Source organism: Marinobacterium sp. YM272 (genome assembly GCF_050908845.1).
GTDB lineage: Bacteria > Pseudomonadota > Gammaproteobacteria > Pseudomonadales > Balneatricaceae > Marinobacterium_D.
The window spans coordinates 1,963,088-2,020,758 of the sequence record NZ_CP194171.1 but is presented as its reverse complement, the minus strand read 5'-3'; the positions used below and the strand labels follow the sequence as shown (position 1 = coordinate 2,020,758).

The 57,671-nt window shown below is 58.4% G+C and carries 47 protein-coding genes and 3 tRNA genes (1 of these 50 cut by a window edge); 24 read left to right on the top strand and 26 right to left on the bottom strand.

Annotated elements, in window-relative coordinates:
• The 7 genes from ACQUQP_RS08995 to nifL all read right to left on the bottom strand — a co-directional run.
• Nucleotides 1–636: the 5' end (the start) of a nitroreductase family protein gene (locus ACQUQP_RS08995; protein WP_432698460.1), read on the bottom strand. It extends 966 nt beyond the left edge of the window; the window shows 636 of its 1,602 coding nt (coding positions 1–636); it begins with the start codon at nucleotides 634–636; its stop codon lies off the left edge, out of view.
• Nucleotides 637–638: 2 nt separating this feature from the next.
• On the bottom strand, nucleotides 639–1,235 hold the full coding sequence (locus ACQUQP_RS08990; protein WP_432698459.1) for a nitrogen fixation protein NifQ: 597 nt from the start codon (nucleotides 1,233–1,235) through the stop codon (nucleotides 639–641).
• Nucleotides 1,235–1,657, bottom strand: a complete 423-nt coding sequence (locus ACQUQP_RS08985; protein WP_432698458.1) for a hypothetical protein — start codon at nucleotides 1,655–1,657, stop codon at nucleotides 1,235–1,237. The genes ACQUQP_RS08990 and ACQUQP_RS08985 overlap by 1 nt, the downstream gene beginning before the upstream one ends.
• 11 nt (nucleotides 1,658–1,668) lie before the next feature.
• A complete protein-coding gene (locus tag ACQUQP_RS08980; protein WP_432698457.1) occupies nucleotides 1,669–1,947 on the bottom strand; it encodes a 4Fe-4S binding protein in 279 nt (92 codons plus the stop codon).
• 10 nt (nucleotides 1,948–1,957) lie between these two features.
• Complete coding sequence (nifB, locus tag ACQUQP_RS08975; RefSeq protein WP_432698456.1) at nucleotides 1,958–3,469, bottom strand: nitrogenase cofactor biosynthesis protein NifB; 1,512 nt, start codon at nucleotides 3,467–3,469, stop codon at nucleotides 1,958–1,960.
• 280 nt (nucleotides 3,470–3,749) lie between these two features.
• Nucleotides 3,750–5,357: a nif-specific transcriptional activator NifA gene (gene nifA / locus ACQUQP_RS08970; protein ID WP_432698455.1), complete on the bottom strand. Its 1,608-nt coding sequence runs from the start codon at nucleotides 5,355–5,357 to the stop codon at nucleotides 3,750–3,752.
• 10 nt (nucleotides 5,358–5,367) lie between these two features.
• The gene (gene nifL, locus ACQUQP_RS08965; RefSeq protein WP_432698454.1) at nucleotides 5,368–6,951 is read right to left on the bottom strand and encodes a nitrogen fixation negative regulator NifL; all 1,584 of its coding nucleotides are present in this window, start codon (nucleotides 6,949–6,951) and stop codon (nucleotides 5,368–5,370) included.
• A gap of 284 nt (nucleotides 6,952–7,235) precedes the next feature.
• Between nifL and rsxA the strand changes: the two genes are divergently transcribed.
• From rsxA to ACQUQP_RS08920, 9 genes are all read left to right on the top strand, one after another.
• Complete coding sequence (rsxA, locus tag ACQUQP_RS08960; protein WP_432698453.1) at nucleotides 7,236–7,808, top strand: electron transport complex subunit RsxA; 573 nt, start codon at nucleotides 7,236–7,238, stop codon at nucleotides 7,806–7,808.
• Nucleotides 7,809–7,836: 28 nt separating this feature from the next.
• Nucleotides 7,837–8,361, top strand: coding sequence for an RnfABCDGE type electron transport complex subunit B (locus ACQUQP_RS08955; protein ID WP_432698452.1), 525 nt, complete (start codon nucleotides 7,837–7,839; stop codon nucleotides 8,359–8,361).
• Nucleotides 8,362–8,388: 27 nt separating this feature from the next.
• Nucleotides 8,389–9,930, top strand: coding sequence for an electron transport complex subunit RsxC (rsxC, locus tag ACQUQP_RS08950; RefSeq protein WP_432698451.1), 1,542 nt, complete (start codon nucleotides 8,389–8,391; stop codon nucleotides 9,928–9,930).
• On the top strand, nucleotides 9,927–10,997 hold the full coding sequence (locus ACQUQP_RS08945; protein WP_432698450.1) for an RnfABCDGE type electron transport complex subunit D: 1,071 nt from the start codon (nucleotides 9,927–9,929) through the stop codon (nucleotides 10,995–10,997). The genes rsxC and ACQUQP_RS08945 overlap by 4 nt, the downstream gene beginning before the upstream one ends.
• On the top strand, nucleotides 10,994–11,689 hold the full coding sequence (gene rsxG, locus ACQUQP_RS08940; RefSeq protein ID WP_432698449.1) for an electron transport complex subunit RsxG: 696 nt from the start codon (nucleotides 10,994–10,996) through the stop codon (nucleotides 11,687–11,689). The genes ACQUQP_RS08945 and rsxG overlap by 4 nt, the downstream gene beginning before the upstream one ends.
• Nucleotides 11,686–12,387 carry an electron transport complex subunit E gene (locus ACQUQP_RS08935; RefSeq protein ID WP_432698448.1) on the top strand — a complete coding sequence of 234 codons (702 nt, stop codon included), beginning with the start codon at nucleotides 11,686–11,688 and terminating at the stop codon, nucleotides 12,385–12,387. The genes rsxG and ACQUQP_RS08935 overlap by 4 nt, the downstream gene beginning before the upstream one ends.
• Complete coding sequence (locus ACQUQP_RS08930) at nucleotides 12,384–12,650, top strand: RnfH family protein (RefSeq protein ID WP_432698447.1); 267 nt, start codon at nucleotides 12,384–12,386, stop codon at nucleotides 12,648–12,650. The genes ACQUQP_RS08935 and ACQUQP_RS08930 overlap by 4 nt, the downstream gene beginning before the upstream one ends.
• A 328-nt stretch (nucleotides 12,651–12,978) precedes the next feature.
• Complete coding sequence (locus tag ACQUQP_RS08925) at nucleotides 12,979–14,892, top strand: bifunctional diguanylate cyclase/phosphodiesterase (RefSeq protein WP_432698446.1); 1,914 nt, start codon at nucleotides 12,979–12,981, stop codon at nucleotides 14,890–14,892.
• Nucleotides 14,889–15,569, top strand: a complete 681-nt coding sequence (locus tag ACQUQP_RS08920; RefSeq protein WP_432698445.1) for a transglutaminase-like cysteine peptidase — start codon at nucleotides 14,889–14,891, stop codon at nucleotides 15,567–15,569. The genes ACQUQP_RS08925 and ACQUQP_RS08920 overlap by 4 nt, the downstream gene beginning before the upstream one ends.
• Nucleotides 15,570–15,671: 102 nt before the next feature.
• Here ACQUQP_RS08920 and ACQUQP_RS08915 read toward each other — a convergent pair whose 3' ends face one another.
• Together ACQUQP_RS08915 and ycaO are read right to left on the bottom strand one after the other, a co-directional pair.
• On the bottom strand, nucleotides 15,672–24,284 hold the full coding sequence (locus tag ACQUQP_RS08915; RefSeq protein ID WP_432698444.1) for a retention module-containing protein: 8,613 nt from the start codon (nucleotides 24,282–24,284) through the stop codon (nucleotides 15,672–15,674).
• A gap of 428 nt (nucleotides 24,285–24,712) precedes the next feature.
• Nucleotides 24,713–26,455: a 30S ribosomal protein S12 methylthiotransferase accessory factor YcaO gene (gene ycaO, locus ACQUQP_RS08910; RefSeq protein WP_432698443.1), complete on the bottom strand. Its 1,743-nt coding sequence runs from the start codon at nucleotides 26,453–26,455 to the stop codon at nucleotides 24,713–24,715.
• A gap of 151 nt (nucleotides 26,456–26,606) precedes the next feature.
• On the opposite strand from ycaO, the gene ACQUQP_RS08905 reads away from it, so the two are divergent.
• From ACQUQP_RS08905 to ACQUQP_RS08880, 6 genes are all read left to right on the top strand, one after another.
• A tRNA-Asn gene (locus tag ACQUQP_RS08905) sits at nucleotides 26,607–26,682 on the top strand.
• Nucleotides 26,683–26,707: 25 nt separating this feature from the next.
• Nucleotides 26,708–26,783: transfer RNA gene (locus ACQUQP_RS08900), tRNA-Asn, on the top strand.
• 16 nt (nucleotides 26,784–26,799) lie between these two features.
• A tRNA-Pro gene (locus ACQUQP_RS08895) sits at nucleotides 26,800–26,876 on the top strand.
• Nucleotides 26,877–26,944: 68 nt separating this feature from the next.
• The gene (locus ACQUQP_RS08890; RefSeq protein WP_432698442.1) at nucleotides 26,945–28,201 is read left to right on the top strand and encodes a glycosyltransferase; all 1,257 of its coding nucleotides are present in this window, start codon (nucleotides 26,945–26,947) and stop codon (nucleotides 28,199–28,201) included.
• Nucleotides 28,202–28,326: 125 nt separating this feature from the next.
• Nucleotides 28,327–29,097: an NAD(P)-binding domain-containing protein gene (locus tag ACQUQP_RS08885; protein ID WP_432698441.1), complete on the top strand. Its 771-nt coding sequence runs from the start codon at nucleotides 28,327–28,329 to the stop codon at nucleotides 29,095–29,097.
• A 126-nt stretch (nucleotides 29,098–29,223) separates the two neighbouring features.
• On the top strand, nucleotides 29,224–30,444 hold the full coding sequence (locus ACQUQP_RS08880) for a nucleoside recognition domain-containing protein (RefSeq protein WP_432698440.1): 1,221 nt from the start codon (nucleotides 29,224–29,226) through the stop codon (nucleotides 30,442–30,444).
• A 44-nt stretch (nucleotides 30,445–30,488) separates the two neighbouring features.
• Here ACQUQP_RS08880 and ACQUQP_RS08875 read toward each other — a convergent pair whose 3' ends face one another.
• Nucleotides 30,489–30,809, bottom strand: a complete 321-nt coding sequence (locus ACQUQP_RS08875) for a hypothetical protein (RefSeq protein ID WP_432698439.1) — start codon at nucleotides 30,807–30,809, stop codon at nucleotides 30,489–30,491.
• Nucleotides 30,810–31,487: 678 nt separating this feature from the next.
• Here ACQUQP_RS08875 and ACQUQP_RS08870 point away from each other — a divergent pair.
• The 4 genes from ACQUQP_RS08870 to ACQUQP_RS08855 all read left to right on the top strand — a co-directional run bounded on the left by ACQUQP_RS08870 (nucleotide 31,488) and on the right by ACQUQP_RS08855 (nucleotide 35,609).
• Nucleotides 31,488–31,952: a FecR family protein gene (locus ACQUQP_RS08870; RefSeq protein WP_432698438.1), complete on the top strand. Its 465-nt coding sequence runs from the start codon at nucleotides 31,488–31,490 to the stop codon at nucleotides 31,950–31,952.
• The gene (locus ACQUQP_RS08865) at nucleotides 31,949–32,491 is read left to right on the top strand and encodes an OmpA family protein (RefSeq protein WP_432698437.1); all 543 of its coding nucleotides are present in this window, start codon (nucleotides 31,949–31,951) and stop codon (nucleotides 32,489–32,491) included. The genes ACQUQP_RS08870 and ACQUQP_RS08865 overlap by 4 nt, the downstream gene beginning before the upstream one ends.
• Before the next feature lie 19 nt (nucleotides 32,492–32,510).
• Nucleotides 32,511–33,848, top strand: coding sequence for a TolC family outer membrane protein (locus ACQUQP_RS08860; RefSeq protein WP_432698436.1), 1,338 nt, complete (start codon nucleotides 32,511–32,513; stop codon nucleotides 33,846–33,848).
• Between the two features lie 429 nt (nucleotides 33,849–34,277).
• Nucleotides 34,278–35,609 (top strand): hypothetical protein, encoded by a 1,332-nt coding sequence (locus ACQUQP_RS08855; RefSeq protein ID WP_432698435.1) that lies wholly within the window; start codon nucleotides 34,278–34,280, stop codon nucleotides 35,607–35,609.
• 81 nt (nucleotides 35,610–35,690) lie between these two features.
• Here ACQUQP_RS08855 and hypE read toward each other — a convergent pair whose 3' ends face one another.
• From hypE to hypA, 7 genes are read right to left on the bottom strand one after another with little or no spacing between them, the layout of a single operon-like run.
• Nucleotides 35,691–36,716, bottom strand: coding sequence for a hydrogenase expression/formation protein HypE (gene hypE / locus ACQUQP_RS08850; RefSeq protein ID WP_432698434.1), 1,026 nt, complete (start codon nucleotides 36,714–36,716; stop codon nucleotides 35,691–35,693).
• A complete protein-coding gene (gene hypD / locus ACQUQP_RS08845) occupies nucleotides 36,713–37,861 on the bottom strand; it encodes a hydrogenase formation protein HypD (protein WP_432698433.1) in 1,149 nt (382 codons plus the stop codon). The genes hypE and hypD overlap by 4 nt, the downstream gene beginning before the upstream one ends.
• Nucleotides 37,858–38,118, bottom strand: a complete 261-nt coding sequence (locus ACQUQP_RS08840) for a HypC/HybG/HupF family hydrogenase formation chaperone (protein WP_432698432.1) — start codon at nucleotides 38,116–38,118, stop codon at nucleotides 37,858–37,860. The genes hypD and ACQUQP_RS08840 overlap by 4 nt, the downstream gene beginning before the upstream one ends.
• Before the next feature lie 26 nt (nucleotides 38,119–38,144).
• Nucleotides 38,145–40,460 (bottom strand): carbamoyltransferase HypF, encoded by a 2,316-nt coding sequence (gene hypF, locus ACQUQP_RS08835; protein ID WP_432698431.1) that lies wholly within the window; start codon nucleotides 40,458–40,460, stop codon nucleotides 38,145–38,147.
• The gene (locus ACQUQP_RS08830; protein WP_432698430.1) at nucleotides 40,460–40,627 is read right to left on the bottom strand and encodes a hypothetical protein; all 168 of its coding nucleotides are present in this window, start codon (nucleotides 40,625–40,627) and stop codon (nucleotides 40,460–40,462) included. The genes hypF and ACQUQP_RS08830 overlap by 1 nt, the downstream gene beginning before the upstream one ends.
• Nucleotides 40,628–40,641: 14 nt before the next feature.
• The gene (gene hypB / locus ACQUQP_RS08825; RefSeq protein ID WP_432698429.1) at nucleotides 40,642–41,550 is read right to left on the bottom strand and encodes a hydrogenase nickel incorporation protein HypB; all 909 of its coding nucleotides are present in this window, start codon (nucleotides 41,548–41,550) and stop codon (nucleotides 40,642–40,644) included.
• Nucleotides 41,551–41,552: 2 nt separating this feature from the next.
• Nucleotides 41,553–41,894, bottom strand: a complete 342-nt coding sequence (hypA, locus tag ACQUQP_RS08820) for a hydrogenase maturation nickel metallochaperone HypA (RefSeq protein WP_432698428.1) — start codon at nucleotides 41,892–41,894, stop codon at nucleotides 41,553–41,555.
• A 566-nt stretch (nucleotides 41,895–42,460) separates the two neighbouring features.
• On the opposite strand from hypA, the gene ACQUQP_RS08815 reads away from it, so the two are divergent.
• On the top strand, nucleotides 42,461–43,885 hold the full coding sequence (locus tag ACQUQP_RS08815) for a two-component system sensor histidine kinase NtrB (RefSeq protein WP_432698427.1): 1,425 nt from the start codon (nucleotides 42,461–42,463) through the stop codon (nucleotides 43,883–43,885).
• Nucleotides 43,886–44,229: 344 nt separating this feature from the next.
• On the top strand, nucleotides 44,230–46,464 hold the full coding sequence (locus tag ACQUQP_RS08810) for an NADP-dependent isocitrate dehydrogenase (protein ID WP_432698426.1): 2,235 nt from the start codon (nucleotides 44,230–44,232) through the stop codon (nucleotides 46,462–46,464).
• Nucleotides 46,465–46,663: 199 nt separating this feature from the next.
• Here ACQUQP_RS08810 and ACQUQP_RS08805 read toward each other — a convergent pair whose 3' ends face one another.
• The 5 genes from ACQUQP_RS08805 to ACQUQP_RS08785 form a co-directional block, all read right to left on the bottom strand.
• Nucleotides 46,664–47,365: an ABC transporter permease gene (locus tag ACQUQP_RS08805; protein ID WP_432698425.1), complete on the bottom strand. Its 702-nt coding sequence runs from the start codon at nucleotides 47,363–47,365 to the stop codon at nucleotides 46,664–46,666.
• Nucleotides 47,362–48,054 carry an ABC transporter permease gene (locus tag ACQUQP_RS08800; protein ID WP_432698424.1) on the bottom strand — a complete coding sequence of 231 codons (693 nt, stop codon included), beginning with the start codon at nucleotides 48,052–48,054 and terminating at the stop codon, nucleotides 47,362–47,364. The genes ACQUQP_RS08805 and ACQUQP_RS08800 overlap by 4 nt, the downstream gene beginning before the upstream one ends.
• 70 nt (nucleotides 48,055–48,124) lie before the next feature.
• Nucleotides 48,125–48,883, bottom strand: a complete 759-nt coding sequence (locus tag ACQUQP_RS08795) for an ABC transporter substrate-binding protein (protein ID WP_432698423.1) — start codon at nucleotides 48,881–48,883, stop codon at nucleotides 48,125–48,127.
• 53 nt (nucleotides 48,884–48,936) lie between these two features.
• On the bottom strand, nucleotides 48,937–49,710 hold the full coding sequence (locus ACQUQP_RS08790) for an ABC transporter ATP-binding protein (RefSeq protein WP_432698422.1): 774 nt from the start codon (nucleotides 49,708–49,710) through the stop codon (nucleotides 48,937–48,939).
• 268 nt (nucleotides 49,711–49,978) lie between these two features.
• A complete protein-coding gene (locus ACQUQP_RS08785; protein ID WP_432698421.1) occupies nucleotides 49,979–50,596 on the bottom strand; it encodes a LysE family translocator in 618 nt (205 codons plus the stop codon).
• Nucleotides 50,597–50,897: 301 nt separating this feature from the next.
• On the opposite strand from ACQUQP_RS08785, the gene ACQUQP_RS08780 reads away from it, so the two are divergent.
• Complete coding sequence (locus ACQUQP_RS08780; protein ID WP_432698420.1) at nucleotides 50,898–52,319, top strand: PLP-dependent aminotransferase family protein; 1,422 nt, start codon at nucleotides 50,898–50,900, stop codon at nucleotides 52,317–52,319.
• A 12-nt stretch (nucleotides 52,320–52,331) separates the two neighbouring features.
• On the opposite strand, the gene ACQUQP_RS08775 is transcribed toward ACQUQP_RS08780, so the two are convergent.
• From ACQUQP_RS08775 to cfa, 3 genes are all read right to left on the bottom strand, one after another.
• On the bottom strand, nucleotides 52,332–52,868 hold the full coding sequence (locus tag ACQUQP_RS08775) for a DUF924 family protein (protein ID WP_432698419.1): 537 nt from the start codon (nucleotides 52,866–52,868) through the stop codon (nucleotides 52,332–52,334).
• A 24-nt stretch (nucleotides 52,869–52,892) separates the two neighbouring features.
• Nucleotides 52,893–53,732: a DUF6920 family protein gene (locus tag ACQUQP_RS08770; RefSeq protein ID WP_432698418.1), complete on the bottom strand. Its 840-nt coding sequence runs from the start codon at nucleotides 53,730–53,732 to the stop codon at nucleotides 52,893–52,895.
• A gap of 64 nt (nucleotides 53,733–53,796) precedes the next feature.
• On the bottom strand, nucleotides 53,797–54,981 hold the full coding sequence (gene cfa, locus ACQUQP_RS08765) for a cyclopropane fatty acyl phospholipid synthase (RefSeq protein ID WP_432698417.1): 1,185 nt from the start codon (nucleotides 54,979–54,981) through the stop codon (nucleotides 53,797–53,799).
• Between the two features lie 205 nt (nucleotides 54,982–55,186).
• On the opposite strand from cfa, the gene ACQUQP_RS08760 reads away from it, so the two are divergent.
• A complete protein-coding gene (locus tag ACQUQP_RS08760; RefSeq protein WP_432698416.1) occupies nucleotides 55,187–55,489 on the top strand; it encodes an antibiotic biosynthesis monooxygenase family protein in 303 nt (100 codons plus the stop codon).
• A 6-nt stretch (nucleotides 55,490–55,495) separates the two neighbouring features.
• Here the strand turns inward: ACQUQP_RS08760 and ACQUQP_RS08755 are convergent, their stop codons facing one another.
• Nucleotides 55,496–56,926 carry a PLP-dependent aminotransferase family protein gene (locus ACQUQP_RS08755; protein ID WP_432698415.1) on the bottom strand — a complete coding sequence of 477 codons (1,431 nt, stop codon included), beginning with the start codon at nucleotides 56,924–56,926 and terminating at the stop codon, nucleotides 55,496–55,498.
• A 90-nt stretch (nucleotides 56,927–57,016) separates the two neighbouring features.
• Between ACQUQP_RS08755 and ACQUQP_RS08750 the strand changes: the two genes are divergently transcribed.
• On the top strand, nucleotides 57,017–57,619 hold the full coding sequence (locus ACQUQP_RS08750) for a pyridoxamine 5'-phosphate oxidase family protein (RefSeq protein ID WP_432698414.1): 603 nt from the start codon (nucleotides 57,017–57,019) through the stop codon (nucleotides 57,617–57,619).
• Nucleotides 57,620–57,671 lie beyond the last annotated feature (52 nt).

Below are 57,671 nucleotides of genomic sequence, written 5' to 3'. Positions count from 1 at the left end.
AGAACCAGCCAGCTCAAACGTCCAGCCTTGCAAAGCCGCCGAGGCCTGACACTGTGCCAGTTGATGTCCGCTATCAAGCAGGCAGTAACGCAGGCTGCGCTCACCGTATTTCCAGGCTTCCCGCTGCAGCACCGAGGTCAGCACCAGGCTAAGACCTGTGACACTGTCTGCTGACAGCTCAAGGCGCTGCTCAAGACAGTGATTCAGCACGTCGTAGTGATAGACCCCAGCAGCCCAATGACTAGAGGCCGGCAGTAACAGATAGATTTCACCCGGGTGCAGGTTGCCGCTGGACGGGTTGGCACGAAGCGACCAGCGATCCGGTCCGAACGCCTTCCAGGCGGTCAGCCCGGCGGCATAGCGCAGAAACTCAGACAGGCTTGCAGGTGTCAGCGCCCGGGGCTCAAGCTGGCCCGAAAACAGGATGCCGGCATCGGCTGCGTCGGCACGATCATCCGGCAACGGCAGCGCAATGCGCGGCGCACCGTCGAAACTGCGAAATACGTTGGGCTGGTCATCCCAGTCCAGTGTTTCCGGCCCCGGCGCATAGCCCTCGAAGCGGTGCTTACTGAGCTCATGATAGGCGCGGAGCTGCTCCATCGCGGACGTTTGGGTATTCGCGGCTAATACGGCCATGGCTACTCCTCCGGTCCGAAGCAGTCGGCATAGGCACTGCACTGATCACAGCTCGGTGCGCGGCAGACATAACCACCGCCACGCTCGCAAAGCTGTTTGTAGAAAAACCGCTTCCACTTCATATCGCGATCATTCAGCGATTTGAGCGCCGGGTAAGCCAGTTGCATCATCTCGCTTAACAGCGAGCGGTCCGGAAAGCCCAGGTCACGCCAGAGGTGATCGCCACCCAGGCAGCCAGTCGCGATGATTAACGACAGCTCTTGAGGTGCACTGGGCACACGGAAGCTTTCCAGCAGCTCGACCAGCTCGACACGTTCGTCATCGCGGATGCGCATCAGCTCTTCGCGCAGTTCCGAACGGGTCTGTATCAGATGCTGTTCCGCCGGATCAGCGGCGATGAGATCGCTATCATCGCTGAAATACCGTTCGACCAGAGCGTCGAACTGCGCCGCCTCCAACCCCAGGTTCAGGGGCAGGCAGCCGATCCCAAGACGGGGACCGAGGATTAGGTGAGCGAGATGACGGTCGGTTTCTCCACCCGCCGCGACCGCCATCAATCGCTCTAACTGGTTCAGTGTCTGCACCGCTGCCATCGCCATCAGGCCGACTCCGCTTTGCACGCGTCAAGCGTGTGGCTCTTGGGACAGGTTTCGATATCCTCATCCGGAAGCCGTTTCAAACCGATCAACTGATCGATCTGCCCGGCATCGAAACCCTGCAGACACTGTCCGCTGACTACCATCAACGGACGTCGAATAAGTAGCGGATCAGCGCACAGCTGCGCCAACACCGCTTCGGGATCCTTCAGATCGAGCGCCAGTTTGCCCGCTTTCAGATCCGGATGACTCTTGTTGATCCAGCCCGACACCTCGGTGCCGAGAAAGGGGCGAAGGCTGTCCGGTGACCACTGGGCGCTGAGCAGGTTGCGGGCATCCAGGGAATGCCCCGCCTCCTGCAGCAGCCGCTTCTGCTTGCGGTTGTTTATGCAACCAGGCTTTTCGTAGAAGATCACCTCAGCCATCGCTTCGCCCCTTATCGTGCCTGGATCTCGGCCATCGCTTTTTCCATCATCTCCGGTGGAATCCCGGTGAGGGAGCCGGCCGGATTCACTGCCTCGCCAGCAGCATCGAGGATCGCGCCTTCGATCGGGCAGATACTCGCGCACTGGGGATCGGCATGATCGCCTTCACACTCGGTGCACTTTTTCGCATCGATCATGAAATGCGGCTTGGCGTCGTAGATTGCGTCTGACGGGCATACATCCACGCAGGCCCAGCAGTTAACGCAGCTTTCGATAATGCTAAGAGACATGCTTACCTCCTCAGGCGGTCATCTGGCTGTCTTCGGACTTGGCTTCATCCAGCTTGCCGGTCTTGATCATCTCTTCGTAGACGTCCATGACCGCTTCCTCGATCGGCTCCATGGCATGCTCGCCGTTCGGCGCGATACCAGCCTCTTCCAGCAGCCCCCAGGGCTCGAAACCGATCTTGGAGCAGAGCACAACCTCGCAGCCCGACAGGGCCCGGATACTGCCGGCCAGCGCACTTTCCTTCTCACCGCAGGTATCGTTACCGATGCAGTACTGATCGACCTTGCGGTGGCTGATAAAGCGCACACCATCGCGCGAGGCTTCGTAGATCAGGAACTCGGTGGCATGACCGAAGTGCTGGTTGATCATGCCGCCACCGCTGGTGGCCACCGCCATCAACACCGGACGGAAGTGCTTGTTGTCCACGGCGGGACCACTGGGCACCTTGACCGCCGCCAGCGCAGCGCGGCGTTTTTCCTTCTCCGCCAGCTCTTCCTCGATACCCTGATGAATAACGGCGCGCTTCTTCATCGCCGCGTCGTAGTCGATATCCATCGCCTCGATCTTGTCGATGGTGAACTCATCACCGCGGTCCTCACCGAGCAGACCCACCGCATCGGCACGGCACTGACGGCAGTGGCGCATCATGTTCATGTCGCCGGAGCAGGCATCCTGCAGGTCCATCAGCTCTTCGTTGCTCGGTCCGCGCTGCCCCATGACACCGTAGAAGGTGCCGTGTTCGGCTTCGGCGATCAGCGGCATCACGTTGTGCAGGAAGGCGCCCTTCTGCTTGACGATGCGGCTGACTTCCTTGAGGTGGTCGTCGTTCACACCCGGAATCATCACCGAGTTCACCTTCACCAGGATGCCGCGTTCCACCAGCATCTCGAGACCCTTCTGCTGACGCTCGATCAGGATCTTGGCGGCCTTCTTGCCGCGGATACGGCGGTTGTTCCAGTAGATCCAGGGGTAGATCTTGGCGCCGATCTCCGGATCCACGGTATTGATGGTGATGGTGACGTGGTCGATGTTGTGCTTGGCCAGCTCTTCCACCGCGTCCGGCAGCGCCAGGCCGTTGGTGGAGACGCAGAGCTTGATATCCGGTGCTTCGGCACTGAGGCGACGGAAGGTCTCAAAGGTGCGATCCAGGTTAGCCAGCGGATCGCCGGGGCCGGCAATACCGAGCACGGTCATCTGCGGGATATTGGCCGCCACCGCCTTGGTTTTCTTCACCGCCTGATCCGGGGTCAAAAGCTCGGATACCACACCCGGGCGCGACTCATTGGCGCAGTCGTACTTGCGGTTGCAGTAGTGGCACTGGATATTGCAGGCCGGCGCTACCGCCACGTGCATACGGGCAAAGTAGTGGTGAGCCTCTTCCGAGTAGCACGGGTGGTTGTGAACCTTCTGTTTGATCTCGTCTGACAGATGTGCCAGCTGATCATCGTTACTGCCGCAGGCACTGGCTGAACAACCGCCTTCAGTGCTCGGACTCTGTTCTTCGTTCAGGACTGTCAACTCCATCGTTTTCACTCCTCTGAGGCCTCAGGGCCGGTTGTCAGTTGCAGATCACCTGCTGACAAGAGAGTTGCAATCGATGGGCCATTCTTTATCTAACTGTTTTAAAAGGATTTATATTGATTTAGGGGAGGATTTTCTTGTGTCTTGTGATACAGACGGCGGGGCATTGTCATATCTACTACATCCGGCTTTGTTAGCCGCCCCCAAAGCGAAACAAGAAAAGAGAAAGCCCCGCCACGGCTGAACCGGTACGGGGCTTAGAGACTTATTGACGACGACTGGATCAGATCTTCTTCACATCGATATTCATGGTCTGGATACGATAGGCGATCTGTCTCGGGGTCATATTGAGCAGGCGTGCCGCCTTGGCCTGTACCCAGCCGGCCTGCTCCAGGGCAGCGACCACCCGCTCCCGCTCATCGAGCCCCGGATCGTCCAGCATCGGAGAAACCTCCGCTGGTGCAGAGGCGACGGCAGAAGACACCGGCATAGTCGCCGGTGTCGCTGCAACCGGCCTTTGCATAGCGATCCCCTGCAGGGACAGGGTCGAGGGTTCGATCGTGCCATCCTCGGTCATGATCGCCGCACGCTCGAGTACGTTTTCCAGTTCGCGTACGTTGCCCGGCCAGTTGTGCCCCACCAGTACGCGGATCGCCGCATCGGTGATGCTGAGTTTACGTCCCTGATTCTTGGAAAGTTTATCCAGCAGGAAGTTACACAGCTCAGGTATATCCGCGTTCCGTTCACGCAGGGCCGGCAGGTTGATCGGCATGATATTGAGGCGGTAGTACAGGTCCTCGCGGAAGTTGCCTTCCCGCACCTCCTGTTCCAGATCCCGGTTGGTCGCCGCAACGATACGCACATTGACCTTGATCGTCTTGTTACCACCGACCCGCTCAAACTCGCCCTCCTGCAGCACACGCAGCAGCTTGGCCTGGAACAGTGGTGATATCTCGCCGATCTCGTCGAGGAACAGGGTGCCACCATCGGCCTGTTCGAAACGCCCCTGGCGCATCTTCACAGCACCTGTGAACGCGCCCTTTTCGTGGCCGAACAGCTCCGACTCCAGCAGGTTTTCCGGCAGCGCGGCACAGTTCAGGCGTACAAAACTGTTGTGCGCCTTGGGCGAGTTGTAGTGAATGGCGCAGGCCACCAGTTCCTTACCGGTACCGGATTCGCCGCGGATCAGCACGGTGGTATCCCATTTGGCGACGCGGCGGATCTGGTCGAACACCTGCTTCATCGGCGTGGTATGACCCACCATCAGGTTCTCGAAACCAAATTTGCCACGCACGGTACGGCGCAGCTCGTCACGCTCGTCGGTGATATTACGCTGCTGGGTCTGTACCTGGGCCAATAGCCGTACCGCCTGGACCACCAGGTTGGCGACCATCTCCATGAAACGGGATTCATCGGCCAGAAACTCTTCCAGCTCCGAAGCGGGCTGGGCACTGAGGACACCGATCACCTCGCCGCTCTGGTCTTTTAGCGGCACGCCGATAAACGGCGCTTCCCAGTCATACAAAGCCAGCCGGTCGAGGAACTTGGGTTCCGAGGATAGCCGCATCAGCACCACCGGGTTACCGCTTTGGAGTATGGTGCCGATAATCCCCTCGCCACGGCGGTAACGGACCGCTGTTTTCGCCTGCTGGACCATCTCGGAGCCACTGTGAACGGCGCTGACGCAGAGCTCACCGAGCTCAGGATCCATCAGCGCCACCAGGCCATGCTTCATGCCGCCTTCGACGTGCAGCACCTTGAGCAGCTCATCGAGACTGGCCTTAAGGTCCAGTGATCGTGTCAGCGTCCGGCACACAATACTGAGAACGCTGAGCTGCCGGTCGAGCAGCTCGGAACGGTTACGCGGGGTAAAAATTCCTTGCATCGTCATAATCGGCTCCTTAGCTGCGGGCTGTTCCCAGGGGTAGATGGACACAGACTCTGCAGCCCTCCTGGTAGAGGGGATCGATATGTACGGTTCCCAGGTGCTCGGCGACGATCTCCTGAACGATGGTCAGGCCCATGCCATAGCCGGCACCCTTGTTGGTATTGGGTTTGGTGCTGAAGAACGGCTCAAATACGCGGGTACGGTTCTCTTCGGATACACCGGGGCCGGTATCGGAGATATTGACGACCACGTCGCCCCCCTCCACCCGGGCCACGATACTCAGCTCCCGGCGCGAGGTACCACTTGAGGCCATCGCTTCTATAGCGTTATCGACGAGCTGCTTGAACAGGCTGTGCAGGCGGCTCTCAAAACCGATCATCGCCGGCATGTGCAGCGGCGGATGCCAATCCACCAGAATGCCGTGCTTGAGCAGATCAGAGGTGGAGAGCTCCAGCACATTGCGCAGCAGCTCGTTCATGTTGATCGAACTCTTTACGCCCGGGGTTTCGTTGGGCAGCGCCTGTTCCAGCTTTTCGCGCGCTTCGTTGCCGGCACCAATCGCCTCACGCAGCGCTCCGATCACCTGCTCCGTCAGCGCACCCTCGTCACCCTTACGCTGTTCCAGCATGCGCACCGCGGCGTTCATCAGGTTCAACGGGCGTTGGAACTGATAGAGCGCGCCGTTAAGTGCCTCGCGCATACTCTGCAGCGCTTCCTCTTCGGCGATCAGCAGCTTGAGCGCATTCATCTGCTCGGCATGCTGACGCCGGCGCAGCTCGGTGACATCGTTGATCACCAGCATCAGGTAACGACGCTCCGGCTGAGCGAAGAAGGAGTCGGCGGTTTCATCGCCGATCTCGATCATGCTGCCATCGATGGAGAACCAGCGCGGCGTGCTGTTTCTGCCGATATCGAGGCGCACCTCGTAATCGCTGAAGCCAACGCCACGCTCACGGATGGTGTCCAGACGCTCGCCCATATCGTCCTGCAGGGCGCGCAGGATCACATGGCTGGGCTCCTGCGGGCACATATCGGTGGCGAGCGTCTTGTAAGCGAGGTTATCGAGGACAATTTTCTCCTCCTCATCAAGCAGTACCATCGCCACGTTGGCGGCGTTGACCGCCTTTTCGATCATCGCCTTCTGGTTCTGCACCCGCTGTTCCAGCGAGTAGAGTTCCGTAACGTCGCGATGCATACCCAGGTAATGGATCGGCTGGTTTTCTTCATCCAGCACCGGCGCAACCATCAGCTCGGCCAGGTAGCGCTTGCCATCCTTACGCCGGTTGACCAGTACGCCAGACCAGGGTTTGAGTTGTTGCAACCGACCCCAGAGTGCGTCGTAAACCAGACGTGGGGTGTTGCGGTTGGAAAGTACCGACTCGTTACGGCCCAGCACTTCGCTGGCCTCATAACCGGTTTCCTTGGTAAAGGCCCGGTTGCTGTAAAGAATATTGGCGTGAAGATCGGTAATCGAGATCGCGACCGGCGAGTGCTCTACTGCCTGAAAAAACACGCTGGCCGGCAGGCCCTGTAACAGCTCACTATTCTCAAGGACAGGAGTCTCATCGGTGATACCTGGCTTCTTCGTTTGCGCCATACGCTAGGCTCCTTTGGTGACGGGATATGCTGAGGAAGCAATTACTGCGCCACCCGACCGATCTCCTATATATAAAGAAAGACCACATAAAAACAGGGGTGAATGTAGCAAGGGCGACACATTAAAGTGCACGCCTGCACCGATCTGTTACAAAACCAACAATGTCGCTATTCACACAGGCGACCGACAAATTACTCCTTTATTTTTCAATCGCTTAACCATGGCACGCTTGGTGCAAATTCCACCCCAGAAGACTATCTGCCTGTCTGGAGGTAAAGCGCGACATGGAACTGATCACCCTGTTTATCGGCACTGTACTCGTGAATAACGTGGTGCTGGTCAAATTCCTCGGCCTGTGTCCGCTGATGGGCGTGTCCAACAAATTCAGTACCGCCACCGGCATGGGGCTGGCCACCACTTTTGTACTCACGCTCTCAAGCGTGTCCAGCTGGCTGATGGAGTACTACCTGCTGGAGCCGCTCGGCCTCCAGTTCCTGCGCATCATCTCGTTCATCCTGGTGGTCGCCGCGGTGGTGCAGTTCACCGAGATGATGGTGAAAAAAACCAGCCCGCTGCTGCACCAGACGCTGGGTATTTTCCTGCCGCTGATCACCACCAATTGCGCCGTGCTCGGCGTGGCGCTGCTCAACGTGCAGGAGGGACTGAGTTTTATCGAGAGCGTGGTCTACGGCTTTGGTGCCTCTATCGGCTTCTCGATGGTGCTGATCATCTTCGCCGGGCTGCGCGAGCGCCTGGCACTGTCGAACGTACCGGCCACCTTCGCCGGCGCACCGGTGGGGCTGGTAACTGCCGGCCTACTGTCGATGATTTTCATGGGGTTTGGCGGACTCGTCTGAGCCCGCCCTCAAAGAGGAGATATTCGCCATGGTAACTGCTGTTGCTGTCCTGACACTTCTTGGCCTGGCTCTGGGCCTGCTGCTTGGCTACGCCGATAAGGTGTTCGCCGTGGAAGAGAACCCACTGGTGAAAGAGGTCGAGTCGATGCTACCCGGCACCCACTGCGGCCAATGCGGGTTCCCTGGCTGCAGCGGCGCTGCCGAGGCGATGGTCGCCGGCGATGCGGAGGTAACCTGCTGTCCGCCGGGCGGCCGCGCACTGGCGCAGTCCCTGGCCGAAAAGCTTGGCGTCGACGCCGACCTGTCTGGTATGGCGTCCGAACCGATGCTGGCGAGTATCGAGGAGTCACTGTGTACCGGCTGCTGCCGCTGTTACCGGGTCTGCCCCACCGACGCGATCATGGGCGCCAACAAGCAGATTCATGTGGTCTTTGCCGATGCCTGTACCGGCTGCGGCAAATGTGTAGACGCCTGTCCGGAAGACTGCATCGCGATGCAGCCCGAGCAGGAAACCCTGGACAACTGGCATTGGCCAAAACCGGCGGCGGCTTAAGTGGCGGAACAAGTGGCGGGATAAGTTATGTTTGGAAAGCTCAAAATCAGAGGTGGCGTTCACGCGGAAGAACGCAAGGAACAGAGCACCGGTTTGCCGATCCATACGCTGGGCATTCCGCCGCTACTGCAGCTGCCGTTGCGACAGCATGCCGGCAGGGCGGCAGATCCGGTGGTCAGCGTCGGCGATCACGTGCTCAAGGGGCAGCTGATCGCCACTTCCACCGGTGACGATGTCTGCGCCTCACTGCATGCGCCGACCTCCGGTATCATCACCGCTATCGGTCCGGTCACGGCTCCGCACCCCTCCAGCCTGACCACCGAGGCAATCAGCATCGAGCCGGACGGCCTGGATAAAAGTCCGCAGCCGGGAGCGGCCATCGATCCGATGCTGCTGTCACCTGCCGAGATCGCAGAGCTTGTCGACCAGGCCGGTATCGTCGGCCTTGGCGGGGCCACCTTTCCCGCAGCGCTGAAGCTAAAGTCCGGCGCGCGTCAGAAGATCGATACACTGATCCTCAACGGCAGCGAGTGCGAACCCTATCTGACCTGCGACGATATGCTGATGCGTGAACGCGCCGAGGGGATCATCTCCGGTGCCCGTCTGATTCAGCGAGCCATCGGTGCCCGCCGCATCGTTGCCGGTATTGAAGACAACAAGCCGGAGGCGATCGCCGCGATGCAGGCGGCCGCAGAAGCATTCGATGACGTGAGTGTACAGGTGATCCCGGCGCGCTACCCGATGGGTTCAGCCAAGCAGCTGATCCACGCGATCATGGGGCAGGAAGTACCCGCCGGTGGGCGCAGTTCCGAGGTCGGCGCCCTGGTCCATAACGTGGCCACCGCCTTTGCGGTGCACCAGGCACTCTATGAGAACCGTCCGTTGATCTCGCGGATTGTCACCCTCTCCGGCCAGTGCATCGACACCCCACGTAATGTGGAGGTGCTGCTTGGCACCCCGGTGAACTGGCTGCTCGAGCATAGCGGCGGGGTGAGCGAACCACCCGCACGTATCGTTATGGGCGGACCGATGATGGGCCAGATTCTGCGCACCCAGGACGTGCCCGTCACCAAGGGAGCCAGCGGCATACTCGCACTGGCAGAGCCGGAGATCAGCAAGACAGAATCCTCCCCCTGCATACGCTGCGGCAGTTGCGTTAACGCCTGCCCGATGGGGCTGGTACCGCTGGAGATGGCTCGCCATTCCAACGCCGAGGATTTCGAGGGCGCTTCCGAGTTTGGCCTTAGCGACTGCATCCTGTGCGGTTCCTGCGCCTACGTCTGCCCTTCCCATATCCCGCTGGTGCACTACTTCCAGTTCGCCAAGGGAGAACTCAGCTCCCAGCGCGAACAGAGCCGGCGTGGCGAGTTGACCAAGTCTCTGTCCGATGCCCGCAAGGCGCGGCTTGAAAAAGAGGCCGCGGAAAAAGCCGCAGCCAAGGCCGCTAAAGCGGCGAAAGCCAAAGCCGCCAAGGAAGCACGCGAAAAGGCCAAGGCTGAAAAGGCCGCGCAGCAAGATAAAGAACAAACCGCTCAGGAACCCCAAGCCAGCGAGGAAAACGGATCATGAACCAACTGGTATCCTCCCCTCACGCCCACAATCGCAGCTCGGTAAAGCAGACCATGCTGCTGGTCTGCGCCGCCCTGCTGCCGGCCACGCTTTACGGGCTGTACCTGTTCGGCTGGCCGGCGATCAACCTGTTTGTACTCTGTCTGGCGACAGCCATCGGCAGTGAAGCCATCTGCCTGAAACTGGGGGGACGCTCTCTTCACTCCTGTATGGACGGTTCCGCGCTATTGTCCGGCTGGCTGATCGCCATGACACTGCCCCCCTGGGCGCCCTGGTGGATCGCCGTGGTGGGAACCCTGTTCGCGGTGGTGATCGGCAAGCATCTCTACGGTGGCCTTGGCCAGAACCTGTTCAACCCGGCGATGCTGGCCCGTGTCGGTCTGCTGATCTCCTTCCCGGTGGAGATGACCACCTGGATAGACGTGACACCGATCACCAGTGCCGACGCACCGGGATTCATTGAAAGCCTCGGTATCACCGCTGGCATCATCCCGATTCCTGACGCCGTCACCGGAGCGACGGCCCTTGGTCACGTTAAAACAGCCCTGACGATGGATATCACCGTGCCCGATGCCATGGCCGAGTCTTACAACGCCGGCAACGCCTTTTTCGGGACGATCCGCGGCAGCCTTGGGGAAACCTCTGCCCTGCTGATTCTGCTCGGCGGCCTGTTTCTACTCTACAAGCGGGTGATCAGCTGGCACATCCCGGTTTCCATGCTTGGCACGCTGATCGTGCTGTCCCTTGTGTTCAGCACGATCAACCCGAACCGGTTCGAGCCGCCGATGTTTCATCTGCTCACCGGCGCGATGATGCTCGGTGCCTTCTTCATCGCGACCGACATGGTGACCTCACCAACCACCGCCACCGGCCAATTGATTTTTGGAGCCGGCATCGGTGCTGTGGCCTTTATTATCCGCAGCTGGGGCTCCTTCCCGGAGGCGGTCGGCTTCGCCGTGCTGTTCATGAATGCGGTAACACCGATCATCGACCGCTACTTCCGGCCCCGTATCTACGGATACACCTACACCGGTAAACCGCTCAACAGCAGCAAGGAGTCATCATGAGCAACGATGGCATGACAACCACGCCGCTCGTCCCCAGCTATACCCGGGGAATCGGCTACCAGGCCGGCCTGCTGGGAGGTATGGCGATGCTGGTCAGTATCATTCTGATGCTGGGCGAGCACGGCACCCGCGAAGATATCCAGGCACGCCTCGAAGAGGATCGCCAGGTGATGCTGGAGCAGGTATTGCCTGCCAGCCTGTTCGACAACAATCCGCTGGCCACGACCACGCAGCTCGAGGGCAACCCCTTTGGCGGCGATCCCACTGTGTTTCTTGCCAGCAAGGAGGGTCAGCTGACCGGCGCCGCCTTTGAGGTGATCGGCCAGGGCTACAGCGGGGATATCGTGATTCTTATCGGTGTCAGCGCCGAAGGCGAGCTCACCGGCGTACGCACCATCGCCCATGCCGAGACACCGGGCCTCGGCGACAAGATCGAGATCGCCAAAAACGACTGGGTCACAAGCTTCAACGGCTTCTCGCTAACCAACCTGTCGGAGAAAGAGTGGGCGGTAAAAAAAGATGGCGGCCGTTTCGACCAGTTTACCGGCGCTACGATCACCCCCCGCGCGGTGGTAGACGCCGTTCATGAGGGGCTGAAAGTATTCAAGCAGCAGCGTGAGCATCTGCAGGCAGCCGCTGCCGACCTATCCAAAGAAGTAAGCACAGAAGCAAGCATGGAGGTGCAGCAATGAGCAGCCCATCCTACAAAGAGATCTGGGCCGAGGGCCTCTGGCACAATAATGTGGTCATGAGCCAGATGCTGGCACTCTGCCCACTGCTGGCGGTGACCACCACGGCCAGTAACGGGCTGGGCATGGGCCTGGCCTCTCTGGTGGTTATGGTGATCTCCAATATGCTGGTCTCGATGATCCGCGGACTGATAACACCCCAGGTGCGTATCCCAGTATTCATCGTTCTGATCGCCGCCATGGTGACCATGGTCGACATGTTCCTGAACGCCTGGATGCACGAGCTGTACAAGGTGCTGGGCCTGTTCATTCCGCTTATTGTCACCAACTGCGCCATTCTTGGCCGTGTCGAAAGCTTTGCGTCCAAACAGCGTGTGCTGCCGTCGATGCTGGATGGCCTGGCCATGGGGGTCGGCTTTACCTGGGTACTGGTGATGCTGGGCGCCCTGCGTGAGTTTTTCGGTGCCGGTACCCTCTTTGCCGATGCCTCGCTGTTGCTGGGTAACTGGGCCTCTGTCATCGAGATGACCGTCTTTCCCGATTATGGCGGTACGCTGTTGCTGATCCTGCCGCCCGGCGCCTTTATCTGCCTGGGGCTGATGCTGGCCGGCAAACGGGTGATCGACAGGGTACTTGAACAGCGCCGCGCGGCGTCTGCCACGGAAGATAACAACGAAGCATCCCTGGAGGGCGCCGTATGAAGGTTGCCGTCGCCTACGCCAGCTCCAGCAAGCAGGAGTGGCTTAACCTGAACATCGGGGACGATTCCACAGTAGAGGATGCCATTATCGAGTCTGGCATTCTGCAACGCTTTCCCGAGATCAACCTCAAAACCCAGAAAATAGGCATCTTCGGCAAGATGACCAAACTCAGTGCCAAACTGGCCGAGGGCGACCGGGTCGAGATCTATCGTAAAATCGTTCGCGTCATGGATGAAGATGACGACGATGATGATGACGACTGATCCTTAACAAGCGCCTGGCCGTTCACTCTTTCGAAAGCGCCGGTTCTCGTCACGCAGGGAGGTCTTGAAGGCTTTCGCAGCATGACGGACCGGCTCTGTTATTGACCCAAACGTCACCCCTTCCTGCTTTCACTTCAGTACAAATCGCGACTAAACTGAGCCATTGATCAGTGGCGCAAGGAAGAGCAGCTCCACCATCCTTCCCCTGTTATCATTCGATCAACTATCTGGGCCTGATTGTCCGGTCGATCATCACCGGCTGCAGTGCCCTCTCAGCCAGGATTACCTGTTTGAGAATCATCTGTCTGTATGAGAAGGGAGTCTTTTAATGACGCTGTCCAAGCAGTTGATGCTACTGATCTCTGCCATGTTCCTGGCAATTTTCGCGATCAACTTTTACACCAGCCTGAACAATATTCGTGGCTACCTGCAGCAGGAATCGGAGATCCACGCGCAGGATACCGCCACATCGCTGGGCCTTTCCCTGAGCCCTTACATCCTCGACGAGGAGGACACCATTCTCTCAACCATGGTGAATACCATCTTCGACCGGGGCTACTACCTGGAAATTCTGCTTGAGAACATCGATGGCAACGAGATCGTCAGGCGTACCAACCCCAAAACCTTTGAAGAGGTGCCGGAGTGGTTCACCGAACTCTTCCCGATGCAGACCGCGACCGCAGAATCCGAGATCGATGCCGGCTGGGTTGTCGGCGGCACTATCTATGTGACCATCCATCCGGGCCTCGGTTATCTCAAGCTCTGGCAGCAAGCGAAAGACTCTCTGCTGTTCGCCGCCATCTGCCTGGTGATTTTTATCGCCCTGCTGTTCCTGATCCTGGGCCTGGTACTGCGCCCCCTGGGCGTCATCAACAAGCTGGCACTGAGTATTGCCGACGGCCATTTCGGCAAGATCGACAAGCTGCCCTGGACCACCGACATCCGTAACGTGGCTCAGTCCATGAACCTGATGTCCGGCAAGATCGAAAAAGTGATCACCAACCTGAACAACCGCCTGGAGGAAACCGGCAAGCGCCTGCGCGTCGATGAGCTGACCGGCCTCGAGACCAAGGCCACCTTTGAGACCGAGATGAAAGAGCGTTTCATGTCGCGTCAGGAGGGTTACCTGTTCATCCTGCGGATCGATGAACTCGGCAAACTGGCGGCGAAACTCAGCTCCGACAAGGTCGATACCTTTATCAAGAGCTTTGTATCCGAAACCCGCCTGGCACTGAAAGATCAGGACATCAACGGCGACTTCATGTACCGCATCGTCGGTGCCGAGTTCATCCTGATCACCGATTGCAAAACGCAGGAGAGCGCGGAGGCACTCTGCAAAGCGATTCTGAAACGGCTGGAAGCTCTGGGCGCTGAATACAACAAGGAGAGCGTGGCCCATATCGGCGGCGTGGCGCTCGATCCTCAGGGCACCACAGCATCCCTGGTGTCTGCGGCCACCGAAGCGTATGAAAAAGCCCGACTCATTGGTCAAAACAGCTTTGCCATCACCCAGTACAGCGAAAACACCCGCAGTATGGACGAATGGAAACAGCTGGTTGGCGAGATCGTCGACAAACGCCAGGTAGAGGTTAATTACGGTGTGAAAGCCTACAGCCTTGCCGAGGGCGAACAGGACAAGCTGGTGCTTGAAGAGGCGATGTCGCAGGTATTTGACGAGAAAGGCGAAGCCCTGCCGATCGGTACCTTTATATCGGTGGCAGAAACCCTGGGCCGGATTCTCGAATTCGACCTGAATATCGTCACCCGGGTGCTTAACCACATCCGCCGCGAGCAGATTCAGCACGACGTTGCGGTAAACCTCTCGTTCACGGCACTGGCCAGTAACGAGTTCCGCACCGAGCTGTATAAGCTGCTCGAAAACAACAAGGATATTGTCAGCCATCTGGTATTCAGTATCACCGCCTACGGCGCCACACGGGATATGAAGTCGTTTGAAAGCTTCATCGACTTTGCTCACCGCAACGGTGCGAAAGTGATTCTCAAGCGTTTCGAGAGCCGCTTTATCCCGATGGATAACCTCAAGCAGTTCCGCCTCGACTATATTCGCCTGGCGCGTATCTACACCGAAAACATCGGCAATGACCCTGAAAAACGGCGTCTGGTCGAAGCGATGAAGGAGCTCGGCGAGCTGCTTAACGTTAACATCCTCGCGGAGTCCGTCGAGACCGACAACGACTACCAGGCAGTACGCGAGATCGGACTGACAGCGGCAAGCCGATGAACGCATCCCTGAAACCCTACCGGCGCCTGGGGCGCCGGGCACTGGGCTGTATCGGCCTGGGACTGGCGCTCAGCCTGAGCGCTCAGTCCAGCTTCGCCAAAGGCCTGGTCGAATTCAGCCCAGCCCTGCTGAATCGGGTCGAGTCCAAGTTCGGCCGAGGTGCCGTCATGCGCCTTAACGCACTCAAAGACCTGGTCGATAACAATCAGACGGTCAGCGAAATGGACAAGGTAAAAGCGGTCAACGACTTCTTTAACCAGGTCCCCTATTACACCGACCCGGTTCACTGGAAGATGAAGGACTACTGGGCCACCCCCTTCGAGAAGCTGACCACCTACGGCGGCGACTGCGAGGACTACGCCATCGGCAAGTACTTCACCCTGCGTGAACTGGGCGTCCCCGATGACCGCATGCGCATCATGTACGTCAAGGCGCTAGACTGGGGCGAAGCCCACATGGTGCTCACCTACTTCCCCAAACCCCGCTCCATCCCGCTGGTGCTGGATAACCTCAAGCCGCAGATCCTGCCCGCCAACCAGCGCAAAGACCTGGTACCGGTCTACAGCTTTAACGCAGACAGCCTCTGGCTGGCGAAGGAACGTGGGGTAGGTAAACGGGTTGGCAGCTCAAGCAAGCTGGGGCTGTGGTCGGATCTGCAGAGGAGGATTGAGAATTAAGGTCAATTAGCTACTTCCAGATAAAAAAATGCCCCTGTTCAGGGGCATTTTTCATTGCTGGACCCTTTCGAGCCCAGCGGTTCTCAACTAAGAGACGGCAACTCAGACGTCAGTCTGGATATGACCGTTTGTGACCAGGTCGCTGATGATATCTGCCTGACTATCGGCTACATTCGCACCGAGATCAGCCAAGGTAGTACCTTCCAGTCGAATCTGCTCAGTAATACCAGAAGAACCATCCGGATTTACGTCGATCACAACTGCACCAGAGTCTTCATAGACGTTGAGGTATGCAGTCAAATCTGTTCCCTCTTCACCCTGCAGCAGATCAGACAGATCAAGCACATCGCTTTCACCATGATCGTTGAAGTCTGTGATGGTATCCACGTCCATGTCACCAACGGTTCCCTGGTCATCTTCGGAGAACAGGAAGATGTCATCGCCCTCTCCACCGATGAGAGTGTGATCACCAACGCCACCAGTCAACACATCGGATCCGGCAGAACCATCCAGGGTACCATCACCCTCCACGGTTACCGCCAGGGTGCCTGATACGCTATCTCCATCAGCATCGGTACCAGTAACACCAAACTCAAGATCTGCAGTACCCGTGTTGGTGAAGGCTCCAACAGAGGTGACGACTATGCCCGTATTGGCATCTACACCACCATAGATAGCGACGTAGCTGATCACGCCCCCGTTGTCGTCTTCAATAACGATAGAGTCACCCTTAACGGTCGTTATAGTGTCCGTACTCAGTACCGACCCATCACTGCCATAGGCAACCCATGTGATTTCACTACCGCTCTTATCAGCCTGAACTGTCACCGAGTTCACCTGCGGCCCATCAAAACTACCGGTAAGATCGATGCCGAAATCATCGGTATCAAAGTCAAGAAGCAAGAGCTCTGTGGGGTTAACCAGCGGGTTTTCTACCCCGTAAGAGTTATTGTTCAGGTTCACTTCACCTTGAGTCAGGGAAGTGACAATGGTGTTAAAATTATCCGTCGTATTGAAGGCAGCGGTGGTGTCCAAATACCCCGATATCAGCACCAAATCCGCATTAGGATCGGTGGCGTCCGGGATGATGTAGCCTGTATTAGGCCCACTACCGAAGGATGAACCCTGGCCAGCCAGTACCTCTTCCGGCGTCGCAATCAGCTGCGGTCCGAAGATTTCGAACTCATAGGTTTGACTGTCCGGATCCAGACGCAGTTCGAAAATGTTGTGCTCAGTACCATCATCGTAGTACGCACGCACCACACCATCGACGCTGGTGTCGTACTGGATCGCGATGCCGTCCGGGAAGGTCACGAGGTTCTGAGACTGGAGGGCAGTCAGATCAAACGTAATGGCATCGATGGTCTGCGCTCCATCCGCCCCGAAGGAGAAGTCGAACAACCCTTTGGCAATGTTACCGATGCTGTTGTCCAGAATAAGCTTCTGGGAACCGTCAAAGACCGGAGAATCATCTTCAACAGTGACCGTGATCGCTGCCGGCAGCGAATCATTGACACCATCCGATGCTATGACAGTTACGCCATTAATCGTCAGGTTATCCTCTTCATCCGCAGTCGCATGATCGATCGGCCCCATCAGCTCACTGCTCCAGTCACCGGTAGCCGAGTCGATGGTCAACACGAGTATTGCCGTGCCTCCGGCGCTACCGGTCAGCACCGTATTATTACTGGAGAAGGTCCAGGTAATACCCACTTGATTGGAGGTATAGGTACCATCAACCGGTTTACCAGAGAAGCTGTAACTAACAGTGTCGCCGTCAGCGTCACTGGCGGTTACAGTGCCTGTGTCATCAAGCGTGCTGTTGGTCGTATCCACGTTACCATCGGTATCCGGGTTCGCACCGGTCAGGCCCTCTTCCGATACAACCGTATTAGTAACAACGGGCTTATCAGGCACCGTATCGTAGCTAAGAATCGTACCTGTAGCTGCTACACCGCCGACCACCAGGTCGTAGAACTCGGGGTCCTCAACGTTGGCATCGGTCGCCGCATCGGTGCTGATGGTGAAGCTGGTCACGCCCGCCGGCACCGTGATGGTACCGTCGCCATTGTTCACCACATTGTCGCTGAACTGCAGGTTGCTCCAGTCCTCCGGCTCGGTGGTGTTGTCGGTCAGGCTGAAGCTGAAGGTCTCGTCATTGACGCTCTCGCCACTCAGGGTCACGGTGTGAACCAGCGTGTTGCCTTCCGCCTTGGTGTCAGAGGTCACGTCTTCAACGGTGATCTCGCTGGCATCGGTAATGGTACCGGTCGCAGCCACACCACCGACCACCAGGTCGTAGAACTCGGGGTCCTCAACGTTGGCATCGGTCGCCGCATCGGTGCTGATGGTGAAGCTGGTCACGCCCGCCGGCACCGTGATGGTACCGTCGCCGTTGTTCACCACATTGTCGCTGAACTGCAGGTTACTCCAGTCCTCCGGCTCGGTGGTGTTGTCGGTCAGGCTGAAGCTGAAGGTCTCGTCATTGACGCTCTCGCCACTCAGGGTCACGGTGTGAACCAGCGTGTTGCCTTCCGCCTTGGTGTCAGAGGTCACGTCTTCAACGGTGATCTCGCTGGCATCGGTAATGGTACCGGTCGCAGCCACACCACCGACCACCAGGTCGTAGAACTCGGGGTCCTCAACGTTGGCATCGGTCGCCGCATCGGTGCTGATGGTGAAGCTGGTCACGCCCGCCGGCACCGTGATGGTACCGTCGCCGTTGTTCACCACATTGTCGCTGAACTGCAGATTACTCCAGTCCTCCGGCTCGGTGGTGTTGTCGGTCAGGCTGAAGCTGAAGGTCTCATCATTGACGCTCTCGCCACTCAGGGTCACGGTGTGAACCAGCGTGTTGCCTTCCGCCTTGGTGTCAGAGGTCACGTCTTCAACGGTGATCTCGCTGGCATCGGTAATGGTACCGGTCGCAGCCACACCGCCGACCACCAGGTCGTAGAACTCGGGGTCCTCAACGTTGGCATCGGTCGCCGCATCGGTGCTGATGGTGAAGCTGGTCACGCCCGCCGGCACCGTGATGGTACCGTCGCCGTTGTTCACCACATTGTCGCTGAACTGCAGGTTGCTCCAGTCCTCCGGCTCGGTGGTGTTGTCGGTCAGGCTGAAGCTGAAGGTCTCGTCATTGACGCTCTCGCCACTCAGGGTCACGGTGTGAACCAGCGTGTTGCCTTCCGCCTTGGTGTCAGAGGTCACGTCTTCAACGGTGATCTCGCTCGCATCGGTAATGGTACCGGTCGCAGCCACACCACCGACCACCAGGTCGTAGAACTCGGGGTCCTCAACGTTGGCATCGGTCGCCGCATCGGTGCTGATGGTGAAGCTGGTCACGCCCGCCGGCACCGTGATGGTACCGTCGCCGTTGTTCACCACATTGTCGCTGAACTGCAGGTTGCTCCAGTCCTCCGGCTCGGTGGTGTTGTCGGTCAGGCTGAAGCTGAAGGTCTCGTCATTGACGCTCTCGCCACTCAGGGTCACGGTGTGAACCAGCGTGTTGCCTTCCGCCTTGGTGTCAGAGGTCACGTCTTCAACGGTGATCTCGCTGGCATCGGTAATGGTACCGGTCGCAGCCACACCACCGACCACCAGGTCGTAGAACTCGGGGTCCTCAACGTTGGCATCGGTCGCCGCATCGGTGCTGATGGTGAAGCTGGTCACGCCCGCCGGCACCGTGATGGTACCGTCGCCGTTGTTCACCACATTGTCGCTGAACTGCAGGTTGCTCCAGTCCTCCGGCTCGGTGGTGTTGTCGGTCAGGCTGAAGCTGAAGGTCTCGTCATTGACGCTCTCGCCACTCAGGGTCACGGTGTGAACCAGCGTGTTGCCTTCCGCCTTGGTGTCAGAGGTCACGTCTTCAACGGTGATCTCGCTGGCATCGGTAATGGTACCGGTCGCAGCCACACCACCGACCACCAGGTCGTAGAACTCGGGGTCCTCAACGTTGGCATCGGTCGCCGCATCGGTGCTGATGGTGAAGCTGGTCACGCCCGCTGGCACCGTGATGGTACCGTCGCCGTTGTTCACCACATTGTCGCTGAACTGCAGGTTACTCCAGTCCTCCGGCTCGGTGGTGTTGTCGGTCAGGCTGAAGCTGAAGGTCTCGTCATTGACGCTCTCGCCACTCAGGGTCACGGTGTGAACCAGCGTGTTGCCTTCCGCCTTGGTGTCAGAGGTCACGTCTTCAACGGTGATCTCGCTGGCATCGGTAATGGTACCGGTCGCAGCCACACCGCCGACCACCAGGTCGTAGAACTCGGGGTCCTCAACGTTGGCATCGGTCGCCGCATCGGTGCTGATGGTGAAGCTGGTCACGCCCGCCGGCACCGTGATGGTACCGTCGCCGTTGTTCACCACATTGTCGCTGAACTGCAGATTACTCCAGTCCTCCGGCTCGGTGGTGTTGTCGGTCAGGCTGAAGCTGAAGGTCTCATCATTGACGCTCTCGCCACTCAGGGTCACGGTGTGAACCAGCGTGTTGCCTTCCGCCTTGGTGTCAGAGGTCACGTCTTCAACGGTGATCTCGCTGGCATCGGTAATGGTACCGGTCGCAGCCACACCGCCGACCACCAGGTCGTAGAACTCGGGGTCCTCAACGTTGGCATCGGTCGCCGCATCGGTGCTGATGGTGAAGCTGGTCACGCCCGCCGGCACCGTGATGGTACCGTCGCCGTTGTTCACCACATTGTCGCTGAACTGCAGGTTGCTCCAGTCCTCCGGCTCGGTGGTGTTGTCGGTCAGGCTGAAGCTGAAGGTCTCGTCATTGACGCTCTCGCCACTCAGGGTCACGGTGTGAACCAGCGTGTTGCCTTCCGCCTTGGTGTCAGAGGTCACGTCTTCAACGGTGATCTCGCTGGCATCGGTAATGGTACCGGTCGCAGCCACACCACCGACCACCAGGTCGTAGAACTCGGGGTCCTCAACGTTGGCATCGGTCGCCGCATCGGTGCTGATGGTGAAGCTGGTCACGCCCGCCGGCACCGTGATGGTACCGTCGCCGTTGTTCACCACATTGTCGCTGAACTGCAGGTTACTCCAGTCCTCCGGCTCGGTGGTGTTGTCGGTCAGGCTGAAGCTGAAGGTCTCGTCATTGACGCTCTCGCCACTCAGGGTCACGGTGTGAACCAGCGTGTTGCCTTCCGCCTTGGTGTCAGAGGTCACGTCTTCAACGGTGATCTCGCTGGCATCGGTAATGGTACCGGTCGCAGCCACACCACCGACCACCAGGTCGTAGAACTCGGGGTCCTCAACGTTGGCATCGGTCGCCGCATCGGTGCTGATGGTGAAGCTGGTCACGCCCGCCGGCACCGTGATGGTACCGTCGCCGTTGTTCACCACATTGTCGCTGAACTGCAGATTACTCCAGTCCTCCGGCTCGGTGGTGTTGTCGGTCAGGCTGAAGCTGAAGGTCTCATCATTGACGCTCTCGCCACTCAGGGTCACGGTGTGAACCAGCGTGTTGCCTTCCGCCTTGGTGTCAGAGGTCACGTCTTCAACGGTGATCTCGCTGGCATCGGTAATGGTACCGGTCGCAGCCACACCGCCGACCACCAGGTCGTAGAACTCGGGGTCCTCAACGTTGGCATCGGTCGCCGCATCGGTGCTGATGGTGAAGCTGGTCACGCCCGCCGGCACCGTGATGGTACCGTCGCCGTTGTTCACCACATTGTCGCTGAACTGCAGGTTGCTCCAGTCCTCCGGCTCGGTGGTGTTGTCGGTCAGGCTGAAGCTGAAGGTCTCGTCATTGACGCTCTCGCCACTCAGGGTCACGGTGTGAACCAGCGTGTTGCCTTCCGCCTTGGTGTCAGAGGTCACGTCTTCAACGGTGATCTCGCTCGCATCGGTAATGGTACCGGTCGCAGCCACACCACCGACCACCAGGTCGTAGAACTCGGGGTCCTCAACGTTGGCATCGGTCGCCGCATCGGTGCTGATGGTGAAGCTGGTCACGCCCGCCGGCACCGTGATGGTACCGTCGCCGTTGTTCACCACATTGTCGCTGAACTGCAGGTTGCTCCAGTCCTCCGGCTCGGTGGTGTTGTCGGTCAGGCTGAAGCTGAAGGTCTCGTCATTGACGCTCTCGCCACTCAGGGTCACGGTGTGAACCAGCGTGTTGCCTTCCGCCTTGGTGTCAGAGGTCACGTCTTCAACGGTGATCTCGCTGGCATCGGTAATGGTACCGGTCGCAGCCACACCACCGACCACCAGGTCGTAGAACTCGGGGTCCTCAACGTTGGCATCGGTCGCCGCATCGGTGCTGATGGTGAAGCTGGTCACGCCCGCCGGCACCGTGATGGTACCGTCGCCGTTGTTCACCACATTGTCGCTGAACTGCAGGTTGCTCCAGTCCTCCGGCTCGGTGGTGTTGTCGGTCAGGCTGAAGCTGAAGGTCTCGTCATTGACGCTCTCGCCACTCAGGGTCACGGTGTGAACCAGCGTGTTGCCTTCCGCCTTGGTGTCAGAGGTCACGTCTTCAACGGTGATCTCGCTGGCATCGGTAATGGTACCGGTCGCAGCCACACCACCGACCACCAGGTCGTAGAACTCGGGGTCCTCAACGTTGGCATCGGTCGCCGCATCGGTGCTGATGGTGAAGCTGGTCACGCCCGCTGGCACCGTGATGGTACCGTCGCCGTTGTTCACCACATTGTCGCTGAACTGCAGGTTACTCCAGTCCTCCGGCTCGGTGGTGTTGTCGGTCAGGCTGAAGCTGAAGGTCTCGTCATTGACGCTCTCGCCACTCAGGGTCACGGTGTGAACCAGCGTGTTGCCTTCCGCCTTGGTGTCAGAGGTCACGTCTTCAACGGTGATCTCGCTGGCATCGGTAATGGTACCGGTCGCAGCCACACCGCCGACCACCAGGTCGTAGAACTCGGGGTCCTCAACGTTGGCATCGGTCGCCGCATCGGTGCTGATGGTGAAGCTGGTCACGCCCGCCGGCACCGTGATGGTACCGTCGCCGTTGTTCACCACATTGTCGCTGAACTGCAGGTTACTCCAGTCTTCCGGCTCGGTGGTGTTGTCGGTCAGGCTGAAGCTGAAGGTCTCGTCATTGACGCTCTCGCCACTCAGGGTCACGGTGTGAACCAGCGTGTTGCCTTCCGCCTTGGTGTCAGAGGTCACTTTTTGTACAACTGTCGTATCGTTATCAATTATGGTGCCTGTAGCTACACCATTCGTTTCCGATATCGCTGCCCCCTCGCTGGGAGCACTCAGGGAAACAGTAAATGTTTCGTCCCCCTCCTCAATCGTATCTGCGGTCGTCTGTACTGTGAATGTTTTGCTGGTTTCACCCGGAGCAAACGTCAGCGTACCGCTGGTGGAAGTGAAATCGTTGGTCGATGCCGTATCACTAGCACCAATACTGGTGGTGAAATCTACTGTCTGATCAAAAGCAGCATCACCTGTCCGAGTAACGGTGAATGTCATTACACCACCTTCTTCGATACTGGCATCAGTAACGCTGAATACAGTGGAGTCGTCATCAATAATCGTGACAGTGCCGCTTGCCGCGTCCGGGTTAACCGTTGCGTTATCTGCACTGAGTATCTGAATACCGAAGGACTCGTCGCCTTCTACCAATAAATCCTGCTCGATATACACGGTAACCGGAATCGAGGTTGTCCCCTGGGGAATTACTACAGTCTGCGGGCCAGTACCGCCGTCATACCAGTCAGTGCCATAGGTGGCATCGCCGCCACCAAGCTGGTAGGTCACGGTAACGTCCTGATCGTACGCTTCGCTCAAAACCAGGTTGAAGGTCACTTCCTTAACATTGCCCGGATCTGAACCTTCAGGGATGTATACGTTGTTACCACTTACAACGACACCATCGTTATTCGGGGTGCCGGGATCGGTAGGATCTGTGGGGTCGGTAGGATCGGTAGGATCGGTAGGATCAGTCGGCGTATCGACGCTGACTTCCACGGATACACTAGGCTGATCCTCAACGATAACACCCTCTTCGCTCTGCGGCTGCTCAACGGTGGAGGATGTGCCGACGGTCGGGTATCCGGCCTCGGGGGTTCCTTCGCCGGCGGTACGGTTTACAACGACGAAGTCAGCGCCTTCATTACCACCAGGGCCTGCGCCTGGAGCGGCACCAGCACCCGGCGCACCGGCTGCGGTTGCTTCACCGACGGCGGTCGGGTCCTGACCCGCCAGGATGGCGGCCTGGATAGCGTCTATACCGGCGAAGGCATCGCCATCGGTGACAGCTTCGCTGGTGTCAAATTCATCTGCGGGGGTGTAGGTGTCGGAAGAAGCAAGCCAGCTCTGGCCGCCTTCAAGGACAACCGGGCCACCGGAGTCCATGGCCACTTCGATACGGGCGTCCGGGCCGGTACGGATAACTTCATCTGCATAGATGAGATCGCCCGCCATCAGGACACGCTCGGAGCCGTCAGCCGCAACAGCAACAACCTGGCCGGATACAACAGTGACTGAACCGACCGCATCACCCAGGTCAGCGGACTGCCCTTCGGTGCCTACACCAGCCTCAGCAGCGATCCAGTTATCACCGGCATTCAACGCAACAGCTTCGCCGTTGGTCAGTGCAATTTCGATTCGGGAGCCTTCAGCGGGGCGTACCACGTCATCTGACATGATTGCGTCACCAAGCGCTAGCGTTCGCTCTTCTCCATCTGCCGACACGGCGACAGCCGTTCCTTCCAGAAACGATACGGAACCAATTACTTCAGACATGACACACCTCCCGAGGACGACGCTCGTCGTAATGTTTACTTCCTATAAAGCATTCAGCTGCTTTGGGCATCACTGGCACAAAACAGGTACACAGACCGTAAAATATCTGTATCTGATGTCAGTAAAGCACTGACCGGAAGGGGAAACACTGTACCGTGGTACAGGGCTGGATGCTTATCTTGAGGTTCGGTGCGGAGGAATACTCAGAAGAAAACCTGAAAGGCCCGGATTCACTGGTACCGACGGCCATCCGGGGGAGAAATCACCTTCAATCGCGGGGTTTGATCCAGGTCACTAAAACGCTCTTTAACGCTCTTCAGCTTAAAAGCCGCATCTCTGCTGATGCGCGGATTGAGCGGTAGTTCATCATCAGCTTCAAGTACAGACAGATCCCAAAGCGCCGCGCCGTCAGCAGAAAGGGGTCAGTTTCAGCCTTGGCTGTTTGCATCCACTTTCAGAGACTGCAAGCGTTGATAAGCTGCCAGCAGTTCGCTGTGGCGGGTAAAGGTGCCCAGCTGCTCGCTGTCGGTTTTGAACTCCTCGAAGATTTCAGCGCCGCGGGACATGGCTACTGCACGCTTGAACAGCGGCTCACCATGAATGCTTGTCAGCAGCTTGCGATAGTTTTTCAGCTCTTTGACCGGATCCAGAGTAATTGAGAGCACCGCTTTCACACAGCGCAGCAACAAAGCGCGCTGCGCTGGCACGGAGTCAGCCCCCAACACTTCCTGGATTGCGTCTATTGCCTCTTCCTGCCGCCCCACCGCAAGCAGCAATAGCAGCCTGAGCTCCCCAACGCTTAAATGCTCCCAAATCGTATCGGGATCGGGAACAAGCCCCAGGAGATCGGCGACAGTGAGCGACTCATCAAAGCCTGCCGCGTCCAGATAGTCCAGCAGCTCCGGGTAGACCTCGGCGTCCAGCTCATTGATACCCAGCAACGGCGCACGCATCTCGATCGCCAGGTTATTGTTTTGTTTTATCAGTTTGTCGACCGGATAGACCTCTGACATGCCCGGTACGATGATCCTGCAGGCATACAGGCCCAGGTGCTCGTAGTCCGCGATGTAGATATCCATATCGACACGATGAATGCGCTGGCTCAGCGCTTCGAACTCCGCCTGACTGTCACCTTCGATATTCCACTCGGTAAATGGATAGTCCGTTTCGATGGACAGAAGGTCCCAGGCTACCTTTCCGGCGGATTCAAAAAAGTGTTTCTCAAGATTCTCGGGCGTGCCCACCTCATCCAGATTGAAGGTCGGTTCACTGAAACCAACCAGCTGGTCCGACTCGCTTCCATTCAAAGCCGAGGTAAAGGCTCGTGCCATCGCCACTTCAAACTTGGGATGCGCGCCAAACACCGCACGACAACCACCATCATCCGGGTTGATCAGTGTCAGATTCACCAGAGGGAACTTGCCGCCCAGGGATGCATCGCGGATCTCCACGGCCAGGCCCCGGGATTTGAGCAGGTCCAGGGTCTCTATAATCTCGGGGTAGCGGCGCAGCACGTATCCGGGTATCCGCGGCAGGCTGATGCCCGTGGAGATAATCGTGCTCTTTATATGCCGTTCAAAAATCTCTGACAGCGCCTGTACCCGTGCTTCCCACTTATTATTACCCGCCGCCATGCCGTTGCTGGCGTACAGGTTGCTAATGATGTTGACCGGAAACCAGACGGTTTCAGCGCTACGCTGACAGACGAAGGGCAAGGCACAGATGCCTCGATCCCAGTTGCTGGAGTTCAGGTCAATCAGATCAGCCGGATCCAGCTCATCGTGAAAGTCGTAATGATCCCGGGTCACCGAATCGAGCAGGCCATCCGGCCAGCGCCCCGCAGCAGGCTCGAACCAGCGTTCGTTGGGATAATGTACGAATTCGCCATGCGCTATCTGTTCACCGAGGTAATAGTCGGAGAAAAAACTATTGGTCGCGGCCCGCTCGAAGAACTCCCCCAACGCACTCGCCAGCGCCGCATCACGGCTGCTCCCTTTACCTCTGGTTGAAAGGGTCGGGCAGTTCCGATCACGGAGGTGTACCGACCAGACATGAGGTACCGGGTTGCGCCATTCCAGCTCTTCAAGCTCGAAGCCCAGTGATTTCAACCTATCTTGCATCTTGACAATTGACTGGTTCAGCGGGGCATCTTTTCCGGATATGAGGGTCATGGGGCCTTGGCTCCTGATCGCGCTTACGATGGATGTAAGTCATTATTTGATCAGGAGATTACACTGCATGAGCCGGTTACGAAAACTTTTAAAATTCTTCCTTGACGCACCCCATCCGCCTCATTAATATACGCGGCCTCGGTTGAGGTGTTCCTCGATAGCTCAGTTGGTAGAGCAGTAGACTGTTAATCTATTGGTCGCTGGTTCGAGTCCAGCTCGAGGAGCCAATCACCTAAATCGAGAACGGGATATTCCTCGATAGCTCAGTTGGTAGAGCAGTAGACTGTTAATCTATTGGTCGCTGGTTCGAGTCCAGCTCGAGGAGCCATCCTGAAGTAGAAAGTCGGAGTGTAGCGCAGTTTGGTAGCGCATCTGGTTTGGGACCAGAGGGTCGGGGGTTCGAATCCCTCCACTCCGACCATCTTCTTCACCTCCCCTCCTGAACCACCCTTTAGATCCAAGCATTCTTATCCGGGTGGATTATTCTGCATGAACGTTCTCGTTATCGGTTACGTCTGGCCTGAACCTGCATCCAGCGCTGCCGGTTACCGTATGCTGGCCCTGCTTGAGGCTTTTCGTCGCCAGAACTGGCAGGTCACCTTTGCCAGCCCCGCCGAGAAGAGCATCCATCGCACCGACCTTCCCGCTCGCGGCATCCAGGAAGTCAGTATCGCCCTTAACTGTTCCAGCTTTGATCTCTTTATCAGCGAACTCCAGCCAGATCTGGTGATGTTCGATCGCTTCATGATGGAGGAGCAGTTTGGTTGGCGGGTGGAAAAACACTGCCCGGATGCTATCCGATTGCTCGACACCGAAGACCTGTCCTGTCTGCGCCACGCTCGTCACCAGGCCAGCAAGCAAAGTGGACAGGTTGAACTCGATGTCCCGGCGGAGCAGCTGTTATCGGAGCATGCCAAACGTGAAGTTGCCGCTATCCTGCGCAGCGACCTGACACTGATGATATCCCGGGCGGAGATCGCTCTGCTTCGGGAGACTTTCAAGGTTGACCCGACACTGCTGCTGGAAAGTCCGTTCATGCAGCCCGCGGTCACATCAGAACAGCAGCAACTCCTGCCCTCTTTTAATGAGCGCCAGCATTTCATTGTCATCGGCAACTTCCGCCATGCGCCTAACTGGGACGCGGTACTCTGGCTGAAGCAGACGATCTGGCCGCTGATACGAGCCCGACTGCCGGAGGCCGAACTGCATATCTACGGCGCCTATCCGCCACCCAAAGCGACACAACTGCACAATCCCAAACAGGGCTTTTTGATCCGCGGCTGGGCGGACGACGTGAACCGCGTGATGCGACAGGCTCGCGTTAATCTGGCCCCGCTGCGCTTTGGCGCTGGCCTCAAGGGCAAACTGGTCGACGCCCTCGCCTGCGGCACCCCCTCTGTGACGACCTCCATCGGCGCCGAAGGCATGGCCGGCGACAATGACTGGCCACAACCGGTAACCGATACGCCCGAGCAGTTCGCCGAGCAGGCAGTTGTGCTTTACACCGATCCCGAACGATGGCTGAGCTATCAGCAGCAGGGCTTTGAGCTGCACAACCGGCGCTTTGACTTTAATCAGCATGCCGATGCCCTGATTGAACGGCTACAACAGCTCCGGTCTGAACTGGACAGCCACCGCCTCGCCAACTTCACCGGCGCAATGCTCAGACACCACAGCATGAAAAGCACCCAGTATATGGCGCAGTGGATCGAGGCCAAGAATCGCGTGCTTGATAAAGCCGATTAACAAATTCAGTGACCAGGCTCGTCAGCGCGGCCCCTCTATCACTTTTTACGCTCTGGACGGCTACGCCGAGGCTCAGCCTATAATGCAGACCGCAAACATCTTTCAGCTGGAGCGGAGCGCGTGCAATGAGCAGATCGATCGGTATTCTTGGCGCCGGACATTTGGCCAGTTATGTGGTCGCGGGCCTTCGCAATGCGGGTGACAAACGCCCGATTCTGGTATCACCACGCGGGATAACAACGGCTGAGCGACTGCGCCGGGACCATGACTGCATTATCGCCCCCGATAATCAAAGCCTGGTCGACCAGTGCGATCTGCTGCTGATCGCCGTCAAGCCCGCCCAGCTTGAAGACCTGCTCTCCAATCTCAGCTTCACCGCCCACCATCTGCTGATCTCCTGCGCTGCCGGTGTACCGCTATCGACATTGAAGTCGCTGGCAGGCTCCGCCGAGGTGGTGCGTACTCTCCCTTTGGCGCCTGCCGAGTTTGCTGCTGGTGTCGTGCCGCTCTACCCAGATCATGACTCGGCCAACGCGCTGCTCTCGCAACTCGGGGAGCTGATCGTATTCGATAGCGAAGACAAGTTCGAGCTGGCTGCGACCGCCGCCTGCATGAACGGCTGGATCTACGATTTTCTTGATCAGCTGACCGACTGGTTTACCGGGCAGGGACTGGACGCAGATCAAGCCCGCGCGCTGGTTACCCATTCGGTTAGTGGTGCTACAGCCCTGGCTTCGGCCCGCCCGGAACTGCCGTTACGGGAGATATGCGACTCCATCGCCACCGAAGGTACCTTCACGAAAGCGGGGCTGGATATGCTCAGGCAGCAGAATGCGATGCAACCCTGGATCGATGCCTGCGCCGCAATCCAGAATGCGCTAAAAAGCGGCAGTTAGCGGCTCACTTTCCGAGCAGCTGCTGCGCCCGCTAACAACCTGGTCATTCGCCATTGCAGCACCCGCGGTTAGATCTGTTATGCTCGGGCGTATACTGGCTGCTCTTCTGAGCAAGGGAGATGGAATTTGAATCAGGTTTGGGCGGGCCTGATGCTGATAAGCATCCTGGTTGCTTCCATACGCTGGGGAACCGGCGACACGGAGGTGTTGGAGAAAGTAGTCGAGAGCAGCTTCGATATGGCGCGCTTATCGGTGGAGATCGCCATCGGCCTGGTGGGGTTACTGGCGCTCTGGTCGGGCTTGTTTCGTATCGCCGAGCAAGCGGGACTGGTCGCTAAAATCAGCCGAGGCCTCACGCCACTGTTCTCCCGGCTGATGCCGGAAGTACCCGCCGGCCATCCTGCGCAAGGCGCCATCACCATGAACCTTGCGGCGAATATGCTGGGACTGGATAACGCCGCCACGCCCCTGGGGATTCGGGCGATGCAGGCACTGCAGCAGCTCAACCCCGTTGCCAATACCGCCAGCAATGCGCAGATCCTGTTCCTGGTACTTAACACCTCCTCGGTCACGCTGCTGCCGGTAACGATCTTCATGTATCGCGCTCAGGCCGGAGCGGCCAGCCCTACCGACGTGTTTATCCCGATACTGCTGGCCACCACGGCATCGACCCTGTCGGGCCTGCTGGCGGTCATGGCGATTCAGAAAATCCGTGTAGATGCTGTCATTCTTGGCTGGCTGGCCGGGTTAGTGGCAGTGATCGCAAGCTTCATATACTGGCTGGGTCAGTTGCCGGTTGAACAGCTCTCACAGGTATCATCCAGCGTCGCCAACGGCCTGTTGCTGCTCATTATCGGGCTGTTTGTAGCTGCCGGACTTATCCGCCGGGTGCGGATCTACGACGAGTTTGTCGAGGGCGCCAAGTCCGGCTTCGAGACCGCGGTTATGCTGATTCCCTACCTGGTCGCCATGCTGGTGGCGATCGGCATGTTCCGCGCCAGCGGTGCCCTGGAGTTATTACTGCAGGGCATCGGCTCCCTGCTCGCAGCTGCCGGCATCACCACCGCTTTCGTCGATGCCCTGCCGGTGGCGTTTATGAAGCCATTCAGTGGCAGCGGCTCACGGGCGATGATGCTGGAAACGATCAACGCCTACGGCGTGGATTCGCTGGCGGGACGCCTCGCCGCAATCATGCAGGGTTCCACTGAAACCACCTTCTATGTACTGACGGTGTATTTCGGTGTCGTCGGCATCACGCGGATGCGCTACGCCCTCTGGGCCGGCTTGCTGTGCGATGCGGTGGGCATAACCACCGCGATTATTGTCGGCATGTGGTTTTTCGCCTGATCCATCAACAGATCAGGTTACCAACCCTTGAATGTCGCTCACACTCAGCAGACCGACAGGCACAGATCCGCCTCGCGGCCCAAACCGAGGCGAATTCGCAATATCTCCAGTTGCAGGTCGAACCCCGCGATATCACGGGTGCGCACCACGTCCTCGGAGAGCGTATATGACCGCCCCGTCCGGTACGCCTCTTCAAGCGCATCGATTTTATTAAGTGCTCGAATCTGAGCCTGCAAGGCAGCAACCTGATGATCAATCCGCCCCACTCCCTGATCATAAAGCCCTATTGCAACAGCATTTATCGAAACCAGCAGCGCTGTCAGCGCTACCAAGGGGCCCAAAGCCCGACACGTTATATCAAACATGAAACACCTCCAGAAAACCTGACGGTTAACGAACCAGAGGTGAGGCTGGTAATTCAAAATCAAATCAACAGCTTAATAACTTAATCTTAGATGATCGGCCTTCACCCGCCATGCACGGAGAAAAACCCTACAATTACCGAGCCACTTTCAAAATTAATAAAGATTAAAACGCACTTACGTTAGCACTAAAGAATTAGCTGACGGTGCATTTCGGCATCCTGGGCATCCTGGGCATCACGCGGATGCGTTACGCCCTGTACACTCTTCAAGCGTATCGGTCTTATCGAGTGCTGGAATCTGAACCGGCAAAGCAGCAATCTGAATGATGTCCGTCGCGAACGGACAACTGGCGGCTACGCCCTATTCGGCCAGGCTTGATATCCAAAGAAAACAGCTGCCGCGTTATAAAAGCCTGCTCTGACCAGGCACAGGAACCGGGCCGCGATAACTTAGACCGCATAGAATGTCGGTTCGAGCTACCCCATAGAGCCTATTTTCAGATGTCTCTGTAGTGCGACAGTAAACCCGGCGCAAACAAAATTCTTCTCTGAGGGTAGCTTTTCGCTTGTAGCAAGACGCCTCTGGGCTAGAATATTATTGCCTCGTGTATCATAAACAAAACAGGTTTTATCGCCGGCGACAAGCATGAGAGACCGGCGGGTAAAGGAGAACCCAACGATGTCCCCAGCAAAAAACCTATGCCTGTCACTGGCTTTGCTGACGCTACCCATGCTGTCTTTCGCGGAATCGATCGCGACCATCAAAACCCTCGAGGGCGATGTCTCAGTAATCCGCAATGGCGAAACCCTGAGCGCCCAGCTCGGCGCACGCGTCAATGAACTGGACCGTATTATCACCAGTAAATCCGGCAGCATCGGCCTGCTGTTCGATGATGACACCCGCCTCGGTGCAGGCCCCAACTCTGCCCTGTCACTGGATAATTTCGCCTTCGACGATAGAAGCAACGACGGCAACCTGGATGTGAAGGTCAATAGCGGCTCCCTGGCAATGATTGCCGGCAAACTGGTCGAAAAACGCCCCGGTGCCGTCAAGGTTCAAACGCCTACCGCCATCCTTGAGGTTCCTGATACCGAGTTTGCCATCAAGGTAGCCAACCCGCTTGATAAGGAAATTGCAGAATGAGCCGATCAGCCAAACTGCTTGGATCCACGATTCTGCTGTCCACCCTGACCGGGTGCACCGTTTATAGTGGCGCTGTAAATACCTTCGGTCCGGACACGCCAACCTCTGACCTGGCTGCCAACGATGGCGGCGAAATTCTTCTTTCCAGCGAACCACCACCGTTCTGTCCTGCACTGCCAGGCGATGCAGCCGACGCACTGCCGCCTGCACCTATCTACTCCCTGATCTACTTCAATTTTGATTCCGACGTAATGACAGATGCCTCACAGCAGGAAGCCCAGCGCCTTTACCAGGCGGTACTGGAGCGCGCGGCACCTGAAGTGATCGTCACCGGTCATACGGACACCTCTGGCTCCAAACCTCTCAACCAGGCACTGGGCCAGCGCCGCGCAGACGCAGTTCGTGAGGACCTCATCGAGATCGGGGTGGACGCGGATACCATCACCACCAGGTCGCTCGGCGAGACTCAGCCACTGATAGATACGGGTGATGGTGTTCGAGAGGAACGGAACCGCCGTGTCGAAATTAACTTACGCTAACTGAATTCAAGGCCAACCTATGGACAAGCAAAGGATGCGCAAGGCACTGGTAGTAGCTCTGGCTGGCGCGACTCTTGGGATCGTTTCGCCGTTAACTCAGGCGCAAACGATCGATGAGGCGATCACGGAAACCATGGAAACCAATCCACTGGTTCTGTTCGATGCCACTCGACGCCTGACGGACGAGCAACAGGTAAAAATCGCGAAAAGCGGGTACTACCCGAAAGCCGACCTGCTGCTTGGCTACGGCTACGAATGGACTGATAACGCCGGCACAGCCCCTGACAGCGAAGACATGAACCGGCGCGAGGCAACGCTGAGCGCCAGTCAGATGCTCTATGACGGCTACGCCACCAAGAGCCGCGTCGATGCAGCGGAATCAACCGCTTCATCTTCGGCCCTGGCCCTGCTGGCAACGTCAGAAGACACGGCACTGAGTGTCACACGGGTGTACCTCGATGTACTGCGCTACCAGCAATTGCTCGATTTGACCAACGAAAACCTGGAAGCGCACCGGGACACCTACAACAGTATCAAGCGTCGCTTCGATTCGGGTTTCGGCTCCGAATCCGACCTGCAGCAGGCAGAAGCGCGCCTGGCACTGGCGTCATCAAACAAGGTTGTTGCGGATGGCAACCTGTGGGAAGCGGAAATCAACTTCGAGCGTGTGGTCGGCCACCCGCCGGAGGATCTGCAGATGCCCACCGACAAGTGCTGTACTTACCTGCCGTCTACACCTGAAGACGCCGTTGCCATCGCTCTGACCGAACACCCGGCCCTGCTGGCCGCGATCGCCCGGCATGAATCAGCGCTGGCACAGGAAAACGTCGCACGCTCCGCCTTCCACCCGACGCTGCACCTGGAACTCAGCGCCAGCTCCAATCACGGTGTTGATGCCTCCGACTTCCGAGAAGACGAAGCACTGGCGATGCTCAGGGCACGGTACAACGCTTACAACGGTGGTGCCGACAGCGCCCGTGTCAAACAGCTCGAGCATCTGAGCAAGGCACAGCGGGCATCCGCCATCGCGGTACAGCGTGAGCTGAAAGCCAACGCCCGCTCCTCCTGGAACAAGCTGAACAACATCTATCAGCAGCAGGAACAGCTGGAGAGACACTCGCTGTCAGCCGACGAGACCCGTAAAGCCTACTGGCGTCAGTTTGAGATTGGGCAGCGCACCCTGCTTGACCTGCTCGACTCAGAGAACGAGTACTTCACTGCTCGCTCCGACGAGATTAACGGCATGTTCGACGAATGGTACGCCCGTTATCGTCTGCTTGCCCATGTTGGCAAGTTGATGGAAGCGATGGAAGTTTCACCGGACTTCGAGAAGGTCAGCCTGGCTGCTGCCCAGTAAACCTGAGCGCTGCCCTGCCCGGGGCAGCGCCAATCACCCCCTGCCTTTAAACCCGGTTCAACCTGCCGGCCCGCCCTTCAGCTTTCCGCTGAATAATTGACGTTTTTTGTCAGCATTAAGTATATTGGTCCAACTAATCGTGCTGACAACAGTTTCCCCGGCAATCGCCAATGCTTAAGCGCTGAATAGCTTAAACCGATGGTTGCTTAAACCCTGATTCGCTTAAACCCTTAGCTGTCTGACTCTCTTGCGGCTCTTATCAGGAGTTCGGTAGACGCGGCCTGCACCCTCTTTATCCGATCTGCAGTAAATCACCGGCTCCTCACCCTGCGCAAACGGGTGATCAGGCTATCCGCAGCTACCGACCCGGAAACACTGACACGCCACAGAACACGCCCAAAGCTTCCAGCGCCACCGACAGAGAACAATATGAGCACCGCGAACACCCAGACCGTCGATCAATCCGACCTTGTGACCTTGCTGCCCGGCATCGTACTGGTTTCGATACTGCCACTTAGCACCCTGGCGGCACTCACCGGGCAAATCCCCGGCTACCTGGCCGGCATTCCCGCCTGGATCGCCCTGGCCCTGTTGTTACGCCATCAGCAGCGCGGACAGAGAACACAGCGCATCCTGTTACTGGCGGTCGGCGTGCTCGCTCTGGTAACCAGCCTGCTTATCGGCGGCGATGGAGCTGGTTACCTGCTCAAGGCTCTGGAAGCCAATCAGATGATTATCGCCATGCTGGTCGCCGTCAGCTTCCTGCGCCTGGTTACGTTGAGCGGCCTGGAAACTGATGAACAGCTGCCGCCCGGCGCGCGTGCCCTCAACGCCACCCTTTTTGGCGGTCACCTGATCGGCTCGGTGATCAATATGTCGTCGGTGATGATTCTGGGTGACAGGCTCAGCGCACAGAGACCGCTGACTCCGTTACAGGGCCTGACGCTGCTGCGCAGCTTCGGCAACTGTGCCGTCTGGTCGCCCTTTTTCGCAGCGATGGGCGTGGTACTGATCAGCGCTCCGGGCGCCAGCCTGAGCACACTGGTACTCTACGGTATACCCGTGGCAGTCATCGGCCTGCTGCTCACCAGCTGGCAGATAGCCCGTCACCCTGAGGTCGCGGAAACACCAGGCTACCCGCTGCACCTGGGAGCACTGTGGATTCCAACCTTTCTGGCGGTACTGGTAATTATTGCCCACCAGCTCTGGCCTGACGTGTCGGTGATCACGCTGGTAACTCTGCTATCCCTGCTGTTTACCCTGCTCTGGTTGCCGGTAAAAAGCGGTCGCAGTGCTCCCGGCATTCTGGCAACACATGTGCGCCACGGACTACCGCGCTTGGGAGGTGAAGTCACCCTGTTTGTGGCCGCCGCCGTGCTGGCCGCCGGTATCGGTGCCCTGCTTCTGTCCCTGGATATCCGCCTGGCGCCGGCTCACTTTGGCCTGGTGGCAGCCTGCAGCACACTGGCCGTGATGATCGGCCTGGCAATGATCGGCATGCACCCGGTCACCAGTGTGGTACTGGCGGGCAGCATACTGATGCCAAGCGTCGATGACCCCGACCTGCTGGGCATCACCCTGTTGCTGAGCTGGTCACTTGGCGTCAGCCTGTCACCCTTTTCCGGTGTTCAGATCAGCCTGCAGTCGCGCTACGGTATCGGCGCCCTGACGCTGCTGAAGCTGAACCGCTTCTACGCCCCGGCCATGCTCGCCATCGGCTTTGCAACGCTGGCGATCTATACCCATCTCCACGGCGCCTGAACAGGCGGGCAAAACAACCCCTATGGGCGACACCAAACTCGCTCACCCTGCGCCGCCTCTATTCGAGCCTGCCTGCCCGGATCAACAGATCCGCGGCAGTTGCTCGCCGTTGAGCCAGTCCACCATGCGGTTGCCGCCAAACAGGGTTTCCATCTGCACAAAGCGGTGGCTGTCCTCCACCACCTGACCAATAATCGCCGCACCCTGTCCCTGGGGATGGTCACGCATCACCGCCAGCAGCTGCTCGGCTTTCTCCGCCGGACAGATAGCGATCAGCTTGCCCTCATTGGCCACGTAAAGCGGATCCAGACCAAGAAACTCGCAGGCCGCCCGCACCGGCTCACGCACCGGAATGCGCCGCTCCTGCAGCTGCATACCCACGCCGGACTGCTGAGCCAGCTCATTCAGCGTGTTTGCCAGTCCACCCCGGGTCGGGTCACGCATACAGCGGATCTCAGGCACCTGTTCCACCATGCTTGCCACCAGTCTGTGCAGCGCCTGGGAATCCGAGCAGATATCCGACGCAAACCCCAGGCTTTCACGCAGGGACAGAATCGTGACACCGTGATCACCGATGGGACCGGAAAGCAAAATCGCATCGCCCGGTCTTGCCTGGTCACCGGACAACGCCAGATGAGACGGAACCACGCCGATACCGGTAGTCGTAATGAATACGCCATCGCCCTTGCCCCGCTCCACCACTTTGGTATCGCCGGTTACGATCGGTACGTCCGCCTGCTTTGACGCCTGCGCCATGGAATAAACAATGCGCTTGAGGTCCGCCAACGGAAAGCCCTCTTCCAGGATAAAACCGGCGGACAGGTAACAGGGCGTCGCGCCAGACATGGCCAGGTCGTTGATGGTGCCGTGAACCGACAGCGAACCTATATCACCACCAGGGAAAAACAGCGGCGATACCACATGGCTGTCGGTGGCCATCACCACCTTTCCCGTTGGCAGGCTGAACCGGGCCTGATCGTTACCCTGCGCCAGCCATTCATTATCAAAGGCAGGGGCAAAGAGCTGATCAATCAGTTCGGCCATGGCGCGACCGCCGCTGCCGTGAACCATCTCGACCCGTCCATTGGCGAAATTCAGACGACTCATGCGCTGGACTCCCCGACCGGGATACGCCGCTGGGTGTGACGGCCATAACTGTAGTAGGCGGCGCAGGCGCCTTCGGACGAGACCATGCAGGAACCCAGCGGGTTATCCGGCGTACAGGGGTCGCCGAACAGTTTGCAGTCACGGGGGTTTTTCGCGCCGCGCAGGATCGCCGGACACTCGCAGGCCCTGTTCTCGCGCCCGTAAAGCTGTTCCACCGAGAACCGTTTTTCGGCATCAAACTCAGCATAGTCATCGCGGATCTGCAGTGCGCTCTCCGGAATATCACCCAGGCCGCGCCACTCAAAGCTGGACCTTAACGCCAATACCCGATTCACCGCCTCCTGCGCTTTTAGGTTGCCTCCGCGGGTCACTGCACGGGTAAACTCGTTCTCAACCTCGGCGCGACCCTCATTGAGCTGGCGGATCAGCATCAGGATCGCCTGCAGAACATCCAGCGGCTCGAAGCCAGCGATAACCACCGGCTTGTTATACCGTTCAGGAAAAGGTTCATAGGGTGCCGATCCGATCACCGTGCTGACATGGGCCGGGCCGATAAAGCCATCCAGCTCCAGGGCACCATTCTCAGCCTCCGGCGTATTCAGAATCGCATGCATCGCTGCCGGTGTGAGGACGTGGTTACAGAACACGGAGAAGTTGGTCAGCCCCAGCTTTTTCGCCTGCTCGATCACCAGCGCCGTGGGCGGCGTGGTGGTCTCAAAGCCGATTGCGAAGAAAACCACCTGTTTATCGGGATGCTCGCGCGCTATCTTCAGCGCATCGGCGGGAGAGTAAAGTATGCGTACATCGGTACCCTCGGCACGTACCTTCATCAAGCTCTCCCGCCCTGAGCCCGGTACGCGCAGCATATCTCCGTAGGTACAGAGAATGACCTCCTCACGGCGCGCCAGCGCAATCGCCATATCCAGACGACCAATCGGCAGCACGCAGACCGGGCAGCCCGGACCATGGATAAGGCGCACGTTATCAGGCAGCAGGCCGGGTATTCCATAACGGAAAATCGCATGGGTATGGCCGCCGCAGAACTCCATCAGGTTATAACGACGCTCGGGGGTCGCCTGTTTAGCGATCTGCCCGGCGATGGCGCGGGCTTTTTCCGCATCGCGAAACTCGTCGACGTACTTCATACCGAGTCCTCCCCGGTCTCAGCCTCATCGCAAACGTCCTGCAACTGACCGAGTTCTGCAAACAGCGCCAGGGTTCTCTCTGCCTCCTGCGGATCAAGCTTGTTCAGGGCGTAGCCCACGTGCAGGATCACGTAATCTCCCACGGACAGGTCATCGACCAGTGCCACGTTGATCTCCTTGCGCAGGCCGCCAATATCGGCCAGAGCACGCTCCTCGTCGATCAACTCTTCAATCCTTACCGGAATGGCCAGGCACATATCACTTACCTCGGTTACAGCTGTAATTATCGGTTTGTGTTATCAAGTTTCATTCTTACCACCCAGGCCTGGCCCAGGCTGATCGCGGCATCGTTACAGGGTAGTTGCTGCGGCAGAAGCACCTTGAGCCCCTCGCCTTCAAGCCGGCTGCGCAGGCCATCACGCAGCGCCAGGTTCAGAAAGCAGCCTCCGCCCAAAGCGACCCGTTGCAGCCTCTGCTGCGCAGCGGCCTGCAGCACCCAGTCGGTGAGTGCTGTTACCAGCGTAGCCTGAAACCGGCAGGCGCCTGCCGCAACGCTGTTTTCATCGGTCAGCGACGCGAGCAGCGGCGTCAGATCCAGCCGGAGCCCTCCGGCCTGCTCCTCTATGCGATAACAGGACTCGTCGATGCCATCGGCTGTTGCTTGCGCCGCCAGCGCTTCCAGCTGCATGGGCGCCTGCGCCTCGTAGCTCTGGCGCCGGCAGATACCCAGGATGCCCGCCGCCGCATCGAACAGCCGCCCCAGGCTGGACGTGGGCGGGCAGTGGGTTCCCCGCTCCAGCATCCGCATCAGCGGCGCTACTGCCGGTTCATCTGCAAAGCGTTCGGGAATCTCCTGCGCCCGCCCCAGGCTATGCAATACGCCAGCGGCCAGACGCCAGGGCTCCCGGGCGGCACGGTCGCCACCGGGCAGAAGAATCGGCGCGAGTTCGCCAAGCTGTGTAAACCCGCCGGCATCGACCCGTAGCAGCTCGCCACCGCGTAGCTGACCATCACTACCGAGCCCGACGCCATCCAGGGCCAGCCCCAGCACCGGCTCGATCAGCTGGTGTTCCGCCATCACCGCCGCTATGTGCGCATGATGGTGCTGCACCGGGTGTAACGGGAGTCCCTGCTCGTCGGCAAGGGTTCGCGCCAGACGGCTGGCATAGAAGTCCGGATGCAGATCACAGGCGATATGCGCGGGAGAGATCTCAAGCAGGTTAGTCAGCTCGGAGACCGTCTGCTCCAGCGTACGGCAGTTATCCGCATTATCCAGATCACCGATATGCGGCGACAGAAAAGCGTTGCTGCCACGCGTCATACAGAGCGTATTCTTGAGATAGGCCCCCAGTGCCAGCACCGGCGCTCCCTCACCGGCAAACGGCAGGCATAACGGCGCTATCCCCCGCCCAGCCCGGATAAGCGCTGCTGGTTCTGATGTAGCGTTATAAACCGAGTCATCGCAGCGATGCTCGATCTCTCGGTCATGCAGCAGCATCAGGTCGGCGATGCCGTCGAGCTTGCTCCGCGCCTCATCGTTGCCGGTAATCAACGGTTCACCGCTGCGATTGGCGCTGGTCATCACCAGAACCAGCGGATGATTTTTATCCAGCCAGCCGGTGCCTGCTGGCCGACCGGCCGCTTCGTGGAACAGCAGCCAGTGCAGCGGCGTGTGCGGCAGCATCACACCGTAACGATCCAGCCCCGGCGCAACCGCATCCGGCAGTGCCGCCGGATGTCGCTTAGGCTGCAGCACCACCGGTGCCGCCGATGAGGTCAGCAGCGCCCGCCCGGTAGCAGTCAGCTCGACCAGAGGCTCAAGCGATCCGAGGTTCAACGCCATCAGCGCAAAGGGTTTGTCAGGCCGGCCTTTTCGCTGCCTCAAGCGTTGCAACGCCCTGGCATTGCGGGCGTCACACACCAGGTGGAAGCCGCCAATACCGCGTATGGCCAGAATCTCTCCACACTCCAGGGCAGCGACGGCCAGCATCAGCGGATCCCCTTCGACCACAGAGCCAGTGCTGCTCTCGGCCCAGAGACGCGGGCCACAGTCAGCGCAGGCGTTGGGTTGGGCATGGAAACGACGATGTTGCGGATTGCGGTACTCGGCAAGGCAGCGGGGGCACTGTTCGAACTGCGCCATGCTGGTATTGGCCCGGTCGTAAGGCAAGCGCCGGATCAGCGAATAACGCGGCCCGCAGTGGGTGCAATTGATGAATGGATAGCGGTAGCGGCGGTTGCCGGAGTCAAACAGCTCCTGCAGGCAGGCGGTACAGACGGCGGCATCGGGCGTAACTGGCAGATCCAGTGCCATCGCAAGGCTTTCGCTGTCGGTGATCTGAAACTGATTCGGCCGACCGGCGGCGCTCAGGGGCTCTTCGTCGAGGCGCTCGATCCGCGCCAGCGGCGGCAGTTCGTTCCTCAGGCGTATACGGAAATTCTCCAGCGCCGCAGCATCGCCCCAAAGGTCGATACACACGCCCTGGCCGGTATTGCGTACCTGGCCGCCAAGCGCCAGCGATGTGGCAAGCCGATGCACAAAGGGGCGAAACCCGACCCCCTGCACCTGACCACTGACACGCAAGCGCAGGCCCTGCATCACTGGCTCTCCAGCCCATGACGTTCGAGCTTGGCTCTTAGCAATACGCGGAAGCGTTCCGGATCCCGCGCCGCCCGACTGTTGATCGAACGATAACGAATAAGGGGTTCCAGCGAACGCACCTCAGCATCAACGCAGAGTACGCTGGGGCGCGGCTGATAGTGCATGGTTTTGCCTCCGTTCAGAGCAGCGCTTCGAGCGCCCGCGCCTGCTGATCGAGTGCCGATATACGCTCGCGAATACGCGCCGTGCGCCGCGCTTCGATCCACTCAAGCCAGTGCCCCATCCCCTCACCGGAGCGGGCCGAGAGCTGGATGACCTCAATATCAGGATTCACCCGCCGGGCGTATTCGATACAGGCGTCAACGTCGAAATCCAGGTGCGGCAGCAGATCGGTTTTATTCAGCAGCATCAGGTCAGCTGCATGAAACATATCCGGGTATTTGAGCGGCTTGTCCTCACCCTCGGTGACCGACAGGATCGCCACCTTGTGCGCTTCACCCAGATCAAATGCCGCCGGACAGACCAGGTTGCCTACGTTCTCGATAAACAGTACTCCACCCTGCAGATCATCGAGCCGCTCCATGGCATGGCTTACCATGTGGGCATCCAGGTGACAGCCCTTGCCGGTGTTGATCTGGATCGCCGCCGCACCGGTGGCGCGGATGCGTTCCGCGTCATTGGCAGTCTGCTGATCACCTTCAATCACCGCCAGCGGCACGCGCTCGCCCAGCATCTCGATGGTGCGTGTCAGCAGCGCGGTTTTGCCGGAGCCGGGACTCGACACCAGGTTAAGAGCGAAGATCGATGCCGCCTCGAAGCGGGCCCGATTCTGCGTTGCGTAACGGTCATTTTTACCGAGGATGTCATGCTCTATCTGCACCATCCGGCTCTGGCTCAGGCCCGGCGCATGAGCATGGGCGGCGCCCTGGCCATAATGAAGATCCTGCCCCTGAGCCACCAACGGCGAAGCACCTTCACCCTGATGATCCCCATGATGATGGCCGTGCTGGTGTGCATGGGAGTGATCATGCTGATGCTGCCCTTCCATCCGGGTTTCACCGGCGCCGCAACCGCAAACGGTACACATCGCTACTCTACCTCCAGCTCTTTTATTCTGAGTTCATCACCGCGGGTCACCTGCAGCCGATAGCTGCCGCAGTTGGGGCAGCTGTCGTAGCGCTGGGTGATCGGCACCCGGGAGTCGCACCCAAGGCATCTGGCCTCGCCCGGCAACTCGATGATATCCAGCACAGCGCCCTCCGCCAGGGTGTGACGGGCGACCGCATCGAAGCAGAAACGCAGGGCATCCTGCTCCACCACCGCTAGCGGGCCGATCTCCAGCCAGACATGCCTGACACGGCTGAAGTGCTGCGAGCGCGCCTGCTCTTCCAGCAGCTCAATCACGCCTTCGGCGATCGACATCTCATGCATGCTGTATTTTCACCTCAAACGCCACACGGGGATCAACTGCCAGAGACCGGTCCTGCCAGGGCTTCGGCTTGTTTTCGTGCTACTTCAATTTCCCCCAGCATAGGCCACTGCTTTCCCCGAGTATGAGAGCTACCATCGGTGGCAGCCAGTATCTGCCAATCTGCCAGAGGCTCGCCCGGCAGCTGGACCTCAAGCTGCAACCGGCACCCTCGCGGCGGAACACCGCTTCGCTATTCACAAGAATACCCTGAAAACACGCACTGCGACTTGCCACCCTCTGCTGCTGACCCGTTGCGCAACACCTGGCTTCGCGCCACCAGCTGACCAGGTAATAGAGCAACTGAAAGCGCGACAGCCTCCCCTGAACCAGCAGTGGAAAGTTCCCTTCCAATAAACAATACCGTCCGTACACTAATTTGCACCATCCGGCGGTCCCGGGCGGGCGATGAATCAGCTATAATCATCCGACCGATCATGAGGTTAGCGATTTACGCCACCGATCTAGTCACCGGCCAACCTCTATCCTCCGCCAATTGTCTGTTTCTTCGAAGGGCCTGCATCCTAATATGACCCGAGCGCTACTTACCTTTTTCGCCCTGTTTCAGAGCCCGCTGCTGTTCGCTGCAGACCTCTTCGCTCCGTTTAAAGACGAAGCGGGAGACACCAAGTGGCAGTATGTCGCCAACTTTTCCAGCGGCGTACTGATCATTCTGCTGACCTTAGTGGTTATCATTCTATCCGTCACCTGGCGCCGAGCCCGCCGTTATAACGTTGCGCTTGAAGAGATCCGTACCCATCTTGAACAGCGGGTACGTGAACGTACGGCGAAACTGGAACGCGAAGTTTCCGAGCACGTGATCACCACCAAAATGCTCAAGGCATCGCAGTCCTACATTCAGAATATCCTCAGCTCCATGCCGCTGGTCCTGGTGGGGCTTGATCGACAGGGGAATATCACGCACTGGAACAGCCGCGCGGAACAGATCTCCGGCATCAGCAGCGAAGAAGCGATCGGCCAGAACCTCTGGTCGATCTATTCAGATATCACCGTGTCTCCGCGCCATATCGAGCAGGCGCTGGAAAAAGGCGAAGCGATCACCCTGCGCCACAGCCAACCGGGCAGCTACCACTTCGATATCACCGTGTATCCGCTAGAAAACTACAGTGAACCAGGCGTGGTGATATTGGTGGATGATGTGACCAAACGCGTCATCGCTGAGAACATGCTGATTCACCACGACAAGCTTTCCTCCATGGGCGAGCTGGCAACGACCATGGCCAGCGACATCAACACGCCTCTGCAGGGTATTCTGTTCGATCTGCGCAGCTTCCAGGGTGTGCTGGAGTCCGGCAAACTGCTGCCGCCGGGAACAGAAAACAGCCCCGAAAGTGCGCATCTGCAGGAGCTTCTGAAAAGCGCCTCGGAAAGTGGCCGCAAGGTGGAATCGATCATCCGCAACCTGCTTCAGTTCGCGCGCGGTCGCAGCGACAAACCGCAGGAAGCCAATGTCATCGATATCATGGAGCACGCCATCGAGCAGGCCCGTGATGTGCTGGTAGAGCCGGATACTTTCCCGTTCACCGCCGTGGAAATCAAACGGGATTACCAGGACGATGTGCCGATGATCCCCTGCTACGTCACCGAGCTGCAGCAGGTTTTCCTGAGCCTGATGCGACACGCCTATCAGGCAATGACACAGAAGCAGGCCGCAGGCTACAGACCGATCATCAATATCTTTATCGGCGAGAACTACGACGCGCTGTCGATCCGCATTGAGCACAACGGCACAGGCCTGACCGACGAGGAGCAGATGTACCTGTTTGAGCCCTATGTGCAGAGCAGTGACAGCATCGAGCAGGCGGCAACCGGTGCCGGCAAGCGCCTGTCTCTGCCCTACTTCGTGATCACCGAGCAGCACCAGGGACACATGGCGGTAACATCCGATCCGGAAACTGGCAGCACGTTCCACATACAGCTCGAACTTAGCTGAGCAACGGGAGCAATACTCTGATTTGCAGGCCGGCACCCTCAGCCGGCCCTTGCCGCACAGCGGCTGTACGGCGGCAAACAGGACTCCCGTCCTATTAGACTTAGGGCTAAAAAAGCCAAAAAACGGGCGCTACAGAGGATTTGGCCGTATATCGCCGCCTCCTCTTTCGGTACAATACATCGCCACAAAAAATACTCATAAAGTAGGAACCTGCGCATCAACCCTGCAGCGTTTGCCTCCTCAGGAGTTGTTCGCAGATCCCTGAACACAAGTTGATTAGGGCGATCACAAGTCCCCTTCTCGAACTTTTTTGGCCACACAGCCATTCAACACTGGGGAAAAGAATGACGACATCAAATCAGAAAATCATTTACACCATCACGGACGAAGCACCGGCACTGGCCACGCACTCCCTGCTGCCAATCGTGCGCTCCTTTGCCGCAGCTGCCGGCATCGAAGTCGACACCAGTGACATCTCCGTTGCCGCACGTGTACTGGCTGCTTTCCCGGAGCGCCTGAAAGAAGAGCAGCGCGTCCCCGATACCCTGGCCGAACTGGGCGCCCTGACCCAGAGCCCGGACGCAAACATCATCAAACTCCCCAACATCAGTGCTTCAGTGCCGCAGCTGCGCGCAGCTATCGCTGAGCTGCAGTCTCAGGGTTACGATGTACCCGACTTCCCTGAAGAGCCGAAGACCGACGAAGAGAAAGAGATCCGCGCCCGCTACGGCAAGATCCTCGGTAGCGCCGTGAACCCGGTACTGCGTGAAGGTAACTCCGACCGCCGTGCGCCTGCTGCCGTTAAAGCCTTCGTCCGCAAATACCCGCACTCCATGGGCAAATGGAGCAAGTCATCCCAGTCCCACGCCGACTACATGCGCGGCGGCGACTTCTTCTCCAGCGAACAGTCGATCACCATGCCGGAAGCTGGCGATGTACGTATCGAGTTCGTCGGTAAAGATGGCAACGTTGAAGTCAAAAAAGAACTGCCCCTGCAGAAAGGCGAAGTCTTCGACGGCATGTTCATGAGCGCCAAAAAACTGCGCGCCTTCTTCGAAGACACCCTGAACGACTGCAAAGAAAGCGGTGTCATGTGGTCCCTGCACGTCAAGGCGACCATGATGAAGGTCTCCCACCCGATCGTGTTCGGTCACGCGGTTAGCGTTTACTACAAGGACCTGTTCGACAAGTGGGGCGAGACTTTCGAAGAGCTCGGCGTTAACCCGAACAACGGCCTGTCCAGCGTCTACGACAAGATCAAGGCACTGCCGGATTCCCAGCAGGAAGAGATCCTGCAGGACATTCACGACTGCTACGCAGAGCGTCCGGAAATGGCGATGGTTGATTCCGTCAAGGGCATCACCAACCTGCACATTCCGAGCGACGTTATCGTCGATGCTTCCATGCCTGCCATGATCCGTAACTCCGGTCAGATGTGGGGTCGCGACGGCAAGCAGAAGGACACCAAGGCGGTTATGCCGGAGTCCACCTACGCGCGCATCTACCAGGAAGTTATCAACTTCTGTAAAACCAATGGCGCCTTCGATCCGACCACCATGGGTACTGTTCCCAACGTTGGCCTGATGGCTCAGAAAGCGGAAGAGTACGGCTCCCACGACAAAACCTTCGAAATGAAGGCTGACGGCACCATGCGCGTTGTCAACGCCGCCACCGGCGACGTACTGATTCAGCACGAAGTTGAAAAAGGCGACATCTGGCGTGCCTGCCAGACCAAAGACGCGCCGATCCGCGACTGGGTCAAGCTGGCCGTTAACCGTGCCCGCAACTCCGACACTCCGGCCATTTTCTGGCTGGATCCGGAACGTCCTCACGACATGCAGCTGAAAGCCAAGGTCGAAGAGTACCTGAAAGAACACGACCTGAGCGGTCTCGATATCCGCATCATGGATTACAACAGCGCTATCCGTGAATCCATGGAGCGCGCGATCCGCGGCCAGGACACCATCTCCGTCACCGGTAACGTCCTGCGTGACTACCTGACCGACCTGTTCCCGATCATGGAGCTGGGTACCTCTGCCAAGATGCTGTCCATCGTTCCGCTGATGGCCGGTGGCGGCATGTACGAAACCGGTGCCGGCGGTTCTGCACCGAAACACGTACAGCAGCTGGTCGAAGAGAACCACCTGCGCTGGGATTCCCTGGGTGAATTCCTGGCTCTGGCCGCTTCTCTCGACGAAATGGGTCTGAAGTACGACAACCAGCGCGCTCGCGTTCTGGGTCAGGCGCTGGACAAGGCGACCGGGCAGGTTCTGGAGAACAACAAGTCACCGTCCCGCAAGGTCGGCGAGCTCGACAACCGTGGCAGCCACTTCTACCTGGCCATGTACTGGGCTCAGGAACTGGCTAACCAGACCGACGATGCCGACCTGGCGAAGATCTTCAAGCCGCTGGCTGATCAGATGACCGCCAACGAAGCGAAGATCGTCGACGAGCTGAACGCTGTTCAGGGCAAGGCGGTTGAGATCGGTGGTTACTACCACGCTGATCCGGCGAAAGCCTCTGAAGTGATGCGCCCGAGCGCTACGCTGAACACCCTGCTGGATTCTCTGTCCGTATAAGCAGGCGTTCAGGCCTGGCAGATCGCCAGGTCTGACTGTAAAAAAACCGGGCCTGGCCCGGTTTTTTTTCGTCCCTACACAGGTAAGCCTGGCTGGAGTTCGTATCACTGCGCCGCCAGGTCCATCCTGATTACAAAATCCCGGACCATTTCAGATCCTCGCCTTATCCATTCCTCATACGGGCATCAACGCCCGGGTTTCAATGGCTGCCCTTGTAGTGCTGGTGGCGGTTGAGACGACGCTCGATGAGCCGGAAGCAGCCGATCATGATCGCGGTGATCAGCAGGTAAAGCATGCCGGCGGCGAAGAAGATCTCCAGCGGTGTGTAGGTGCGGGCGATAATCGTCCTGGCTGCGCCGGTGATATCCAGCAGCGTAATCGTTGATGCCAGCGAGCTGCTTTTCAGCATCAGGATCAGCTCATTGCCGTAGGCCGGCAGGACGATGCCGAACGCGCGCGGCAGCACTATACGGCGTATTTTCATCGGCCTGCTCATACCGAAAGCATCAGCCGCTTCCAGCTCCCCTTTCGGGATCGCCTGAATCGCCCCGCGAATCAGCTCGGCGGTATAGGCAGCGGTGTTCAGCGTAAAGGCGATAATCGCGCACCAGTAGGGCTCTCTCAGCACCGGCCAGAGTACGGACTCCTTGATGGCGTCGAACTGGGAGGCACCGTAATAGATCAGGAAGATCTGCACCAGTAGCGGCGTTCCGCGGAAAAAGAAGATATAGCCAAACGGCAGCATCCGCAGCCAGCGGTTGTCTGAAGCGCGCATCAACGCCAGAGGCACCGCCAGTATCAGCCCGAGCAGCCCGGATAAAAACACCAGCTCGAGGGTGACCCACACGCCATCGATCAGGCGCGGCAGGTATTCAAAAATAATGCTCCAGTTCCAGCTCATGCACGCGCTCCCCGAGATGCTGGGTCAGCCGCCCGCTCCAGCCAGGTGGTTGTCAGGGTTGCCAGCAGCGTCAGCCCCAGGTAGATAATCGCCGCCGCCATATAAAAGGTAAACGGCTGCTTGGTTGAGCCGGTCGCCACGTAGGCCTGGCGCATCAGATCGTTGAGCCCCACCACGGAAACCAGCGCCGTATCCTTGAGCAGCACCTGGAACAGGTTACCGAGCCCGGGCAGCGCCAGCCGCCACACCTGCGGCAGAATAATGCGGAAAAAAGTTTTTCCCCGGGTCATGCCCAGCGCCTGGGCCGATTCCCACTGCCCCTTGGGTATCGCCTGAATCGCGCCGCGAAACACCTCGGTCGAGTAGGCGCCGAAGGCGATAGAGAGCGCGGCAACGCCGGCGGCAAAGGCGCTGATTTCGATATATTCGGTGTAGCCAAACTTTTCGGCCACGGCCATCAGCACCATCGAGCCACCGAAATAGATGGTCAACACCAGCAGCAGCTCGGGTATACCGCGCACCAGCGTGGTATAGGCGGTCGCCAGCATTCGGGCGGGCCAGAAAGAGGAGAGTTTGGCAGATGCGCCAATCAGGCCGAACGCCAGTCCAAACACCAGACTGGTCAGTGCCAGTTTGATGGTGACCCAGGTGCCGGAAAGCAGCAGGTCACCGAATCCTAATAGATCCATGTACAAGATCACCGCGGGAGCAGCCTGCCCTTGGCGGGCGACCACTCCCTTTCTTCTTTATTTAAGAATCTTAATAGATGGAGAACGGGAAATACTTTTCATTGATTTCAGCATAGGTGCCGTCTTCGACAATCGCCTTGATCGCTGCACTGAACTTGTCTTTCAGCGGATCACCCTTGCGCACGGCGATACCGATCTTGTCGTCGATATCGATATCCTCGCCCTTGAACTCGAAACCTTCACCGTCGGCGGTGCGCAGCCAGTCATAAGCCGGGAACTTGTCCGACAGCAGCGCATCGAGACGGCCAGCGCCCAGGTCCAGATAAGCGTTGTCCTGAGTATCGTAGAGCTTGACGTTAACCTTGTCGGCCAGCTCATCCTCCAGGTACTGACCAGCGATGGTGGCGCGCTGGGCACCCACGGTCAAACCTTCAAGACTTTCGGGGCTGGCGTCGAAATCGCTGCCTTGCGGTGCCACGAACGCCAGTACATTGGAGTAGTAGGGCTCACTGAAATCGACCACGCGCAGACGCTCTTCGGTGATCGACATGGAAGCGACAATAGCGTCGTACTTGCGGCCCATCAGACCCGGAATAATGCCATCCCAGTCCTGGGCGACGATCTCGCACTCCGCTTCCATTTTGGCGCAGAGTGCATTGGCAATATCCACATCAAAGCCAACCAGTTCACCCTGCTCGTTGGTCAGGTTGAACGGCGCATAGGCCCCTTCCGTCGCAATACGGATTTTGTCGGCGGCGCTGGCGACTGTTGAACCGAGGGATGTTGCCAGAATCAGGGAGGCAGCCGTAATCAGTTTGCTTGCTTTCATAGACTAATCACCGTTTGTCACTATTGAGTTGGCGGAAGCGTTAAAGCCATAGCTCAGCTATGGCTGGACATAAAGTCTCGCACTCGAGGGGATGTGGGCCGGTCAAACACCTGTTCCGGTGTTCCCGACTCTTCTATATTGCCCTGGTGAAGGAACACAACCTGGTTCGACACTTCGCGTGCAAACCGCATTTCGTGGGTGACGATCAGCATGGTGCGCCCCTCTTCGGCCAGCGAACGCATGACCGCCAGGACTTCATTGACCAATTCCGGGTCCAGCGCAGACGTGGGCTCGTCAAACAGCAGCACACGTGGCTCCATCGCCAATGCACGGGCTATAGCGATACGTTGCTGTTGGCCCCCCGACAAATTGGCCGGATAGACGTCCCGCTTGTCATATAGACCCACCCGTTCGAGCAATTTCTCAGCTCGGGCGATCGCTTCATCCCTGGATAGCTTGAGCACCTGGGTCGGTGCTTCGATGATATTCTCGATGATCGATTTGTGCGGCCAGAGGTTGAAGTTCTGGAACACGAAACCGATCTGGGAGCGCATCCGCTCCAGCTGGCGGCTGTTGCTCGCCTTGAGATCGCCGTCTTTGCCGGTTTCCAGCGCCAGCTCTTCGCCGGATACGATAATCCGGCCCCGGCTCGGCCGCTCAAGCAGGTTAATGCAGCGCAATAGCGTGCTTTTGCCGGATCCACTGGAGCCCAGAATCGAGATCACTTCTCCATCTCCGGCACTCAGAGATACCCCTTTAAGCACCTCCAGTGAACCGTATGACTTATGAATATCGATCAGCTCCAGCGCTGTCTTCTTTTGCTCCATACCTGCCCTATTCAAACCACCATCTGTAAACCGCCAACATTAACTGCCCGAAACGCTTTTAACAGTTAAGGATCAGGCTGCCCGCGGCTTATATAACAAAATTGACCGATTAGTTAGATAATTTCGTCATATTGCCATGCTAAGCGCCCAAGGTCACTTGAAATGGCTACGGATAAATGTGCTGAAACCGAAAATCACCTTGAACAATACTCATAGTAGACGAAAAGAAACCCGGCCTGGGTGGCCGGGTTAAGGGACAGGATAATATTCAGGCGAGTATCATGATGACGCAGGCGGCGGTCAGCACTCCCATGACCAGATTAAAGCGACGCCAGTGAAGCGGTGTACGCAGTAACCGCCCGATCGCCACGCCAAAGCCCGCCCAGAGCGCGATTGAAGGCAGGTTGGTCACGCCCATCAGCAGCACCACCATCATTGCCGAGGTCACAAAAGCGTCACCGGTCAGCGTAAAGGACGCGATCCCCGAGATCGCCATCACCCACGCCTTGGGGTTGGCAAACTGGAAGGCAGCCGCCTGCCAAAACGACATCGGGCGCGCTAATGCCTTGCCGCTGTCATGGCTGGGTGGCGGCGCACTGGCTATTTTCCACGCCAACCACAGCAGGTAGAGGCTACCCAGCACCCTGAGACCCAGCTGCAACGCCGGCCACTGCTGGAACAGTGCGCCCAGCCCCAGCGCCACCGCACTCATCAGCACCATGCAGCCAACCGTGATACCGGCCATATGCGGCAGGGTGCGGATAAAACCGTGATTGGCGCCGGAGGCGGTCAACATCATGTTATTGGGGCCGGGCGTGGCTGACATGCTGAAAGCGAAAGCAACGACGGGGCCTGCGAGGGTGAGCAGTTCAGCAGTGAAGGTCATGATGGCCATCCTCCCCTGCTGCAGCGGCCGCGGCGGCCGATCACTCGCATAATCACAGCCATCACACCTGTTACTGCAAACACGGACTGGATCACCGACAGGTTGCAAGCGCTTGAACTATGAACAGACATAATGACCTCCACCAAAAATTGTATGGGTACAATTATTAAAAAACAGGATAAATAAACCTCTATCAAGAGGTACAATAGAGACTAGTCTTCGGCTTTAAGTGGATCAATTGGAGTTTTGTAACCCTCACACTCAAATGTCACCCAGACAATCGGCTGCTGCGGAGAGCACCATGAACATTCAGGAAAAAGCGCGCGCACGGGCCAGCTGGCTGCCATCCGATCAGCCACCGCCGGGACCGCGCTACAAATCACTGGCAGACCAGATTGCATCCGCCATCGCCTGCGGTGAGCTGAAAGCGGGCGAGCGCCTGCCACCCCAGCGACTGCTTGCCGACGCACTGGAAGTCACCGTCGGCACTATCACCCGGGCCTATAAGGAAGCGGAGCGGCGTGGGCTGGTCGAGGCCAAGGTTGGCAGTGGCACCCGGGTCAAGGGCAAGAGCAGCGATGAACCCAAGTTTCACCACCTCTCGCGGGCAACGGCGGACAGCGTCGACCTCTCTCTCAGCATTCCGATACCCAGCCCACTCAGGGAGCGGCAGTTCTCGGCGATCATGTCACGCCTCAGCGAGCGGCCGGAGGCGTTGCACAACGCGCTTGAGTATCAGTCCGAACAGGGCAGCCTCGAACAGCGCGAGCAGCTCGCGACCTGGCTAAGGGGGCAGGCGATCAATGTTGATCCCAGCGAGCTGCTGCTCTCGATCGGTGGCCAGCACGCCGATTTCCTGGTGCTACAGGCACTGGTGCGACCGGGTGAAGCGGTGGCCTCGGATGCCCTGACCTACCCGGGCATGATCGCCTGCGCCCGTCAGCTGGGCCTCAAACACCTGCCGGTATCCATGGATCGCGAAGGGATGCGCCCGGATGCACTGGAACGTCTGTGCCAGCGTCAACGGGTCCGGTTGCTTTACCTGATGCCGGAACACAACAACCCCACTGCCGCGCAGATGAGTGAACAGCGCCGCCGGGAGATCGTTGAGATCGCCCGCAGGTACGACCTGCTGATCCTTGAGGATGGCGTGCAGTTTGTCACCCGGGAGCTGCGTGGCACGCCGTTCTTTGAACTGGCACCGGAACGCGCGTTTTATATTTTCAGCGTATCGAAGATTCTTTCCGGAGGCCTGAGATTCGGCTGTCTGCGGGCGCCTGCGGCACTGATCCCCCAACTTGCCGCCAGTCTCAGAGCGCAGTTCTGGTCGAGCCCCGGTGTGGTCGGTGCGCTGGCCTGCGAGTGGCTGGCCTCGGGTGACGCCGATTCTCTGATCAGCTGGCAGAACCGGGAACTGAGCGCCCGCCATGCCCTGCTTGAAAAGCTCTTTGACGGCTACGACTTCCACGCCCACCCCTGCGGTTTTCACGCCTGGCTGCACCTGCCCGAACCCTGGCGGGCCAGTGACTTTGTCGAGCAGGCCAGGCTGCGAGGGGTAACGCTGGTGAGTCCCGAGCCGTTCTGCGTTGGCAGCCAGCCAGCGCCACAGGCGGTGCGTATCTGCATCACCCCACCCGCTTCCATCGAGGCACTGGAAACCGGGCTGACACGACTGAGGGAGTTGCTGGCAGAGGGGCCAAGATCCGCCGCGCCGCTGGTATAAGCGGCGCTGGAGTTAAAAGCTGGATCCGGGCTGTTCGAGGAACTCCAGCTCCTCGCTGGAGGATTCCCGGCCCAGGATGGCATTGCGGTGAGGATAGCGGCCAAAGCGGTCGATGATCGCCTTGTGTTTTAACTCGAAGCGGTATTCGTTCTCCAGCCCGTTATCGCGGAACAGCTGCTCCGCATGCTTGTGGATCAACACCGATTCGGAGTGCATATAGGGCATGTAGAGGAAATGGCATTGGATGGCGCTCAGGTGAGCGTCGGCACCGATACGCACCGCCTCCTGTGCCAGCACCAGCGCGACCGGATCCTGGGCAAAGGCGGCGGGGGTATCGCGATAGATATTCCGGGAGAACTGATCGAGCACGATTATCTCTGCCAGCCGTCCCTCCGGCTGCTCGCGCCAGTCGAACAGCTCGCCCCGCCGCGCGCGGGCCAGAGTCTGCAGGAAACGGCGCTCGATCATCTGATCCAGCGCCGCATCCTTTTTCCACCAGTCCTGCGGAGAAAGCTCAGAGAACCAGAACTCCAGCACCTCGGTGTGCATATACCCTCCAGAAACAGATCCGGGTTACTCAACCTCTGTCTGGGCGTCAGTATAGGACAGCGAAGTCAGCTCAGCCTGCCAGTAGGGCGCGGTCGACTCGCCCTCCAGCCAGAGCGCTTCCGCCCGTTGCGGCACCAGCACACCAGCGACCCGTGCATACGCATACCAGCGCCCTTCCCAGGCAGTCGATACAAACCGCCCACCCCGGAAGCGTGCCCTCTCCGGGGCATAAACACGCTCGACCAGTCCTTGGTCATTAAACACAAAGCTCAATGCGGCCGAGAGCTCGCCATCCCTGATGCTTATCTCTACCGAGTTTTCGCTGAGCGGTTTGAACGCCAGCGACGGACAGGTTAGCAGCAGCATCGGATACCAGGGCAGCTCGGCCAGAAAACGCTGGAGTTCAGCTTGCGCCAGGGTATCCCGGTCGTGTTGATTGGCCAGTGGCAGTACGCCCATGAAGGCCGCGCGCAGGCTGCCCTCTGCATTAACATAGGCATCGCAGACCCAGATGGTCGGCCTGATACGGGCGATCCATGCAAAACCTGGCGCACGGGTAAAAACCAGCTGACGGGCTTTGAACGCTTTCCACTGAGCCTCCCCCTCTCCCATATTGATCAAGCCGTTTTGTCTAAGCTCTACACGGGACACCGCCGGCATGGCATCGCCGGCCGGGAGTACATTCTTCAGATAGGTTTGCAGCACGGGAGGAAGGTCGCCAAGGCCGCGGACCAGACCGGCACCCTCCCAAGACAATGCCTGCAGACGACGGGTCAGACGCCGCTCCCAGCCCACCGTGCGCCACAGGCCGACAGAGAACAGCGTCATTAAAAACAGCAGGAGAATCCAGCTCCAGGCGTCCATTAATACCTCGTTATCCGGCACGGACACGATCTGTGCCCGTTTAAGGACGCCCAGTATTCCAGATTCAGCGCACCGAGCGATAGACCTCCTGGCTATCCAGCGGAGCCAGCACCACCTGCCAGAGCTGACCGCGCTTGGAGCGGAAAAAGCCAGCGCAGCTCATCAGGTAGTAGCGCCACATGCGCGCGAAGCGTTCATCATAGTTGGCAGACAGGCTGCCCCAGCTGGATTTGAAATTATCCCACCAGGCCATCAGCGTCTTGTCGTAATCGGTGCCGAAGTTGTGCAGATCTTCCACGTTGAAGTAGTTCTTGCAGGAACCGACCAGCGTCGGCAGCGTGGGTAACTCGCCGTTGGGGAAAATGTACTTGTCGATCCAGGGGTCGACACCGCCACCATCCTGCTCGGTGCCTATGGTATGGAGCAGGAACAGACCATCGGGTTTGACACAGCGCGACAGCGTGGAGAAATAGGTGTCGTAGTTCTTGTGGCCGACGTGTTCGAACATTCCCACGGAGACCACCCGGTCATACTGGCCCTGCACATCGCGATAATCGATCAGCTCGATATCCACCGAGAGCCCGGCGCAGCGTTCCCTGGCCATGACCTGCTGCTCTTTCGAGATGGTGATGCCGTGGACTTTGACGCCATAATGCTTCGCCATGTAAGCCGCCAGACTGCCCCAGCCACAGCCCACTTCCAGCACGGTCATGCCGGGTTTCAGCTTGAGCTTGCGGCAGATCAGATCCAGCTTGGCAACCTGGGCATCCTCCAGGTTATCGGCGTTGGCCCAGTAACCACAGCTGTAGCACCAGTTACGATCCAGCATCTTCTCGTACAGATCGTTACCGATATCGTAATGCTGCTCGCCGACCTGAAAAGCTCGGCTGGAGGTCTGCAGATTGAGCAGGCGCGCCCTCAGGTAGTGCATAGCGATAAAAAGACGGGCACTGCCCAAAGGTTTTTCATCAAGACGGGCATTGAGCAGACGGGTCATCAGGCCGGACAGGTCATGACACTCCCAGTAACCATCCATGTATGACTCGCCAAACCCCAGGGAACCCCGGGTAAGCACCGTCGAGTAGACGCTCGGATCGGTCACCTGGATATCCCAGGGACGGTCACCATCGATGCGGACATCTGCGTGGGCAAGCAGACTTGTCAGTACCTTTGGCGGCGCCGAGTTCAGGTACTGTATATGGTTGTTGGCCCCTTCTGACAGCTGGTAACGCGAGTGTTTGTTCGTCATCGTTTTCCCCCTTTGATGAGCAAACTTCTCCCTGATTTTTGAGCGTAGACAGAAACTGGGAAACGGTTAAATAGCCTTCCTTCACCTCAAAGATAACTTGAGATCATGCAGCCACTGTGCCAAACAGGGAGCTTTTTGAGAGCTGACAGCCAGGGCCATGCCGGGCTAAGGTTGTCTTTTTTGAATCGCAACAGAAGGACCGTCCATGTACATCGCCATGAACCGTTTTCGCATCGCCCCCGGAAAAGAGGACGCTTTCATCGAGATCTGGAAAAGCAGGGAAACCTTCCTCGATGAAGTGCCAGGCTTTAAGAGCTTCAATCTGCTGCAGGGAGCGATTACCGAGGAGTGCACCCTGTTCGCGTCTCACAGCGTCTGGGAATCGGAAGAGGCGTTCATCAACTGGACCAAATCCGAAGCGTTCCGCAAGGCTCACGCCAATGCCAAACCGGCGAAGGATATCTACCTGGGGCCTCCTCAGTTCGAAGGTTTCAACAAGGTGCTTTAAGCCGTTTTAATCGAGCTGCGCCAAAGCGGCTGACACAATCCGCTCCAGGATCGCGACGCCACGGGCCATGGCATCACGATCCTGGGCGGCGAAGCCCAGCACCAGCCCCGCTCCCTGTTTTGGGTCATACTGACTGATCGCCCGTGCACAGACACCCACCCTGTCCAGCTCAGCAACCAACTGCCGGTCATCGCAACCGGTCGGCACCTGCAGACAGAGGTGCATTCCCCCACCGGCACCGATAACCGGAAGATGAGCCAGGCTGCTCTGTCCCAGCATCTCCTCCAGCATCTGTCTGCGTTGCAGGTAAAGTCGTTTCATCCGTTTAAGGTGCCGGCTGTAATCCCCACAGGCCATAAATTCAGCCAGGGCCATTTGCGGCGTCACCGATAGCCCGCCATCGACGATGCGGCGGGCTTCTCTGAATTGAGTAACAAGACTCACCGGCAGCACCAGGTACCCCAAACGCAATCCCGGAAACATCGTCCGGCTGAAAGTACCTGCATATATAACCTGCTGGCTGGCATCCAGAGAGAACATCGCCGATAACGCCGGGCCCGCGGAAAACTCCGAATCGTAGTCATCCTCGATCAACCAGGCACGGTTTTGGCGCGCCCAGTTCAACAGCGCCAGGCGGCGATCCGCGGCAAGCGTGTGACCGAGAGGAAAATTCCGCGATGGCGTCAATAACAGCAAACGGGCCGGTCCCAGCCTGTCGACCGTTTCCAATTCATGCTGATAAAAATGCCCAACCCGGGCACCGGCCGCGTCAAACACCCGCTCGGTACCCTGAAAACCGGGCCGCTCCAGCAGCACTCGATCTCCCGCCTTCACCAGCTGATCAGCCACCAGAAAGATCCCCTGCTGAGATCCGGACGTGATCAATACCTGATCCGGATCCACCTGCATGCCGCGTTGAGCGCCCAGCCAGCGCACAATCTCGCGGCGCAGTCGCGGATCGCCCTGGGGGTCACCAGCCAGCAACCCCACAGAAGTCACGCCGCTCTGCAGCGCGCGCTGCCAGCGACGGTAGGGAAAATGATCCAGCGCTGGAACTGCGGGTTGGAGCAGCCCTGGTGCCCGGTTAATTGCTGAAGCAGTCGGCAGCTTGACGGGCTGATTAATCACCACAGGATCAGCAGCCAGACTCTTGGCCTCAGGAAGTTCTGCGACATAGCAGCCTGCGCCCCTGCGTGACAGTAGATAGCCCTCCGCCTGCAGCAGTTCATAAGCACTTTTTACCGTATTACGCGAGATCCCGAGCGACGCCGATAGCGCACGTGTCGATGGAAGTCGCGTGCCACCTTCTATACGTCGCGACAGGATCGATCGACGCAGCGCCAGAAAAAGCCGTCGATAAGAGGGTAATGAGGCATCAACGGCGTTCAGCTCCAGGAACAACCCCAGATCGGTTCGCACCAGCCCTGATTCATCCATATTGGGCCTAATCTTTATCTTAAAAGTGGATCTTCTATAGACCCACTATGAAACCTAGTCTATCCACTCCACCTGAAGGAGTGAATCTCGATGAACCAGTACAAACAGACCGAGCGGACCCGGGTAAAAAGGGGATCCAAAAGAGCCAGCTACGATAAAGCAACGGTCAACGCCATCCTCGATGAGGCGATGATCTGCCACGTCAGTACCCAGTTGAATGGCCAGCCACTGCTGCAGCCCACCATCCACTGGCGCGATGGTGATCAGCTTTACGTCCATGGCTCCAGCAAGAACGGTCTGTTCAAGGCCCTGCAAGAGGGCGCCGAAGCCTGTATCGCCGTTACTCTTCTGGACGGCATCGTTTTCGCCCGCTCCGCATTTCATCATTCGGTCAATTACCGCAGCGTGGTGATTTATAGTCATGCGAGATTTGTGGACTATGCTGAGGAAAAGCGCCGTGCACTTGATCAGCTGATAGAGAAGTTCCATGAAGGCCGCTCCGAGCAGGCCCGGCGGGCTAACGACACCGAGATGAAGGCCACCAGCGTAATCGCCTTCACGCTGGATGAAGTCTCAGCGAAGATCCGCACCGGCGGACCGGTGGATGACGAGGAAGATATGAATCTGCCAGTCTGGGCCGGGGTGCAACCGGTGATTACACGACTGGGAGAGATTGAGTACGAAACGGAATAAAAGATCTAAAGAAAGCTGTACTGAAACAAATATTTCACAGAGATCACGATCA

Bases quoted from the DNA above. Each gene is read 5' to 3' on its own strand.
- ACQUQP_RS08990 (WP_432698459.1), bottom strand. From the start codon at position 1,235: ATGGCGATGGCAGCGGTGCAGACACTGAACCAGTTAGAGCGATTGATG.
- ACQUQP_RS08985 (WP_432698458.1), bottom strand. From the start codon at position 1,657: ATGGCTGAGGTGATCTTCTACGAAAAGCCTGGTTGCATAAACAACCGC.
- ACQUQP_RS08980 (WP_432698457.1), bottom strand. From the start codon at position 1,947: ATGTCTCTTAGCATTATCGAAAGCTGCGTTAACTGCTGGGCCTGCGTG.
- nifB (WP_432698456.1), bottom strand. From the start codon at position 3,469: ATGGAGTTGACAGTCCTGAACGAAGAACAGAGTCCGAGCACTGAAGGC.
- nifA (WP_432698455.1), bottom strand. From the start codon at position 5,357: ATGACGATGCAAGGAATTTTTACCCCGCGTAACCGTTCCGAGCTGCTC.
- nifL (WP_432698454.1), bottom strand. From the start codon at position 6,951: ATGGCGCAAACGAAGAAGCCAGGTATCACCGATGAGACTCCTGTCCTT.
- rsxA (WP_432698453.1), top strand. From the start codon at position 7,236: ATGGAACTGATCACCCTGTTTATCGGCACTGTACTCGTGAATAACGTG.
- ACQUQP_RS08955 (WP_432698452.1), top strand. From the start codon at position 7,837: ATGGTAACTGCTGTTGCTGTCCTGACACTTCTTGGCCTGGCTCTGGGC.
- rsxC (WP_432698451.1), top strand. From the start codon at position 8,389: ATGTTTGGAAAGCTCAAAATCAGAGGTGGCGTTCACGCGGAAGAACGC.
- ACQUQP_RS08945 (WP_432698450.1), top strand. From the start codon at position 9,927: ATGAACCAACTGGTATCCTCCCCTCACGCCCACAATCGCAGCTCGGTA.
- rsxG (WP_432698449.1), top strand. From the start codon at position 10,994: ATGAGCAACGATGGCATGACAACCACGCCGCTCGTCCCCAGCTATACC.
- ACQUQP_RS08935 (WP_432698448.1), top strand. From the start codon at position 11,686: ATGAGCAGCCCATCCTACAAAGAGATCTGGGCCGAGGGCCTCTGGCAC.
- ACQUQP_RS08930 (WP_432698447.1), top strand. From the start codon at position 12,384: ATGAAGGTTGCCGTCGCCTACGCCAGCTCCAGCAAGCAGGAGTGGCTT.
- ACQUQP_RS08925 (WP_432698446.1), top strand. From the start codon at position 12,979: ATGACGCTGTCCAAGCAGTTGATGCTACTGATCTCTGCCATGTTCCTG.
- ACQUQP_RS08920 (WP_432698445.1), top strand. From the start codon at position 14,889: ATGAACGCATCCCTGAAACCCTACCGGCGCCTGGGGCGCCGGGCACTG.
- ACQUQP_RS08915 (WP_432698444.1), bottom strand. From the start codon at position 24,284: ATGTCTGAAGTAATTGGTTCCGTATCGTTTCTGGAAGGAACGGCTGTC.
- ycaO (WP_432698443.1), bottom strand. From the start codon at position 26,455: ATGACCCTCATATCCGGAAAAGATGCCCCGCTGAACCAGTCAATTGTC.
- ACQUQP_RS08890 (WP_432698442.1), top strand. From the start codon at position 26,945: ATGAACGTTCTCGTTATCGGTTACGTCTGGCCTGAACCTGCATCCAGC.
- ACQUQP_RS08885 (WP_432698441.1), top strand. From the start codon at position 28,327: ATGAGCAGATCGATCGGTATTCTTGGCGCCGGACATTTGGCCAGTTAT.
- ACQUQP_RS08875 (WP_432698439.1), bottom strand. From the start codon at position 30,809: ATGTTTGATATAACGTGTCGGGCTTTGGGCCCCTTGGTAGCGCTGACA.
- ACQUQP_RS08870 (WP_432698438.1), top strand. From the start codon at position 31,488: ATGTCCCCAGCAAAAAACCTATGCCTGTCACTGGCTTTGCTGACGCTA.
- ACQUQP_RS08865 (WP_432698437.1), top strand. From the start codon at position 31,949: ATGAGCCGATCAGCCAAACTGCTTGGATCCACGATTCTGCTGTCCACC.
- ACQUQP_RS08860 (WP_432698436.1), top strand. From the start codon at position 32,511: ATGGACAAGCAAAGGATGCGCAAGGCACTGGTAGTAGCTCTGGCTGGC.
- ACQUQP_RS08855 (WP_432698435.1), top strand. From the start codon at position 34,278: ATGAGCACCGCGAACACCCAGACCGTCGATCAATCCGACCTTGTGACC.
- hypE (WP_432698434.1), bottom strand. From the start codon at position 36,716: ATGAGTCGTCTGAATTTCGCCAATGGACGGGTCGAGATGGTTCACGGC.
- hypD (WP_432698433.1), bottom strand. From the start codon at position 37,861: ATGAAGTACGTCGACGAGTTTCGCGATGCGGAAAAAGCCCGCGCCATC.
- ACQUQP_RS08840 (WP_432698432.1), bottom strand. From the start codon at position 38,118: ATGTGCCTGGCCATTCCGGTAAGGATTGAAGAGTTGATCGACGAGGAG.
- hypF (WP_432698431.1), bottom strand. From the start codon at position 40,460: ATGCAGGGCCTGCGCTTGCGTGTCAGTGGTCAGGTGCAGGGGGTCGGG.
- ACQUQP_RS08830 (WP_432698430.1), bottom strand. From the start codon at position 40,627: ATGCACTATCAGCCGCGCCCCAGCGTACTCTGCGTTGATGCTGAGGTG.
- hypB (WP_432698429.1), bottom strand. From the start codon at position 41,550: ATGTGTACCGTTTGCGGTTGCGGCGCCGGTGAAACCCGGATGGAAGGG.
- hypA (WP_432698428.1), bottom strand. From the start codon at position 41,894: ATGCATGAGATGTCGATCGCCGAAGGCGTGATTGAGCTGCTGGAAGAG.
- ACQUQP_RS08815 (WP_432698427.1), top strand. From the start codon at position 42,461: ATGACCCGAGCGCTACTTACCTTTTTCGCCCTGTTTCAGAGCCCGCTG.
- ACQUQP_RS08810 (WP_432698426.1), top strand. From the start codon at position 44,230: ATGACGACATCAAATCAGAAAATCATTTACACCATCACGGACGAAGCA.
- ACQUQP_RS08805 (WP_432698425.1), bottom strand. From the start codon at position 47,365: ATGAGCTGGAACTGGAGCATTATTTTTGAATACCTGCCGCGCCTGATC.
- ACQUQP_RS08800 (WP_432698424.1), bottom strand. From the start codon at position 48,054: ATGGATCTATTAGGATTCGGTGACCTGCTGCTTTCCGGCACCTGGGTC.
- ACQUQP_RS08795 (WP_432698423.1), bottom strand. From the start codon at position 48,883: ATGAAAGCAAGCAAACTGATTACGGCTGCCTCCCTGATTCTGGCAACA.
- ACQUQP_RS08790 (WP_432698422.1), bottom strand. From the start codon at position 49,710: ATGGAGCAAAAGAAGACAGCGCTGGAGCTGATCGATATTCATAAGTCA.
- ACQUQP_RS08785 (WP_432698421.1), bottom strand. From the start codon at position 50,596: ATGACCTTCACTGCTGAACTGCTCACCCTCGCAGGCCCCGTCGTTGCT.
- ACQUQP_RS08780 (WP_432698420.1), top strand. From the start codon at position 50,898: ATGAACATTCAGGAAAAAGCGCGCGCACGGGCCAGCTGGCTGCCATCC.
- ACQUQP_RS08775 (WP_432698419.1), bottom strand. From the start codon at position 52,868: ATGCACACCGAGGTGCTGGAGTTCTGGTTCTCTGAGCTTTCTCCGCAG.
- ACQUQP_RS08770 (WP_432698418.1), bottom strand. From the start codon at position 53,732: ATGGACGCCTGGAGCTGGATTCTCCTGCTGTTTTTAATGACGCTGTTC.
- cfa (WP_432698417.1), bottom strand. From the start codon at position 54,981: ATGACGAACAAACACTCGCGTTACCAGCTGTCAGAAGGGGCCAACAAC.
- ACQUQP_RS08760 (WP_432698416.1), top strand. From the start codon at position 55,187: ATGTACATCGCCATGAACCGTTTTCGCATCGCCCCCGGAAAAGAGGAC.
- ACQUQP_RS08755 (WP_432698415.1), bottom strand. From the start codon at position 56,926: ATGGATGAATCAGGGCTGGTGCGAACCGATCTGGGGTTGTTCCTGGAG.
- ACQUQP_RS08750 (WP_432698414.1), top strand. From the start codon at position 57,017: ATGAACCAGTACAAACAGACCGAGCGGACCCGGGTAAAAAGGGGATCC.